This is a genomic window from Sporosarcina sp. P18a (assembly GCF_002743135.1).
Lineage (GTDB): Bacteria > Bacillota > Bacilli > Bacillales_A > Planococcaceae > Sporosarcina.
In genome coordinates, this window is record NZ_PDYQ01000003.1 from 346,029 (window position 1) to 389,383 (window position 43,355).

At 40.8% G+C, this 43,355-nt stretch carries 42 protein-coding genes; 13 read left to right on the top strand and 29 right to left on the bottom strand.

The genetic code is table 11. The annotated features are described in order from the left end of the window. The first annotated feature begins 81 nt into the window (after positions 1–81). Entirely contained in the window at positions 82–1,512 is a 1,431-nt protein-coding gene (locus CSV75_RS11380) for a hypothetical protein (RefSeq protein ID WP_099675912.1), read from the top strand. A 526-nt stretch (positions 1,513–2,038) separates the two neighbouring features. Here CSV75_RS11380 and CSV75_RS11385 read toward each other — a convergent pair. Continuing rightward, positions 2,039–2,584 carry a histidine phosphatase family protein gene (locus CSV75_RS11385; RefSeq protein WP_099675913.1) on the bottom strand — a complete coding sequence of 182 codons (546 nt, stop codon included), beginning with the start codon at positions 2,582–2,584 and terminating at the stop codon, positions 2,039–2,041. 290 nt (positions 2,585–2,874) lie between these two features. Here CSV75_RS11385 and CSV75_RS11390 point away from each other — a divergent pair, with 290 nt between their 5' ends. From CSV75_RS11390 to CSV75_RS11400, 3 genes are all read left to right on the top strand, one after another. Next, positions 2,875–3,195: a YbjQ family protein gene (locus CSV75_RS11390; protein WP_099675914.1), complete on the top strand. Its 321-nt coding sequence runs from the start codon at positions 2,875–2,877 to the stop codon at positions 3,193–3,195. 3 nt (positions 3,196–3,198) lie between these two features. Next, on the top strand, positions 3,199–3,432 hold the full coding sequence (locus CSV75_RS11395) for a hypothetical protein (protein WP_099675915.1): 234 nt from the start codon (positions 3,199–3,201) through the stop codon (positions 3,430–3,432). A 229-nt stretch (positions 3,433–3,661) separates the two neighbouring features. Next, complete coding sequence (locus tag CSV75_RS11400) at positions 3,662–4,117, top strand: staygreen family protein (RefSeq protein WP_099675916.1); 456 nt, start codon at positions 3,662–3,664, stop codon at positions 4,115–4,117. Between the two features lie 125 nt (positions 4,118–4,242). Here the strand turns inward: CSV75_RS11400 and rlmH are convergent, their stop codons facing one another. The 14 genes from rlmH to rpsF form a co-directional block, all read right to left on the bottom strand. Beyond that, positions 4,243–4,722 carry a 23S rRNA (pseudouridine(1915)-N(3))-methyltransferase RlmH gene (gene rlmH, locus CSV75_RS11405; protein WP_029054359.1) on the bottom strand — a complete coding sequence of 160 codons (480 nt, stop codon included), beginning with the start codon at positions 4,720–4,722 and terminating at the stop codon, positions 4,243–4,245. Positions 4,723–5,133: 411 nt separating this feature from the next. Next, positions 5,134–6,363 (bottom strand): S1C family serine protease, encoded by a 1,230-nt coding sequence (locus CSV75_RS11410; protein ID WP_099675917.1) that lies wholly within the window; start codon positions 6,361–6,363, stop codon positions 5,134–5,136. 106 nt (positions 6,364–6,469) lie between these two features. Beyond that, complete coding sequence (locus tag CSV75_RS11415; RefSeq protein WP_099673588.1) at positions 6,470–7,258, bottom strand: MBL fold metallo-hydrolase; 789 nt, start codon at positions 7,256–7,258, stop codon at positions 6,470–6,472. A gap of 11 nt (positions 7,259–7,269) precedes the next feature. Beyond that, positions 7,270–8,082, bottom strand: coding sequence for a two-component system regulatory protein YycI (locus tag CSV75_RS11420; RefSeq protein ID WP_099675918.1), 813 nt, complete (start codon positions 8,080–8,082; stop codon positions 7,270–7,272). Further along, positions 8,069–9,397, bottom strand: a complete 1,329-nt coding sequence (locus CSV75_RS11425) for a YycH family regulatory protein (protein ID WP_099630361.1) — start codon at positions 9,395–9,397, stop codon at positions 8,069–8,071. Before CSV75_RS11425 ends, CSV75_RS11420 begins: the two co-directional genes overlap by 14 nt. Beyond that, on the bottom strand, positions 9,388–11,211 hold the full coding sequence (gene walK, locus CSV75_RS11430) for a cell wall metabolism sensor histidine kinase WalK (protein WP_099630360.1): 1,824 nt from the start codon (positions 11,209–11,211) through the stop codon (positions 9,388–9,390). The genes CSV75_RS11425 and walK overlap by 10 nt, the downstream gene beginning before the upstream one ends. Before the next feature lie 6 nt (positions 11,212–11,217). Continuing rightward, on the bottom strand, positions 11,218–11,928 hold the full coding sequence (gene yycF / locus CSV75_RS11435; RefSeq protein WP_099675919.1) for a response regulator YycF: 711 nt from the start codon (positions 11,926–11,928) through the stop codon (positions 11,218–11,220). Between the two features lie 278 nt (positions 11,929–12,206). Beyond that, positions 12,207–13,556: a replicative DNA helicase gene (dnaB, locus tag CSV75_RS11440; protein WP_369803139.1), complete on the bottom strand. Its 1,350-nt coding sequence runs from the start codon at positions 13,554–13,556 to the stop codon at positions 12,207–12,209. A gap of 24 nt (positions 13,557–13,580) precedes the next feature. Continuing rightward, positions 13,581–14,027, bottom strand: coding sequence for a 50S ribosomal protein L9 (gene rplI, locus CSV75_RS11445; RefSeq protein WP_099630357.1), 447 nt, complete (start codon positions 14,025–14,027; stop codon positions 13,581–13,583). Next, positions 14,027–16,000 carry a DHH family phosphoesterase gene (locus CSV75_RS11450; RefSeq protein WP_099675920.1) on the bottom strand — a complete coding sequence of 658 codons (1,974 nt, stop codon included), beginning with the start codon at positions 15,998–16,000 and terminating at the stop codon, positions 14,027–14,029. The genes rplI and CSV75_RS11450 overlap by 1 nt, the downstream gene beginning before the upstream one ends. Before the next feature lie 11 nt (positions 16,001–16,011). Continuing rightward, positions 16,012–16,968, bottom strand: a complete 957-nt coding sequence (locus CSV75_RS11455; RefSeq protein WP_158231652.1) for a DUF2232 domain-containing protein — start codon at positions 16,966–16,968, stop codon at positions 16,012–16,014. A gap of 234 nt (positions 16,969–17,202) precedes the next feature. Beyond that, a complete protein-coding gene (gene rpsR, locus CSV75_RS11460) occupies positions 17,203–17,439 on the bottom strand; it encodes a 30S ribosomal protein S18 (RefSeq protein ID WP_099635880.1) in 237 nt (78 codons plus the stop codon). Positions 17,440–17,484: 45 nt separating this feature from the next. Beyond that, positions 17,485–18,006, bottom strand: coding sequence for a single-stranded DNA-binding protein (gene ssb / locus CSV75_RS11465; RefSeq protein ID WP_099630353.1), 522 nt, complete (start codon positions 18,004–18,006; stop codon positions 17,485–17,487). 47 nt (positions 18,007–18,053) lie between these two features. After that, positions 18,054–18,341, bottom strand: coding sequence for a 30S ribosomal protein S6 (gene rpsF, locus CSV75_RS11470; RefSeq protein WP_085132250.1), 288 nt, complete (start codon positions 18,339–18,341; stop codon positions 18,054–18,056). Positions 18,342–18,497: 156 nt separating this feature from the next. On the opposite strand from rpsF, the gene CSV75_RS11475 reads away from it, so the two are divergent. Then, the gene (locus CSV75_RS11475; RefSeq protein ID WP_099675922.1) at positions 18,498–19,040 is read left to right on the top strand and encodes a DUF3267 domain-containing protein; all 543 of its coding nucleotides are present in this window, start codon (positions 18,498–18,500) and stop codon (positions 19,038–19,040) included. 133 nt (positions 19,041–19,173) lie between these two features. On the opposite strand, the gene ychF is transcribed toward CSV75_RS11475, so the two are convergent. The 3 genes from ychF to CSV75_RS11490 form a co-directional block, all read right to left on the bottom strand. Beyond that, positions 19,174–20,274: a redox-regulated ATPase YchF gene (gene ychF, locus CSV75_RS11480; RefSeq protein WP_099675923.1), complete on the bottom strand. Its 1,101-nt coding sequence runs from the start codon at positions 20,272–20,274 to the stop codon at positions 19,174–19,176. 94 nt (positions 20,275–20,368) lie between these two features. Continuing rightward, a complete protein-coding gene (locus CSV75_RS11485) occupies positions 20,369–20,566 on the bottom strand; it encodes a DUF951 domain-containing protein (protein ID WP_099675924.1) in 198 nt (65 codons plus the stop codon). Next, a complete protein-coding gene (locus CSV75_RS11490; RefSeq protein WP_233191655.1) occupies positions 20,547–21,485 on the bottom strand; it encodes a mechanosensitive ion channel family protein in 939 nt (312 codons plus the stop codon). The genes CSV75_RS11485 and CSV75_RS11490 overlap by 20 nt, the downstream gene beginning before the upstream one ends. Positions 21,486–21,598: 113 nt before the next feature. On the opposite strand from CSV75_RS11490, the gene yyaC reads away from it, so the two are divergent. Continuing rightward, positions 21,599–22,240, top strand: a complete 642-nt coding sequence (yyaC, locus tag CSV75_RS11495; protein WP_099675925.1) for a spore protease YyaC — start codon at positions 21,599–21,601, stop codon at positions 22,238–22,240. Here yyaC and CSV75_RS11500 read toward each other — a convergent pair. From CSV75_RS11500 to rpmH, 11 genes are all read right to left on the bottom strand, one after another. After that, a complete protein-coding gene (locus tag CSV75_RS11500; RefSeq protein ID WP_099675926.1) occupies positions 22,151–22,855 on the bottom strand; it encodes a DUF554 domain-containing protein in 705 nt (234 codons plus the stop codon). The genes yyaC and CSV75_RS11500 overlap by 90 nt on opposite strands. A 71-nt stretch (positions 22,856–22,926) precedes the next feature. Further along, complete coding sequence (locus tag CSV75_RS11505; RefSeq protein WP_099675927.1) at positions 22,927–23,760, bottom strand: ParB/RepB/Spo0J family partition protein; 834 nt, start codon at positions 23,758–23,760, stop codon at positions 22,927–22,929. Next, positions 23,753–24,514, bottom strand: a complete 762-nt coding sequence (locus CSV75_RS11510; RefSeq protein WP_099632566.1) for a ParA family protein — start codon at positions 24,512–24,514, stop codon at positions 23,753–23,755. The genes CSV75_RS11505 and CSV75_RS11510 overlap by 8 nt, the downstream gene beginning before the upstream one ends. Positions 24,515–24,708: 194 nt before the next feature. Then, positions 24,709–25,581 (bottom strand): nucleoid occlusion protein, encoded by an 873-nt coding sequence (noc, locus tag CSV75_RS11515; RefSeq protein WP_099632565.1) that lies wholly within the window; start codon positions 25,579–25,581, stop codon positions 24,709–24,711. Positions 25,582–25,656: 75 nt separating this feature from the next. After that, positions 25,657–26,379 (bottom strand): 16S rRNA (guanine(527)-N(7))-methyltransferase RsmG, encoded by a 723-nt coding sequence (gene rsmG, locus CSV75_RS11520; protein WP_099675928.1) that lies wholly within the window; start codon positions 26,377–26,379, stop codon positions 25,657–25,659. A gap of 51 nt (positions 26,380–26,430) precedes the next feature. Next, positions 26,431–28,320, bottom strand: a complete 1,890-nt coding sequence (gene mnmG, locus CSV75_RS11525; protein WP_099632563.1) for a tRNA uridine-5-carboxymethylaminomethyl(34) synthesis enzyme MnmG — start codon at positions 28,318–28,320, stop codon at positions 26,431–26,433. Between the two features lie 30 nt (positions 28,321–28,350). Then, positions 28,351–29,736, bottom strand: a complete 1,386-nt coding sequence (gene mnmE, locus CSV75_RS11530; protein WP_099632562.1) for a tRNA uridine-5-carboxymethylaminomethyl(34) synthesis GTPase MnmE — start codon at positions 29,734–29,736, stop codon at positions 28,351–28,353. A gap of 403 nt (positions 29,737–30,139) precedes the next feature. Continuing rightward, positions 30,140–30,964: an RNA-binding cell elongation regulator Jag/EloR gene (jag, locus tag CSV75_RS11535; RefSeq protein ID WP_099675929.1), complete on the bottom strand. Its 825-nt coding sequence runs from the start codon at positions 30,962–30,964 to the stop codon at positions 30,140–30,142. After that, positions 30,961–31,734, bottom strand: coding sequence for a membrane protein insertase YidC (gene yidC / locus CSV75_RS11540; RefSeq protein WP_099675930.1), 774 nt, complete (start codon positions 31,732–31,734; stop codon positions 30,961–30,963). Before yidC ends, jag begins: the two co-directional genes overlap by 4 nt. A 97-nt stretch (positions 31,735–31,831) precedes the next feature. Next, complete coding sequence (gene rnpA, locus CSV75_RS11545) at positions 31,832–32,170, bottom strand: ribonuclease P protein component (RefSeq protein WP_099673599.1); 339 nt, start codon at positions 32,168–32,170, stop codon at positions 31,832–31,834. A gap of 120 nt (positions 32,171–32,290) precedes the next feature. Beyond that, the gene (rpmH, locus tag CSV75_RS11550; RefSeq protein WP_029054388.1) at positions 32,291–32,425 is read right to left on the bottom strand and encodes a 50S ribosomal protein L34; all 135 of its coding nucleotides are present in this window, start codon (positions 32,423–32,425) and stop codon (positions 32,291–32,293) included. A 505-nt stretch (positions 32,426–32,930) separates the two neighbouring features. Between rpmH and dnaA the strand changes: the two genes are divergently transcribed. From dnaA to CSV75_RS11585, 7 genes are all read left to right on the top strand, one after another. Further along, on the top strand, positions 32,931–34,280 hold the full coding sequence (dnaA, locus tag CSV75_RS11555) for a chromosomal replication initiator protein DnaA (protein WP_099635886.1): 1,350 nt from the start codon (positions 32,931–32,933) through the stop codon (positions 34,278–34,280). A 171-nt stretch (positions 34,281–34,451) separates the two neighbouring features. After that, positions 34,452–35,588 carry a DNA polymerase III subunit beta gene (dnaN, locus tag CSV75_RS11560; protein ID WP_099632557.1) on the top strand — a complete coding sequence of 379 codons (1,137 nt, stop codon included), beginning with the start codon at positions 34,452–34,454 and terminating at the stop codon, positions 35,586–35,588. Between the two features lie 120 nt (positions 35,589–35,708). After that, a complete protein-coding gene (gene yaaA, locus CSV75_RS11565) occupies positions 35,709–35,948 on the top strand; it encodes a S4 domain-containing protein YaaA (RefSeq protein WP_099632556.1) in 240 nt (79 codons plus the stop codon). Continuing rightward, positions 35,938–37,056, top strand: a complete 1,119-nt coding sequence (gene recF, locus CSV75_RS11570) for a DNA replication/repair protein RecF (RefSeq protein ID WP_099675931.1) — start codon at positions 35,938–35,940, stop codon at positions 37,054–37,056. The genes yaaA and recF overlap by 11 nt, the downstream gene beginning before the upstream one ends. Positions 37,057–37,104: 48 nt before the next feature. Then, a complete protein-coding gene (gyrB, locus tag CSV75_RS11575; protein ID WP_233191657.1) occupies positions 37,105–39,027 on the top strand; it encodes a DNA topoisomerase (ATP-hydrolyzing) subunit B in 1,923 nt (640 codons plus the stop codon). A 69-nt stretch (positions 39,028–39,096) separates the two neighbouring features. Next, on the top strand, positions 39,097–41,613 hold the full coding sequence (gene gyrA, locus CSV75_RS11580) for a DNA gyrase subunit A (RefSeq protein WP_099675932.1): 2,517 nt from the start codon (positions 39,097–39,099) through the stop codon (positions 41,611–41,613). A gap of 132 nt (positions 41,614–41,745) precedes the next feature. Continuing rightward, entirely contained in the window at positions 41,746–42,867 is a 1,122-nt protein-coding gene (locus CSV75_RS11585; protein WP_099675933.1) for an HD-GYP domain-containing protein, read from the top strand. Positions 42,868–43,355 lie beyond the last annotated feature (488 nt).

Sequence of the window (43,355 nt, forward strand, 5' to 3'; positions counted from 1 at the left end):
CGGTATATCTAAGTGCGTTTTTTCTTTAGTCGCTAAGTTTACTTGGATTTATCCCTTCTATGCAGACAGTATAGGAGGGATTTGTTTTGGCTAAAAAGGGATAGAAACTCAAGTTTAAACTTTCAGCAGTTGAGCTTAATTAGAATTACGCCTGTTGCATTCTTAGGCGGCTACCGTTTCATTAAGATGGAGAACTCCATATATTACATTAATCAAAAGAAAGGATGTGTTAACTCCATGAATAACTGTCCAAACCCGGGTCCTCAGCAAAATTGGATTCATCAACCTAGTAACACTTATCTCGTGTTAGGGGACTATAATGCCAGCTACGATATTTTCCCATACGAGGTGGCTCAGGAAACCGAAATTGTAATAAAAGGCCAATATCCATATGCACGATATTTTTCCTTCAATATAGCCGGTGAATTTAATCTTTCCGTAACATCAGTAGTTGACCGCCAGTTACTCCCCGATCCAGGTAGTACCAATCCCTTTTTGCCTGGTGCGAACTGGAATGCAAAAAATCGCAACTATACCTTGAAAATCCGGTTTACCGCACCCCCGGATGGATCCAGCCACTTTGTTCCCAGTGCAGGAAATAACATCATTTACGCCGGCACCTTGGCAAATGGTGTTCCTAATAGACGTGGGTTCATCATATATAGGGTCTATGTACCGAGTATTGGTTATGATACAACAGGAGGTGTAGGACTTCCTATTATCACTTACTGCCCAGTAAAGAAAGATCATAGACATCATCCTCATCCGTCAAATCCTGCTAATAATTATAGTGCTGGGCAATTTTGCCCGACAAATCTTCAGCAACATAATTACCCCAATGATGTGAATTTTGAAGATTATTTTAATACGACTACGTATGATAATAATATTTCAAGAAATCGCGATAATGGGAAGTATGCTCCATTCTGTGAATTAAACTGGAGCACTCTGGGCGAATTAAGCCAGTTATTCCAGCCTGAAGGAAATACCACCTATATTATTTCTGACCAAATACAACGCAATTCCGTTCAGTTGTTGTACCTTCGCTGGAAAGCCCCTACGGTCCCAGACACCTATCACAACATGGGAATCGTTGGCGATGAGAATATGCGATATTGGAGTATGAGTTTTATCACCCCAGGAGGTCTTTTAGGACTCTATACGATAAGTGATTTCCAGACGATTATTGATAAAAAAGGTTACGTAAATCTTGTGATAAGTTTCGGTGCCCCGCGTCCGTCGTCCGTCACCTCTGAAAATGGCTTTACCTGGGTTGACGCTAGTCAACTTCCTAGGGTTCCTCTATTCCTCTTCTATAGGAATAACCAAGCATCTGAGTCTTTCCCTTATACAGCAAAAGATCTTCCCCCAGGTGTAAAAGTTCCGCCTAATGTGATGGGAAAATATTATCCATGCGGGAATTATGTAAATCCTGACTATTTTAATTCATGCTGCTGGGAACATGATTATACTAATTCATGTTGTGATAATGGGAGAGAAGAAAATAAGTGATTCTTTATTGCAGGAAATCGTAAAAAAGTCATCTCTTTCAGGTGTTTTCAGAGATGTTCTTTCAACTAACCTCTCATTCATTTAATAAAAAGTAATAAATAAATTACCAAGTGACTCTTGATAAGAATACGTAATTTTCGAATAAAAAACACTAGGGCTCCTAGTGTCTTTTTGAAATTATGGTTACATTTCTTACTTTTAAATTAGTAGTGAAAACATTGTTTCAGGGGACAAAAAGACTTCGTTGTGTAATTGTTCAATTATCAAAGTTATTTTAACACCAGGGCCAAGTCGATAAATTCATTGCATGTATACTGAATAAGGTGGATATGCATAAGGGTCATCTATATCTGTAAGGGCAGCACTTACTTGTGGTTCGGTTTTTCTTAATTCGTATAAGTATGGTTTTTATTGAAACTCTTATAAGAAATCGATGTAGGTTTAGTAAAATTTTATAGTATTGAAAAGTTTTTTCTTTATTTCTTAATATCAAATGCCTTCTCCTTTTCTGGTAAAGAACTTTCTTCTAACTATCTAATTGATCCCAATCTAGTAAAGATAATAGACGAACTATTTCATAACCAATCCCTTTCCCTTTAGGCTTTATAATAACTGTTCCCATATTAGGTATTTCACCTAGTCCTACCCCTTCTGGGAAACTGTGCGCAACAATAACCTTATTTTTTCCCTCTACCGGAATGGTTTCCAAAACAGTCTTAAGATCATTTAAAGTTCTTTGTCTATCAATACTAGGTAAATTTCCACTCAACTTATATATATCAAACCAAAATGGATTAACTTGAACATTGCCACTTCCAAATGCTAACTGTGCTGTTTCTATTGTCCTGCAAAAGGGACTTGCGGAAACGAAAGATTGAATCGGCATTTGTAAGTATCGAAGAATCTCTCCATAGTAAGTAGCCTGCCTTCGCCCCTTTTCAGATAGATTTCTTTGGGTTAAGCAGTCTTGAAAGTTTAAATAGGGTAAATCTTCTCCAACGGTCGCTTCCCCATGCTTTGCATACAATATAAATCCACCTTTTCTAAGCGAATTAAGTAGCGATTCATTCAAAGCAATCTGCTCCTTTCATGTAAACATCCCAGTTTACTACTAATATATGCTATGGAGTATTAATCGGTTTTAAAAAAACAAACAGGAGTAATTATGCCTTTTCCTGTTTGTTTTTTAGAATAGCAATCAAATAATGGAAGTAACTTATCTTATTTTCTTACTTTCCTTTACACATTTACTTATGATAAGGCTCACCGTAATACATCTAAATGAGGTTTTAGCCTAAATTACTCTGGTAAATAACCCCATTTATCTATATAATTATTATTATTGTTAAGGAGCGGATTCAGATGATGATTGTAACAACTGAAAATATTGCCAATCACCAAATTACAGAAGTGTTAGGTCCAGTATTTGGTTTAACCGTAAGAGCAAGAGGAATTGGTAAAGATATTGCTGCTGCTTTTAAGGGACTAGTAGGCGGAGAAATAAATCAGTATACAGAAATGCTTGAAGATGCCAGAAAACAAGCAATGGATCGTATGGTGAAAAATGCTACAGCAATGGGTGCAAACGCTATTATTATGATGCGTTTTGACTCAGGTGAAATCGGTCAAAACATGAGTGAAATTGTAGCCTATGGAACAGCAGTTATTGTAGAAAAGAGATAACTAATGAAATGGATTATAGGATTTTACAGTATCCAATTCATTATTCTCATTGTTTTAATCATAGGATCATGGCTCATTTGGGATCGCCGTTTCAAAACAAAACATGGTAGGCAAGTACCAAAAGGATTTATACGGACAAATGAGATTTCAATTGATCCAATAACAAATAAAAGATTAGTTGTTTATTTCAACCCTGAATCCGGAGAACGCTTTTATAAAGAGGAAAATAAAAATTGAAAAGGGGCCTATAAAGGCCCCTTTTCAATTTTCTATTTTATCCGCCTTTACTTATGATACGGTTCAATATAGCCCTGATGTATAACTGAATTTTGGTATGCCATTCCTTATTAAATACCATTTCAACTCTCTGCTTTACCAGTATTTATGATACGTTCCCCGTGGTATATTCTTTTAACTTTTTAATAGGTATCCGCATATTTATAAAAAAACGAATGGAGTTGATCACTTGGTCAAGTTCAACCCAGAAAAACTATTCGTTCAATATAGGTTTGATAATACTATAATGGAACCTGTCATTCCAAGACGTTACACACTTACTCACTCAGATGATACTGGAGATCTATTTTTAACGATTGGAAATGAGTATGCTTGGGATAAAGTTAATACTAAGATGAGAGATGAGGTCTTAGGTGAATGGATTATAAATGGGGAATGCATATATTTCTATGTATATTTATATATAGACCAGGGAGAATACAATCAAAATGCATCCGCAAAACGCAATGAAATATTTAGACGTGAGTTACCACTTGCACTCACAGCTATTCGATATGGCGATAGATTACTATTCAACAAATACCCTAACCTCGATAACGCTAATATCATCGTTAACTTTATATCCACTTATCCTCAGTTTGCCAGGCAAGAGAATTGGGGGACATTCAGTAGTTTATCTATGTAATACATTTAGTAATCATTGAAGAAAATTTGCTATATTGATTTATACATTCCATACAAAATAGGTAAGCTAGGCAAGACTTATTGAAAAGTCTTGCCTAGCTTTCTTAAATCCTTCCAAAACCGCCTTTACTTATGGTACGGCTCCCCCTTAATAATCCGAAACCCACGGTAAATCTGCTCCACCAACACCAACTTCATCAACTGATGTGGAAACGTCATCTTGGAAAAGGATAACTTTTCATTTGAACGTTGCAACACACTACTATGTAAACCAAGAGAACCACCAATTACAAACACAATCTTGCTTTTACCATACGTCATCAATGAATCGATACTTGCTGCGAATTCCTCAGAAGTTTTCATTTTCCCGTCGATTGCTAGTGCAATAACATGCGCGTCTGGTGCAATTTTCGCTAGAATTCGATCAGCTTCTTTCTTTTTCACGATTTCCATGTCGGCTTCGCTTAGTGTTTCAGGTGCTTTTTCATCCGCCACTTCGATTAATTGCATTTTTGCATAGCTATTCAGACGTTTCGTATACTCTTCTATTCCTTGTTTCAAATACTTTTCTTTTAACTTACCCACGGTCACAATTGATATATTCACAGTTTATCCACTCACCTTCCAAAAGTTATACACAATACTTATGCACATATCCACAGACCTATCCACATATTGTGTCCGATTATTTGTTCCGTACTACATGTAAATCTTACTGATTATTGTATCACATCAATGTGGATAACTTTTCATTCGTTTTTCATTTTGAATAGAATGATCTTTTTACCATAAAAAATGAAAATGTCTCAACCTATTGATCTGTAAGGGATTAACACTTGTCACTTTGATTTAATTTATTATTTTCCAGACACTTTCTTTTACACAATATTATACACATTATTTAGATTTTATCCACAATTGGATAACTTCATAAAAAAATCAGGCATCGTAGCGCATTTTCGCTAGATGCCTGATGTGGACGGGAAGTTGTTCACTCTGTGGACAATGTACATTCTCTTAGAATGTATTTCCGTCCTTCAACACCATTTCCAAGTCCAGTTTCTTTCCATCACGATAGACTGTAATTTTCAATGGATCGCCAATTTCTTTTTTATTATACAAATACTTACGTAGACTGACCATATCTGTCACTTGCTCATCATCCAACTGAACAATTGTATCATACTTCTTCACGCCTGCTTCTACTGCGGATGAATTCGGTATGACATCCGTTACAACAACGCCATCCGTTACTTCTTTAGGTAAGTTCAATGTCTGTTGCTGTTGCTGAATGGGAATTTGTCGAAGATCAAGTAACGATACACCCATTGTCGGACGGTTTACTTGCCCCGTTTCTTCCAAGTGCTCAATAATTGGTAATGCAATATTGATTGGAATAGCTAGTCCAATACCCTCTACTGTTGCTTCAGAAATCTTCATGGAGTTGATTCCGATCAATTGACCCGCCATATTGATTAGAGCACCACCGGAGTTCCCGGGGTTGATGGCTGCATCTGTCTGCAAGACATCTGCCTGCCAATCAATGTGTCCATCTTTGTTCAAATCCATTGGAATGGAGCGGTCTTTACCTGAAATTACACCCACTGTAACTGATCCTGCAAAGCCAAGTCCCAATGGGTTACCGATAGCAATGACTGTTTCTCCACGTTTTAATGCGTCTGAATCACCGAATTCTACCACTGTATCGACGTGTTCCGCATCAATTTCGACTACAGCCAAGTCTGTCCATAGATCACTGCCGATTAATTTTCCTTCAACCTTAGTGCCATCATCGAAACTGACTTCGAGTTGTTCGGAATTCTCTACGACATGGTGGTTGGTAACAATATATGCTTTGTCGCCCTCTTTTTTATACAAGACACCAGAACCCGAACCCGCTTCTTGAGTAGACGTTGTGGAAGACCAAAAATCCTGGACCGTCTGGATATTCGTAATACCGACGACGGCGTTTGCGACATCATCTACGACGTCTGTCACATCCGATGAGATATCGATCGATACTTGTGCGTGCTCGGATGTAGTTTTACTCTCTTTTTTTTCAATCCTTGTACTATCGTCATGACTCGATTCTCCCGCATACATCATAGTTAAAAATACAATTAACCCACCCAATAATGCACCAAGTAAACCTGGCCAAAAACTACCTCGGCGTTTTGGGTTGCGTTTTGGCTCCACCGGCGGAAACGGTTGTTGCCGTTCCATCTCTTCTCTTCTTTCATCATCCATTCACATTTCCTCCTTATCAGAAAGTATTCCTACATGTACTGTACCCCATTAACTCTTTGAAAATGCAAAAAGCCTCACTAATTTAGCAAGGCTTTTCGCATTTACTTCAGACTAGCACAAGCTCTGTAGATTCTGATGCATCCGTATCATGCAAGTGGACAAATTCCCCTGCACGAATACCGCAGTCTTCAAGGGTCTGTGCTACGCTCATGCGCGCCAAGTCTTTCATATTATTATCTAAGCTAAGATGGGCTAAATAAATATGCGCTTCTTTTTGAGCTACTACTTCACTCATTGCAACAGCTGCATCCTCATTCGATACGTGGCCCACGTCACTTAGTATACGACGTTTAATGGACCACGGATAACGGCCCATCTGAAGCATGCTGACGTCGTGATTGCTTTCAAATACAAAGCTGTCAGCTCCTTGGATATGACCTTTCATACGATCACTAACATAGCCTGTGTCAGTAATAATCGCAAGTTTACGATTACCTTCATTGAACGTATAGAACATTGGGTCTGCTGCGTCATGGGATACCGCAAATGACTGGATATCCAGTGAACCAAATGTTTTCACCGTTTCCATGTCGAAGTGGAAACGCTGATCAACGGGAATCTCCCCTACAAGTCCGTCCATCGCCTGCCACGTTTTGGCATTGGCATAGATTGGCGTTTTATACTTCCGGGCAAGTACGCCGATTCCTTTAATATGATCACTGTGTTCATGTGTGACGAAAATGCCGTCAATTTGTTTCATTGAGCGATTGATCGATCCGAGCAAACCTTCAATTTTCTTACCGCTCATGCCGGCATCTACTAGAAAAGCATGCTCATCTGTCTCTATATATATCGAGTTGCCTGTACTGCCACTCGCCAAAATGCTAAATCGCATGTGGAAAACTCCTATTCTTTTGATTCTTCTACTATATCCGATTGGAACTCGATGACCTTTCCTTCAATCGCATTGATGAAGTAATTTTCTATCGTCCCATCTTTCAATTTTACCTGAACATTCCACGTCGGTGCAAATACTTGAGTTTCCGTTAGTTGAACAAGTGTTGAATAACCTGACTTGACTTGCATAACAGTGGATTCGGGTTTTAAATAGCCACGTGTAACAAGCGAAGAGACCGCATCGTCTTGCGATAGTAAATCCTTTTTATGATTAAAACTTAAGAATTCGTCGAGCATACTTTGTTCGTAATGCGTCACTTCGCCATCTTTACCCCAGTGCATGATGAGCATGGCATTCGGACTGTAGAAGATGGTTTCGTTCTTTACCCGTTGGAAAAATACAGCGCTCTGCTCCTCTTCGTCTACATCCCATAGCACGTAATCTTCGCCGTGGAGCACATACTTCCTTAAGAACTCGTCAAAGTAATATTCGCCTTTTCCTTCGGTTACTTTTACTGCTTTTTTCATATGGGACAGTAATCGTGATTTTTCAATCAAGACAAATGATTGGTTACTTAACCCTTTTAACTTTTCATTGGAAAAGGTGGCAATATGAGCTGATAAATACGAAACATCTTTTTTAGTGAAAGGAATGGGTTCATACGTGATATTCTCTAGCGCCAATGTTTCTTCAATCGATGTTTTTCCGAGATTCTGCATACTTCCGACACTCATTTGTCTGTCTAAATAGAGCCAATACAAGAAGACATTTAGAATGGAAAAGACGATAATAAAGATGGTTTTGGTTCTATTCCAATCCAATTACGCCACCTCCTTGCAATTCTTCTGGAGCGTGGCGAAACCAGTTATCCTTGATAAGGTAATACCAGCAAGGTTGTAAAATAATTAATTTGCGTTCTATATCATGGATCATATAATAACCGGGAGTGATTTCCTCAATCAAATCAAAGTTTAGCTCTTCCGATTCACGTAAAGACTCCGCCACTTCCACTCCTGAAGGTAGTTTCTCTTGTACCGGTTCGATGTTCACATCTAATGTGTAATAAGGACGTATATATTTGAATACACGCATATCTCCCCATGTCTCCGTGATTTCGCTTATGCCTGGTTGATCACTAAAGACTGGCAAACCATCAATATATAGTTGGAACCGGACATAACGGGAATAGGGATTCATATAGGCATAGCGGAACTCATCCGTCCAGCCACCATGTTCATTGATAAAATCGATAGTATTCAGCAATAACTCCGAAGGTAGCGCGAACTCCTGACTCTCTACTGCAGGCATGACATAACTCAACCTTTTTATCTCGGTATCGACATTCATGAACGCGTGATCGTCTCCGTATTCTTCATTGGTTGGATTCACTTGATTACGTCGTACGGCGTTAGGGTCACTGAACAATGCATCACGGAAACGTAATGGATTGATTTCTTCCTGGTAATACGTATTACGCATAATGGTTATTGGATCTTTTGGCACCGCAAGAAATGGTGCATTGCCACGATCAATTTCTGCATATTCATCGAATGACTGACCAACATCCACTACGTTGCGCAGAAAGCTTGTTTTATTCGGTAGCGTCACCTGCACCTGATAATGCAAGCCGCTCACTTCACTCAGTAAATGAATAACTGGCGCTTGTGTGGATTGACTCCAGTCAATGACCAGACGATTAAAGGTAGCTTCGGGAATATTCACGTCGTCGACTGGTAATACATTGTCATAGACTAACATGGGCACTTCCCCCGTGAAGTAGAGCGCCATTTGACTCGGTTGCCGCAAGGTTTGTGCAATATTAAATTTATTCATGTCCTGTCTAACTAGCTGTAGATTAGATAATTCCCATGTATTCATTTCTCTCAGGATTCTGTCGATTTTTTCGGTATCTGTAGAACCTAGTACCTGATCTTTTAAAGTGGTAATTATTTTATATGGCTTGATGATTTCATCGATTGTTTTCTTCTCAGAAATGGATATATCAACAGTCTGTAGTTGTTCCATTGGTTCATAATTCGGTGAATAGTTCCAAACCTCAAAGGTAAACAGGACACTCAGTGAGACGAGCAACAACAATACAATGGATTTAATTATTTCGATGTATTTCAATCCCACTCACCATCCTCTTGTTGTTCAAATGGTAGCTTGAAGAAGATTGTCGTTCCTTTTCCTTCCTCACTCTGCGCCCAAATATCTCCTTTATGCGCCACGATCATTTCTTTAGCGATTGCGAGGCCCAGACCGGTTCCGCCAAGTGCACGGGAACGAGCTCTATCTGCACGATAGAAACGATCGAAAATTCGATTGACATTGGACTTTGGTATACCCATTCCATCGTCTGAAATCATCACTTTAATATAATCACCTGATATCGTTACACCGAAGCGAACTTCCCCACCATCTGGCGAATACTTCAAGGCATTTGAAATAATATTGTCTAGTACTTGCGTTAGTTTATCGGTATCGATCTCCACAAATAGACTGCTTGAATACAAATTCCGTGTGAATCGTACATTTTGCGACTTGGAAAATTCAAAGCGCTCGATAACCGCATTAAAGAATCGGTTAAATTCCACCCATTCTTTATTCAATTCATATTCTTTACTATCCATACGTGAAAGTTTCAGTAAGTCATTTACGAGACGGATCATTCGCTCGGTTTCATTTTGCGTAACATGTAAGAAGTTTGGAGCGATTTCCTCATTGCGCCAAGCCCCTTCTGCCAATGCGTCTAGATAACTGCGCATTGTAGTAAGTGGAGTTCGCAGTTCATGTGAAACATTTGACACGAACTCGCGACGTTCCATATCAATTTTTTCTTGCTCCGTATTATCGTGCAATACGACAATCAAGCCGTTTACAAATCCTGTTTCACGCTGGGTAACGGAAATTGTCGCACGTAAAATATATGCTTGATCTTCTGTACTGAAATCCAGTGGAATTGATTCTTTCATCTGAATTAGCTCTTCAAACGTAAACTCATCGTCTATACCGAGAATACTGGCGATGGGGCGATTTATGACAAGATCGTTCGTTACTCCAAGCATCTGCAGGGCGGAGTCATTAATTAGGCTAACTCGTCCTTTACGGTCGGTCGAAATGACACCGTCTGTCATGTTTTCCAGAACCGAAGCTAACTTTCGCCTTTCGCTCTCAGTAGTGGACTGAGATTCTTGCAACTGATTGGTTAAGTGATTGAATGCGATGGCCAGCTGCCCCATCTCATCTGATCCATATACTTTGACCTTTCGGGTGAAGTTCCCTTTTGCCATCGCCTGCGCTTGTCTTCGCATGTCTGATATTGGCCGGGTAAATGCCCTGGCAATGAAGATCCCAACTAGTATTGTAATGGTAAGGGAGACGGCTGCTGCCCCCGCCAATATCCTATTGATTTCTTCAATTTGTTGAAAAACGGATTCAATATTGGCTTCTACATAGAGCGAACCCACAATTTCATTGCCATCAAAGATCGGTTTGGCTAAGGAAAGCACGCGATTATGAGATTGCGGATCAATCGTCACAACATCTTTCATAGTCTCTGACGTTATGGACTTTCGCACATTATCATTGGTCGAATGTTGCCCTACCCTCATCTGATTTTCGAATGAAGATGTTGCTAGAATACGATACTTTGGATTTATAACCCGTATTTCAATAATGTCATCTGATGTGAACTCGACCAAGACATTTTTTAAGCTTTGTTCTAGTGTAGGATCATTGTCTTTACGTTTTTTTGTAATTTCTTCTCGCACACTGAACTCGACTAAATTCATCCGGTCTACAATTGAATTCGTAAAGTTATCTTTTAGTGTTTGTTCCAATTCACGAGCAAAGTACAGCCCGATAATCTGCATGGATACAAGTATAAGCAGGACGTAAATCAAGACAAATTTGACTTGAATCGACCGGAAAAAACCTACTTTATGCATAGTGGCTTACTCCTGTTCCGGATCACGCAAGTAATAACCTACCCCACGTCTTGTGACGATCCAATTTGGATGGCTCGGTGTATCTTCAATCTTTTCCCGAAGACGTCGAATTGTTACATCGACTGTTCGTACATCGCCGAAATAATCATAGCCCCATACCGTTTGCAGTAGATGCTCACGTGTCATCACCTGACCGATATGTTTTGCCAGGTAATACAATAATTCAAATTCACGATGTGTCAGTTCGATTGTCAATCCACGCTTTTGAACGTAGTATGCATCCGGTTGGATGACAAGTTGACCCACCGTAATATCGTTCGTTTCTTCTTCTTGGTCTTCCGCTATAGTTCTTGCATGACGACGCAAGTTGGCTTTGACCCGGGCAATTAACTCCCTTGTACCAAATGGCTTCGTGACATAATCATCTGCACCTAGTTCAAGCCCTAGGACTTTATCAATTTCTGAGTCTTTTGCTGTCAGCATGATGATCGGGAAATCATGCCTTTTTCGTACTTCCCTACAGACTTCCATGCCGTCACGTTTAGGAAGCATAATATCAAGTAGCATAAGGTCCGGCTGAATTTCTTCTACTCGGTTGATCGCATCTTCACCGTCGTATGCGCAAAAGACGTTGAAGCCCTCCTTTTTCAAGTTAAATTCTATGATGTCAGCGATGGGTTTCTCATCGTCTACGATAAATATAGTTTTATTTTGCATGATTTGTTCCTTTCTCGCCCTACTAGGCGATCAAATTTTTTTGCTACGTTTTTGTTCCACGACAAAGTTATACGATATACACTTGTGTGGCACAGCGAACACGTATCTATCTTTTCTATGGTTACAACCTTATTCTACAGCTGAAATATATCATTCCATATCCTCTAACTCTATCACGATTTGTGCAAAATCGCACTTTTTCAGGCAGGGACGGATTGCTTGAAACGATGAAAAACAGCGCATCCTTTTCTATGGTCATAGAAGAAGGACGCGCTGTTTTATTCGTAAGACGGTGGTGATTCATGCTGGCTCCAATCGATATTGAGGAATTTGTTGTATTCCTTTGCAAATGCCAGCGTCACAGTACCGGTTGGGCCGTTACGTTGTTTGGCAATAATGATTTCGATCATGTTTTGCATTTCAGTTTCTTTGTCATAGTAATCTTCCCGGTAAAGGAAGGAAACGATATCGGCATCTTGCTCAATACTCCCTGACTCTCGAAGATCGGACATCATAGGGCGCTTGTCTTGGCGTTGTTCAACACCCCGTGAAAGCTGTGATAGTGCAATGACTGGGATTTTCAGTTCACGTGCTAGTCCTTTTAATGAGCGGGAGATCTCAGATACTTCTTGTTGTCGGTTGTCACTACCACGACCGCTTCCCATGATTAGTTGCATATAGTCAATCATCACCATGCCGAGACCGTGTTCTTGTTGTAGCCGTCTACATTTTGAACGGATTTCATTGACTCGCAGACCTGGAGTGTCATCAATGAAGATACCTGCATTTGATAATGACCCCATAGCCATTGTCAGCTTGCGCCAATCGTCTGCTTCAAGGGTACCTGTACGCAGTACTTGCGCGTCAATGTTTCCTTCTGCACATAACATACGCATGACCAGCTGTTCAGCACCCATCTCGAGACTGAAGATCGCGACGTTTTCTTCTGTCTTCGTTGCCACGTTTTGCGCTACGTTCAACGCAAACGCAGTCTTACCGACAGACGGACGAGCCGCCACGATAATCAAATCGTTGCGTTGGAAGCCTGCCGTAATCTTATCCAAATCACGGAAACCGGTTGGAATACCTGTTACGTCACCTTTACGTGTATGCAGTAATTCAATATTGTCATACGTCTCCACTAATACATCTTTGATATGGCGGAAGTCGCCGGCGTTTTTCCGATTGGACACTTCCATCATTTTCTTCTCGGCTTCACCAAGTAAAGCTTCTACTTCATCTTCCCGTGTATAACCGTCTTCTACAATGTCCGTTGCAACGCGGATTAATCTGCGTAGTAATGCTTTTTCATCTACGATATTAGCATAATAGACAATGTTTGCAGCAGTCGGAACCGCGTTGGCAAGCTCTGTGATATATGAAATACCTCCAACGTCTTCAAGCTCATTTTTTACTTTGAGCTCTTCGGCGATTGTCACCAAATCGACTGGTTGGCCACGGTCATTTAGTATAAGCATGGTTTCAAAAATCTTTTTATGTGCGATTCGATAGAAATCTTCCGGCAACAATATTTCAGACGCGGTAATCAGTGCTTGTGGTTCTAAAAATATTGCCCCGAGGACCGACTGCTCTGCTTCGTTGTTATGCGGAGGTGTGCGCTCGATCATCTGGTTCAAGCTATTATCTCCTTATCATTCTTCTGTAACATGCACTTTAAGTGTCGCTGTTACATCAGGGTGTAATTTGATCGGAATATTTGTAAAACCTAGTGCACGAATTGGCTCAGGTAATTCCATTTTGCGGCGGTCTACTTTGATTTTGTTTTGCTTTTCTAACGCTTGGGCGATTTGCTTTGATGTGATAGAACCAAATAGACGACCATCTTCACCAGTTTTCGCCTGTAGCTCTACAGTCAACTTTTCGACTTGCTCTTTTAATTCTTTAGCTTCTGCCAATTCCGCAGCCGCATCTTTCATTTGGCGATCCTTCTGACCTTGCAACTTACTTAAATTACCTGGAGTTGCCTCAACTGCTACATTATTTTTCAATAAAAAGTTTTGTGCATATCCAGTTGAAACCTCTTTCACTTCACCTTTTTTACCTTTTCCTTTAACATCTTTTAAAAAAATAACTTTCATCATTCATTTCCCCTTTCAACGTATTGATCTAGTACGTCCTTTAACATAGTGATTGCTTCATCCATCGTATCTACGCTTAATTGGCAAGCAGAATTCGTTAAATGACCGCCACCACCCAATTCTTCCATAATGACTTGAACATTCAATTCGCCCAATGAGCGGGCGCTAATACCAATTTTTCCATCATCACGCTTTGCGACGACGAATGAAGCGGAAATGCCCTGCATTGTCAGCAAAATGTCAGCTGTCTGTGCGATTAGTACAGAGCTGTGCACCACTTCATCTTGCCCTCGCGCAATCGCAATATCGCCATTGCCCACAAATTCCACAGTCTCAATTAGTTTTGATCGTTCAATATATGTCTCAATATCTTCTTTCAATAAACGCTGTACTAGCACGGTATCGGCACCATTCGTCCGCAAATAGGAAGCGGCTTCAAATGTCCGAGAACCTGTCCTAAGTGTAAAGCTTTTCGTATCAACAACAATACCTGCTAGCATCACTGTCGATTCCAACATCGTCAACTTTTCGTTCTTTGGCTGATACTCCAGCAATTCCGTTACAAGTTCCGCCGTTGAAGATGCATATGGTTCCATATAAACGAGCACAGTGTTATTGATAAACTCTTCTCCACGTCGATGATGGTCGATTAATACAACCTTCTGTGCCTTGTCCAGTACGCGCTCATCAATAACCATGCTTGGCCTATGCGTATCGACAATAACGACCAACGAACGCTCCGTCATCAATTCCAATGCCTCTTCAGGCATCAACATGTGATCATATAATTCTTCGTCTTGCTGCACTTCATCCATCAAACGACTGACACTAGCATCAAGCTGGTCGAAATTAACGACGACATAGCCTTCGACACCGTTCATTTTTGCCATTTTGCGTACACCAATCGACGCACCAATCGCATCCATGTCAGGCATTTTGTGACCCATGACGAACACGCGGTCACTATCTTGGATTAAATCACGTAGTGCATGTGAAATAACTCTTGCACGCACCCGCGTACGCTTTTCAACAGGGTTTGTCTTACCGCCATAGAATTTAAGTTTCCCATCATGGTGTTTAATAGCTACTTGGTCACCGCCACGTCCGAGAACTAAATCCAAACTCGACTGTGCTAGTTCACCGAGTTCTGTAAGCGACGTAGTACCTGTCCCTACCCCAATACTCAATGTAAGAGATACGCTGTGTTTAGACGTGTTCTCACGAATCGTATCGAGCAATGAAAACTTCGTCTTCTCCAATAATTCTAAAGTACCTTCATTGAAAACAGCCAAGAAGCGCTCAGAAGAAATTCGTTTTACGAAGATCCCATATTCATCTGCCCATTGATTGACCAATGAAGTAACGAGGGAGTTCATCTGGCTTCGTGTCTGGTCGTCCATCGTCTGAGACAATTCATCATAGTTATCAACCAACAAAATCCCAATCGTTGTTCGATCAGCATAGTAAAGGGATTGCATCTTCATACGTTCTGTTACGTCAAATAGATAGATCAGTTTCTCTTCTGGTTTGTAATAGACACGGTAAGAGCGATCATTTAATACAATGACATCTTGCTCACTGTCTTCTCTGATCACCTGACGGAATGCTTCATTCATTTCGTAAAGCTGTGACCCAACCCAAGTCTTGTCAGGATAAATGGAGTTAATAAATGGATTGACCCATTCGATTAATTGCTTATCATTCAGCAAAATAATACCGATTGGTAATTCCAGCAACGCTTCTTCTCCTACCCTTTTCATTCGATAGGACAAGGTTTCAATATATTTCTCAGTTTCCAGGTAATTATCATTCTCTACTTTCCAAGCGATGCCTAGTGCGAGTGCATAAGCGATGGCAAAAAACAGTCCAACCCAAAAATTCAATAGCATTAGTAGTACGGAACCTACCGCACCGAGTAGAGACAAGAATGCTAATGGAATTCGTATCCCGCGTTTTTTATAAATTAAATTCACTATCTCATCTCCTACGCTCTCTTGTCTTTATCTATCCATGTACGAATGTTAATGGCGATATCCAAAACACCCAACATTACGGTGAAGGGACTGAGGAACATGGCGAATAATGTAGCTAGCACATTGACGATCATTGGAAGCTTCATCTTGCGCAATGCATAGTAAATTAACGCCAAACCTTGTAAGAAGAATAAGAATCTAAAGATGAGAATGGCATTTGCCTCCAGTAGATAAAATGTCGTTCCTTGTTCCGGCTGCGACAAAACGGAAATCAACAGCAGTGCTAGATAAACCAATAACGTTGCAAGTGGAAGGCGCATAGTAAGGAAAGAAGCAAATTTGGGAACTTCAAAACGCAAACGTGTTGCAACCGCCAAAATTGGCATAACGAACAGATAAGCTGTTATAAAAACAGATAAGATGAACAATGAGGGCACAATAGTTTGATAATACGTGAATGCCTCTGCCACGGTTCTTTCTATATCTCTAGTTGAATTTCCCATTCCCGACATGATCACAAGCGCTTCTTGCTGAATAGTTGAAAATTGTTGCATCAGCTGTTCAATCGGATTAATTTTCATGAACCACACAGTACCAAGATACAATAGGCTCAATGAAATGAGCAATGTGACACCTGTTGCCATATATACATAAAGTTTCGTCTTGCCCGTCCGCACGGTATCACCGATAACGAATCCAACAGCACTTAATACAACTGCTGCTGGAATGGAAAGCAAACCGCCAATCAATAATGTGATAAGCCATGTACACATCGCCATCATCAGTGTAGATGTCCGGCCATAACGCAAACGATAAATCGTAATGGGCAATGGAACGAGCAATATTGTCAATAAGCCGAGTAATGGTACGTATAAAGTCATGGCCAGTAATATGGCAAAGAGTGCTACCATCATCGCACCGTACGTAATTCTACTTGCTTGATCTTGCATATCTACGCCCCAATTCATTCTTTGCTTCTTTTGCCGCCTGTCAATAATAAGAGGACAAAGTGTTACATTCCTAAATTCATATAAAGTGACAATCATCCTTCTAATTGTATCATGATTCGATGTGAAATCAAAAGTACAGGCAGTTGCAGTTTCCAGTAAAATGGATGCGTAAAGCACTTTGGGATATAAGACTTTCGTGATAAACAAAAAACCGCCACTGACTGAATAACTCAGTCAGTGGCGGTTTATATATTACCGCTCTTCAGATACAAACGGAAGTAGTGCCATGATGCGTGCACGTTTAATTGCAATCGTCAATTTACGTTGGTATTTAGCGCTTGTACCAGTAACTCGACGAGGCAACATCTTTCCGCGCTCAGAGATAAACTTCTTCAACAAATCTACATCTTTATAGTCGATGTGCGTAATGTGGTTAGAAGTAAAATAGCAAACCTTACGGCGTTTGCGACCTCCACGACGTGGTGCCATAATTGTTGTCCTCCTTCCTATTTACGTATCAAGTGAACCGTTCTATCAGAATGGCAAGTCGTCATCTGTTACTTCAATCGGACCGCCGCCTGGTTGGAATGGATCATTATCGACACGTGTCATATTTTGCTGATTCGGTTGGTAGGATTGCTGGTTATTGTATCCTTGTCCCTGGTCTTGAGAAGGTGCGTTATAAGAAGGCGCTCCCCCGCCATAAGATGGCGTTTGCTGACGTTCTGTATTGGCTCCTCTTGGTTCCAGGAATTGAGTACTATCCGCAACAACTTCTGTCGTGTAAACACGCTTACCGTCTTGACCTTCGAAGCTGCCCGTCTGTATACGACCATCTACTCCAGCTAGACTTCCTTTTCGTAAGTAATTCGCGATATTCTCAGCCTGTTTACGCCAAGCTACACACGTGATGAAATCTGCTTCCCGTTCTCCTTGGGCATTAGCGAACGCACGGTTCACTGCCAATGTAAAACGTGTTACAGCAATTCCGGTCTGTGTGTATTTCAGCTCAGGATCTTTTGTTAATCGGCCAACTAAAACGACACGGTTTATCATTCAGAATCAAACCTCCCTCATCATAAATTTTAAAACTTTATATCAGATTACGCATCTACACGAATTGTCATATGACGAATGATACCTTCGTTGATGTTCGCTAGACGTGTAAATTCATCGATTGCTTCTGCACCAGCGTTAGCAGTTACTAATTGGTAGTAACCTTCACGTAAGTCGTCGATTTCGTAAGCAAGACGACGCTTGCCCCACTCTTTCGACTCGATGATTTCCGCTCCGTTTGAAGTTAGAACAGTATCAAAGCGTTCAATCAACGCTTTTTTCGCATCCTCTTCAAGAGTTGGGCGCATAATGTACATAATTTCGTACTTTCTCATCAATAGTCACCTCCTTATGGACTTGGGCCCTACTTTTACAAGTGGGCAAGGAGTAAGTAAATTTAATATTACTCACATCAGTACATGTTATCACATTGCAATTGGAATATCAACCACCAATATACTATACTAAATGAATATAAGGAGGGATCTCGCATGAAAGAACAACAGCCTGTGATTGTCGAGCTTGATTTACAAAAAATAGCGAAGCAAAGTCTTTGGCTCACTCTCCTACCGCTCATAGCACTTTTAATAATCCGTGGTCTGTTACAAGGTGGACTATCTCTGTCTTTTTCAGTGTGGTATTTTTTCTATGCTTTGGTCGGATATATGTTATTAATTGTTATACATGAGTTTTTTCATTTGCTCGGTTTCCGCATTTTTTGTAATGTGCCGTGGAAGAACATGGCGTATGGCGTCAATTTGAAGATGGGGGTTGCGTATGCTACCGCAGATCAGTTAATGGACAACAAAGGCATTCGCAAAGCGTTGTTACTGCCCTTTTGGATGACGGGTGTGTTGCCTGCCATTAGTGCATTGTATTTCAATGACGGTGTGCTGTTGCTGTTAGGCGCGATGCTAATTGGCGGGGCAGCTGGAGATTTCGCGATGTACAAGGAATTGAAGAAGTTTCCAGACGATGCAATGGTGAGGGATGATCCAGAGCTACCAAAGTTGTATGTGTACCCTGTTGAATGAAATAAGGAGGCTGGAGTTGCAATCTCCTCGTACCCCCTACTTAACTTTCCACTGAGGGTCTAAGTCGTTCTTGAACTCAACCAACTTCAAATCAAAAAAGGCTGATTCTCACATGGAGAATCAGCCTTTTGTATTATACGTTGAAACGGAACAACATGACGTCTCCGTCTTTAACGACATATTCTTTACCTTCCAAACGAACCTTGCCAGCCTCTTTTGCTGCTGTCATGGAACCATGCTCGACTAAGTCGTCGTATGCTACTGTTTCTGCACGGATAAATCCACGTTCGAAGTCGGTATGAATTACTCCAGCACATTGTGGTGCTTTCATGCCCTTGCGGAATGTCCATGCACGAACTTCTTGCACACCCGCTGTGAAGTACGTAGCAAATCCAAGTAAATTGTAAGTTGCTTTAATCAACTGATCAAGACCGGATTCTTTGATGCCTAGCTCTTCAAGGAACATTTCCTTCTCATCATCTTCAAGCTCAGCCATCTCTTCTTCGATCTTCGCACAAACTACGATTACTTCCGCATTGTCCTTCTCTGCAAAGTCACGAACCTGTTGTACGTAGGGATTATTGTCTGCATCTGTAATTTCATCTTCTGAAACGTTCGCTACATATAACATTGGTTTAATCGTTAATAGATGCATACCTTTAACGACTTGTAGCTCATCATCCGTTAAATCAACGGAACGAGCCGCCATTGAATTTTCAAATGCATCACGTAACTTCAGTAAAATTGGCTCTTCGACCATTGCTTCTTTGTCTTTTTGTTTCGCCATCTTGGAAACACGCGCTAAACGCTTATCTACACTTTCCATATCTGCCAAGATCAATTCCAAGTTAATGACTTCGATATCGTCAATTGGATTTACTTTCCCTGATACGTGTGTAATGTTTTCATCTACAAAACAACGGACTACCTGACAAATCGCATCTACTTCTCGAATATGTGAAAGGAACTTGTTACCAAGACCTTCGCCTTTACTTGCACCTTCTACAATCCCCGCAATATCAGTAAATTCGAATGCAGTTGGAACTGTCTTTTTCGGTGTGACGAGCTCAGTCAATTTGTCCAAACGCTCATCTGGCACCTCAACTATTCCTACGTTTGGGTCAATCGTACAGAACGGATAGTTCGCTGCCTCAGCTCCTGCTTTTGTTATTGCATTAAATAAAGTTGATTTTCCCACGTTCGGAAGACCTACAATCCCAGCTGTTAACGCCATTATTCCCACACCTTTCTTATCTATCCAAAGCTTACATTATTCGTTAGTCAACCACTTCATTATAAGGACAATACGCTAAATTGTCCATGTGTTCTCAAGACTCGTTCTTCAGTAGAATCTTTTTCATCTTCTTAGCAAACTCATTACGCGGAATCATTACGCTGTGTCCACAGCCTTCACATTTAATGCGAATATCCGCACCCATTCGGATGATTTTCCAAGCATTTGTTCCACACGGATGCTGTTTTTTCATCTCTACCACATCATGCAAGTTAAATTCTTTGGCCGCCATTGTGTGAATCTCCTTCCCTCTGTTCTTCACGTATCACCATTCGTGGATAAGGCATTTCAATTCCATTTAAATCCATAAATTTCTTTAAGTCCTGTCGGAGTTTACGACCTACTCCAAAATTAGCAACCGGCTCTGTTTCTGCGGCAATACGTAGCAAGATTCTTGAGGGTTCCATACTTTGTACGCCTAACACCTCTGGTACACCGATAACTTCTGAATAACGTTCTTTTGGTAACTTTTTAAGGAATTCTTTGATTAATTCTTCTGCATGATCAATATCCGTTTCATAGGATAACGCCAGATCAAGTAAGACCATTGAATTCGTGACAGAGTAATTAATAACTTCGCCTATTTGACCGTTAGGTACTGTATATAATTCACCACCGTACAATGCAATCTTCGTTGTGCGAAGCCCGATTTCCATGACGGTTCCTTCACCTGAATTAATACGCACATAATCTCCTACTCCAAATTGATCCTCAAAAATGATGAAGAATCCAGATATGACATCCTTTACTAAACTCTGGGCTCCAAAACCAACGGCAAGACCTAGCACACCCGCACCTGCAAGAAGGCCTTTTACATCTATTTTAAATTCCGTCAAAACGGCCAATATAGCAGAAAAATAGACAATGTATTTCAATGCATTTTCCAACAGTTTAATCATAGTTTTCTCACGTCGCTCTGTCTTACGCATAGGACTTTTTAGCTTAATGGCGAAAAATCGACGAATTAATACTTGTCCAACTTTTACCACGATACTTGCTACGACAATAATTAAAAAAATGCGAATAGCAAAGAATCCAGTGCCGAGCCAGAAATCTGCGTCAAATAGAGTTCCTTTTACCTGTCGAACTGCTTCGTCTAAAACTTCCAGGTTTTCTTTCACTTCTTCTTGTGTAGTAGAAGTTGATGCCATTGAAAGAAATCCTCCTTTCGTATAAACCCTTACCCCTGAGGATATACTGCACAGCAATACCTGCGCAGAATACATTTCAGCGTAAATACAACACAAAGGATAGGTGTCGCCCTATGTATACAGCTGAACCCTCTTCTTATCATTACCGTCTTTCTAGTAAAGAAACCGGTGTCGTGTGGAAATTAAGTTCTTATTTCATGCAACATATCCCTTTTAAACAACAACCCATCATTTTTTATTGTATCGGAACTGATCGTTCCACTGGCGACTCTCTCGGTCCTTTGACAGGCTCCTACTTATCAGAGCTAAGCCTATTCCCATATACAGTAGTTGGTACGTTACAAGAGCCATTGCACGCCCTTAATCTACAACAACGCATTGAGCTCACGAAGTCATTTAACCCCGATGCTTTTGTAGTTGCGATCGATGCCTGCCTAAGTAAGAAGGACGCGGTTGGCGACCTATTGTTTCATAGCGGTCCTATTGCACCAGGGAAAGCCGTGGGTAAAGAACTTCCCTTAGTGGGTGATGTGTCAGTTAAAGGAATCGTCAATGTTAGTGGTTTCATGGAGCAAGCTGTTTTACAAAGCACTCGTCTTCATCTGCCATTTGAAATGAGTCGTATGATTGGTCGAGCCTTACAATTAGCACATCATCGTCAGCCGTCAAAAAGCATATACAATCGTTACGATGACCGCAACTACCGCAATGCCTGGGATGAAATTGGCTACTCGGATTTTAGTCAAGCCGATTAGATTTAATCCGATTGCCGCAATCATCAAGCCACCTGTAGCTGTCATTTCAGAAATGAATAACTGCATTAATTCATCTGGGACAAATCGACTGAGGATGGTAGCAAGAAAGGTTATACTTCCTTGGTAAATCAATAGAGGGACGGTAGCAAACGCTACACCAATACCTAATGTAGAACTAAAGATGATGGAAGTGAATCCGTCTAATATGCCTTTCATGATTAAAACGTTGTGATCATTACGGAGGCCACTATCAATAGCTCCAATGATTGCCATGGAACCTACACAAAAAAACAACGTAGCCGTAACGAATCCTTGTGCAATTCCCTGTCCTTCCCTTTTAGCCGGTAACTTTCCTTCAATCCATCGTCCCAATTGATTAACTTTTTGATCGAGATCAATCCATTCACCGAGGATTGCGCCAATCACAATACTAAGAATGACAATGACAATTTGTGTTGTTTCAAATGTCATTTGTAAACCAATTGCCACTACGGCCATTCCTATTCCGTACATGATGGTTTCTTTCATACGTTCCGGTATTCCGTATAAAAACCTACCGATTAATGTACCGATAATAATCGTAAATACATTAAATAGCGAACCAAACAATATCATATAGTCACGTCCAAGTTCTTTTCAAGAATAAAACCTATTTTGCAATGAAAGCAAAATAGGTTTGTGTGTCATCACTCGGCGTTCAATAATTCAAGAATACGTTCAAAGTCTTCATCCGAGTGAAACTCGATTTCAATTTTACCTTTTTTCTTCGTTTTCTTGATCGTTACATTTGTACCGAATTGTTCACGCAGTGTGTTTTCCTGTGCTTCAATAAATATATCTTTTTTCTTTTCTTTCTTAGTTTCACGTGGAACATCTTCATTCAAATGTTGAACCAATTTTTCCAATTGACGGACATTCAACCCTTCCGTCTTGGTTTTTTCGGCAATAGCTAAGATTTGCTCTTTTTTACGCAACCCGAGAAGTGTACGACCATGTCCCATTGAAAGTATTCCGTGGGAAATGTCTTTCAAAACTTTCTCTGGTAACGCGAGTAAACGAATGTGGTTGGCAATGTGCGGTCTACTCTTGCCAAGTCTAAAGGCTAGTTGCTCTTGTGTTAGCTTCAGACTTTCCATTAAACTTTGGTATGCTTCCGCTACTTCAATTGGAGATAAGTCTTCACGCTGCAAGTTTTCAAGAATGGCCATTTCCATAGACTGTTCATCTGTTAGATCTCGTACGACTGCCGGAATCTCTTTTTTTCCTGCCAGTTCAGAAGCACGGAATCTTCTTTCCCCTACAACAATTTCATACTGCGTCCCTACACTTCGCACGATGATTGGTTGTAGTACACCGTGTTCCTTAATTGACTCACTTAATTCATTCAACGCCACTTCATTGAATTCTTTACGTGGCTGATATGGATTGACTTTAATGCTCTTTAGACGTAAAAGCTCTACTTTTTCCAATGTCTCACGAGGAAATAATGCATTAAGACCCTTACCTAGACCTTTACTCATTCTCCACCACTTCCTTTGCCAGCTCTGAATAAACTTCCGCACCTTTGGATCGTGGATCATATAATATAATCGGCTTACCATGACTTGGCGCTTCACTTAACCGAACGTTACGGGGAATGATTGTTGTATACACTTTGTCTTGAAAGTATTTCTTTACTTCCTCAATAACTTGTATGCCTAAATTGGTCCGAGCATCAAACATCGTCAATAGTACCCCGTCAATATAAAGTGCTTCATTTAGATGTTTTTGAACCAGGCGGATCGTACTAAGTAGTTGACTAAGTCCTTCGAGCGCATAGTATTCACACTGTACAGGAATTATGATTGAATCCGAAGCCGTCAATGCGTTCAACGTTAAAAGGCCAAGAGATGGAGGACAGTCGATAATGACATAGTCATAGTCATCTTTAATGTCTTGAATTGCGTGTTTCATACGAACCTCACGTGATATCGTAGAGACTAGCTCAATTTCAGCTCCCGCAAGTGAAATGGTAGCAGGTACAATTTCAAGGTTTTCAATTTCCGTTGGTAGAATAACTTCACGTACTGGCACATCATCAATTAACATATTATAAATACAGTCCTGTACATCACCTTTATTCACACCGACCCCGCTCGTCGCATTTCCTTGTGGATCGGAATCAATTAAGAGCACTTTTTTGCCTAAATGGGCAAGGCATGCACTTAAGTTTACAGAAGTCGTCGTTTTTCCGACTCCGCCTTTTTGATTTGCTATAGCAATAATCTTACCCACTCTTGCACCTGCTTTCTTTCCTATTTCGTTTGTCTTACTAGTATACCAAAGTTTTACTCGTGGTTACCTATGTTTGAAATTCCTGACAAAGAATATGTTCTATGTGGTCTATTTCAGTTTATCATCTTCACTGGATGAACTCTATTGATATATAAGAAAACTCTTGCTAGTTAGTCAGCAAGAGTTTCCATTCGTCACTTTTTACATATTTTCACCGTAATCGTGTAGTATTCTTCAGAATCCACTTCCTCGGCGGCTACTTCAATCCCGCTCTTGGATATCAGTGCAAGAGATTCTCGCAAGGTGTTCACTGCAATACGAATGTCCTTACTCACAGCTTTTTGTCGAGGCCCACGTCTTCTTGCAGGCTGCACTTTCTCAACCGATTCTGTTGGAAATAATATTTCTTTAATCCTAGCTTCTAAATCCTTAACATTATATTGATTTATTTTGATTTCTTCCAGTACTTCCATCTGAAGAGTGGGTTCTTTTAACGGTAATAATGCACGTGCATGACGTTCAGATATCTTTTTTTGTAAAATTGCTGTTTGAACCGGTTCAGGTAACTTCAACAAACGCATCTTATTTGCAATTGTAGACTGTCCTTTACCAAGACGTTGCGCCAATGCTTCTTGTGTTAATTCATGTAACTCTAGCAAACGTTCATAGGCATGCGCTTCTTCAATTGCCGTTAGTTCTTCACGTTGCAAGTTCTCAATTAATGCAATCGAGGCTGTTTCTTTATCATCTAAGTCACGCACAATTGCCGGTACTTCCGTCCAACCAAGCTTACGCATTGCCCGAAATCTTCGTTCCCCTGCGATGATTTCGTATGATCCATCTTCTTTGGTTCGAATAACAATGGGTTGAATAACGCCATGTGTATGAATGGTTCTAGCAAGTTCTTCAATTTTTTCTTCATTAAAAATTGCCCGTGGCTGGTATTGATTCGGTGTAATTAAATCAATTGCAATTTGTGCTACCTTCTCCAGATGATGAACTTTTACTTCTTCTATTGTAGTCATCTTTTCTCCCCCACCAAAAAAACGCGAAAAAGTACTTTTCAACCTCTACACCACCTTTTCGAAACTATTCCCTTTTACTCTTCTATAAAATTGTTTCACGTGAAACATTTCTCACAGTTAGTTTGCTGTAATCGGTGTTTTATTAGGCACGCCTGGCTTTCTAGGATATTTCTTAGGTGTCTGCTTTTTCTTTTCAAATACAAAGATATGACGTTCACTATCTTCTTCCGGTAATAAAAATTCATGTTCATTCTGTAATACTGCCCCAAGTAATTTTACAGCTTGAGTAGCGTCTTTCATTTCTTCAGATGCAGCTGCACCTTTCATAGAAACAAAAAGTCCTCCTTGTTTGACGAGCGGAATACAAAGTTCCGATAATACCGATAACCGTGCTACTGCGCGTGCAGTCACCACATCGAACTGTTCACGGTACTTCGGGTTACGACCAAATTCTTCTGCTCTTGCATGGACGAATGCCACATTTTCAAGCTTTAACTCCCCCGCCAAGTGATTTAAAAATGTAATACGTTTATTCAATGAATCTACAATCGTCACGTGTAAGTGTGGATAGATAATCTTCAACGGGATACTTGGAAACCCCGCACCGGCACCTACGTCGCAAACAGATTCATATTTTATGAAGTCCACGTAAAATGCACTTGTAATGGAATCATAGAAATGCTTTAGATATACGGAAGGTGCATCCGTAATTGCCGTCAAGTTCATTTTTTCATTCCACTCAACCAGTACTTCAAAATAGCGTTTGAATTGTTGCTTCTGTGCATCCGACAACAGAAAGCCTTTCTCTTGCAGAGCCTCGTAAAATTGTTCTTCTGTCATGTTCTCATTCCTTTTCAAAAAGACTGACGCTACAAAGCGCCAGTCAAAGACTCAACCGGATACTTTCGCAATTTTTCCTTGTTCAATATAGACAAGCAAGATGGAGATATCTGCTGGATTGACACCCGAAATACGTGATGCCTGCGCAATCGACAATGGCTGTACCTCTTTAAGGTTTGCCTTTGCTTCTTTCGCAATGCCTGAAATGGCATCATAATCAATGTTCTCTGGAATCCGTTTATTCTCCATCTTTTTCATCCTTGCTACTTGCTGCATGGACTTTTCGATGTATCCTTCATACTTAATGAAAATTTCCACTTGTTCCGCCACTTCTTCGTTAATTTTTTCAAGAGGTGGGACTACTTTACACAATTCGCTATACCTCATTTCCGGCCGCTTCAGTAAATCAGCCGCTTTCATAGGTTCACGAAGTGCCGTTCCATTGACTTCAGCAATAATTTCTTGGATTTCTTCGGTTGGTTTCACAGTTACCTTGCGTAAATGATTAATTTCCGCTTCGATTTGTGCTTTCTTTGCCAAAAATTTCGTGTGGCGCTCTTCACTAATCATTCCATTTTGGTAACCAATTTCCGTCAGACGCATATCGGCATTATCATGACGAAGCAAGAGGCGATATTCCGCTCGTGACGTCAGAAGACGATACGGTTCACTCGTACCTTTAGTGACCAAGTCATCAATCAGTACACCAATATACGCATCACTACGTCCAAGAACGACTTCTTCCTTGCCAAGTACGTTGCACGCTGCATTAATTCCGGCCATCAATCCTTGTGCCGCGGCTTCTTCATATCCCGAAGTTCCGTTAATTTGGCCAGCCGTGTACAAATTCTTAATTTTTTTCGTTTCCAACGTTGGCCATAGTTGTGTCGCAATTATAGAATCGTACTCAATCGCATAGCCAGCACGCATCATTTCAGCCTTCTCAAGTCCCGGTACGCTCGCAATTAAGCGATGCTGTATATGCTCTGGAAGACTTGTCGACAATCCCTGCACATATACTTCTCTTGTATTACGACCTTCAGGCTCTAGGAAAATCTGGTGACGCGACTTGTCCGCAAAACGTACAATTTTATCTTCAATAGAGGGACAGTAACTTGGTCCTTTTCCTTTAATCATACCCGAATACATCGGAGATAAATGAAGATTTTCATTGATGATTTCATGTGTTTCCGGAGTGGTATACGTTAACCAACAAGGTAGTTGATCCATAATGTATTCCGTTGTTTCATAACTGAACGAACGCGGCACGTCGTCTCCCGGCTGAATCTCTGTCTTGCTGTAATCAATTGTATTGCTGTTGATACGTGGAGGGGTTCCTGTTTTAAATCGAACCGTCTGTAGACCAAGTTCCTGCAGATGTTCCGCCAGTTTGATGGATGGCATTTGATTATTCGGCCCACTAGAGTATTTTAGATCTCCAATGATAACCTCACCGCGTAAAAATGTACCTGTTGTAATAATGACAGTCTTTGCACGGAAAATTGCACCGATCTGTGTCACTACGCCTTTTATTTCATCTTCTTCGACGATTAACTGCTCGACAACCGCTTGACGAATTGTCAAATTCGGTTCCTCTTCCAGTATCCGCTTCATTTCTTGTTGATATAGTACTTTATCCGCTTGTGCACGCAAAGCACGCACTGCCGGGCCTTTCCCTGTGTTCAATAAACGCATTTGAATATGCGTTTTATCTATGACCTTTGCCATCAAGCCGCCAAGTGCATCTATTTCACGCACTACGATACCTTTTGCAGGCCCTCCTAATGAAGGATTACATGGCATGAAAGCAATCATGTCTAAATTCATTGTTAAAACTAATGTCGATGCGCCCATCTTGGCTGATGCGTAGGCTGCTTCTGCGCCTGCGTGTCCAGCTCCAATGACGATACAATCGAACGTGCCTGCTTCAAATTGTGGCATGTTCGTTCATCCTTCCCATTTATAAAATCATTATTTTCCGAGGCAGAACTTCGAGAACAACTCTTTAATTAAACTATCTTGAACGGTATCTCCGATGATTTCACCGAGAATTTCCCATGTACGTGTTACGTCTATTTGAATCATGTCAATAGGAACACCTACCTGCGCTGCTTGTACCGCATCGTCAATCGTATTGCGTGCTTGTTTTAGTAACGAAATATGACGGGCATTGGATACATACGTCAGGTCATTGGATTCCAATGAACCTTCGAAGAACAGTGCAGCTATCGCTTCTTCCAACTCATTAATACCTTGCTCTTGCAATATAGAAGTAGTAATCACGCGATCTCTTCCTGCGACTTCATAGACTCGCTCTAGATCAATCTTTGCTGGTAAATCTGTTTTATTGACGATGACAAGCATATCCATACCGGCAACGGCTTCAAATAACCGTTCATCTTCGTCTGTTAACGCCTCAGAATTATTAACCATCAATAGAATGAGATCCGCTTCTTTCAATACCTTCCTTGAACGTTCCACACCAATCCGCTCGACAATGTCTTCCGTCTCCCGGATTCCTGCAGTATCGACAAGACGCAAAGGAACTCCACGAACGTTGACATACTCTTCTATAATATCACGGGTAGTACCCGCGACATCAGTAACGATCGCTTTATTTTCTTGCACTAAGCTGTTGAGTAACGATGACTTTCCAACGTTCGGACGTCCAACAATTACGGTAGATAATCCTTCACGTAAGATCTTTCCTTGCTGTGATGTACGCAATAAATCATCAATTTGATTCATTACCCACGTTCCTTTTTCAACCATCAAAGGAATCGTCACTTCTTCTACATCATCATACTCTGGGTAATCTATATTAACTTCCACTTGTGCAAGTGTCTCGAGTAGCGCCTGTCGCAATTCACCGATCAAATGAGATAGTTTTCCCTCCATTTGATTGAGCGCAACGTTCATGGCCTTATCTGTTTTGGCCCTGATCAAATCCATAACGGCTTCAGCCTGGGATAAATCAATTCGACCATTAAGAAATGCTCGTTTAGTGAACTCGCCGGGTTCTGCTAATCTAGCCCCCTCCGTCAATACTAATTGGAGAACCCTATTGACGGAAGTGATGCCTCCGTGACAGTTAATCTCCACTATGTCTTCGCGCGTGAAAGTCTTTGGTGCTTTCATGATTGACACCATGACTTCTTCCACTAACTCTTCAGTGGCGGGATCGTGCAAATGTCCATAATGAATTGTGTGCGATGGTTGTTCGCAGAGTGGTTTGGCTGCCGGTGACTGAAATATACGGTCTGCAATCTTCCATGCTTCATCGCCGCTCAGACGAACGATGGCAATCGCTCCTTCTCCCATGGGAGTGGAAATGGCGGCTATCGTATCAAAATGCAAGTTTTTCACCTTCCTGGCTTTGTTGTGCACATGTGCATATCTTTTATAGCGAATACTACTTTCTAACAACCTATATTATCATAAATCGTCGGAATCTCCTAGCACGCGAATTTAAAACGTGTGGATAAATTCAGGAATTTTGAACTAAGCGTCATGGTAATTTATCATGTGCTAGCAGTCGACAAAGAACACTGTCGTTTCAAGCTTTCTAGTGTAGAAAGTTTCTTAAAGAAAAATGTGGGATGGGGAAAATAATCCGGGAAATGGATGTGATTTTAGGTTGGAATTTGAAGTACCATAATGTGTACCTTAGTTAGACGCGTAACGCATTATACTTACTAAATAGTTTTCCATTTTTTCGATGACAATAAAAAAACCGCAGAAAACCTCTGCGGGATTAGTCTTATTCGATTCCTTTAATGACGATGTGTCGGTATGGGTCCTTTCCTTCCGAGAATGTCTCAATATCGAGTCTGAGTGACAACGCATTATGGATGACTTTTCTCTCGTAGGAAGGCATAGGTTCAAGCGCAACCTGACGTTTTGTACGTACTGCACGGTCCGCCATCCGATCTGCCAGTTGCTCGAGCGATTGCTCGCGGCGCTCACGATAATCTGCAACATTTACTCTAACAATTTTGAATTGTTTTGTTGCTTTATTGGCTACGAGTTGCGCTAATTGCTGGATTGCATTAAGCGTTTGCCCTCTTTTACCTATTAAGAATGCGGCTTTATTACTTTCAAGCTGGAAGTTGATGTACTTCCCTTTGGTTTCGCACGTAATCACCAAGTCTTCAATGCCCATTTCTTTGGCCATGTCCTCAATGTACTGCTTCGTTTCTTCAATAGCATCTTTTTCATTGTGGATGTTGGTTTCCTGTACTCTTGTAATTTCCTTTGTATCCACGACGGGTTCCAATTGCTCAGCTTTAGTTTCAGGCTGCTGAACCACTTCCTGTGTTTCAGTAACGGAGGCTAATATTTCACTTTCATCTTTAAGCGTCTGTGCTGGTTCAGTTACTCGTGTGACATTAAGTTTAGGCTCTGGCTCTGATTTCTCTAGGACGGTTACCAGGACTTCTGCTTGTTTTACGCCAAAACCAAGAAAACCTTTCCTGCCGTTTTCCACTACCTGTACCTCTACTTGATCTTTTGTTACACCTAGGTCCTGTAAAGCTGATTCTATTGCTAGCTCAACGGTTGCTGCCCTTTGTGTAAGTTGTTTCATTTCTTTTTCCCTCCTGCTTTCACTACTTCGACGTTTTTTGGTTTATCGAACGGCTTGTAAATGAAAATGTTTTGGAGCAGTGAAATGATATTTCCAACGATCCAGTATAATGCAAGAGCTGCCGGTAAGAATGAACCGAATACCATGATCATAAATGGCATGATGTACATCATCATCTTCATTTGTGGGTTATCCATTGCAGGTCCTGTACGTAGAACCGTTAATTGGAACAATCCAGCGATGATAGCAAATAAAATACTTGGTGAACCAAGTGCAACGCCTAGGAAGGTGCCTAACTCAATCGTTGGTGTGGCATTCATTCGGCTGATGGCGTGGTAGAAACCAATAAATATTGGCATTTGGATGATAACTGGTAGACATCCTGCAACGGGATTGATCTTTTCGTTGATCATAATCTGTTGCATTTCCTCTTGATACTTTTTCTGTGTGACAGCGTCTTTTGATTTATATTTCTCTTTCAACGCTTTAAGTTTTGGTTGAATTTCCTGCATACGCTTCGAACTTTTCGTTTGTTGAATAATCAATGGAAGCAATGCAGTACGAATAATTGCCGTAACAACGATGATAGCTAGTCCATATGTTCCGAGCCAGGATTTGAATTTCATAATTAATGTAACAAGTGGCCAAACAATATATTCGTTCCAAATTCCCGTACTCTCTGCCGTAATTGGCTTTTGGAATTCCGAACAACCTGCCATAAAGACGGCAACTACAACAAGTAGTGAAAGGAACACTAATTTCTTTTTCAATGTTTTTTCCCCCAAACAGTCGCAAGATCATTATAAAAGTTTTTTTCAGTGTAACATGATGTCTTTAATCGTTCTATATCTAGGTAGAGCTTTGATTTCACTTAAAGACTTTTGCAATTTTTAGAACATGTCTCAGATTTTTTTTGGCCGTATGGAAATCAAGCGTGGCAGCTTGATTTCTTGCGATAATAACATAATCTAGATCAGGCTTGATCTCATCATTCATTTCCAGAAACGACTGTCGAATATAGCGCTTAATCCTGTTACGCGTGACAGCATTACCGACCTTTTTGCTGACGGATAGGCCAATTCTGAACTCTTTCTGGTCTTCCTTCTTATAGGTATAGACAATAAACTGTCGGTTAGCAAAGGACTTTCCTTTTTTAAATACCGTTTGAAATTCTTTATTTTTTTTAATTCGCTGGCTTTTTTTCACAATAACACCTGCTTTAATTTTCTACCATCATAATCTACTGATCCGCTATTATGGAAGAGACCCAATATTCTTTTCGAATCGCACGAATAGCTAAAAAAAAGACCACTGATGTCAGTGGCCTTATGCTGAAAGAACTTTTCTTCCTTTACGACGACGAGCTGCTAAAATTCTACGGCCGTTTTTCGAACTCATTCTTTGGCGGAAGCCGTGGACTTTAGCGCGTTTACGTTTATTTGGTTGGAATGTACGTTTCATTTCGTAAGACACCTCCTGCTTTGATTGTCTCTTTTCCTACTGTGACAGTCTTGAATAGTATAGCGATTCAGTAAAAGAATGTCAATGCTTTTCTATTCCTTCGTTTGGGATCCACTTGTAATAACTTTCACTTTCACTAAAAACTTATCCACAGTAGTAGAAGGTTTCATTCTGGATGGATTGTTCACGACTAAAATTGTGGATTTTTCAATCCGGCAATTGTCGACAAGTTTTTCACATATTCAGGCCTGTGGATAACCACTTTATGCACAGTTAATGGGATTGTGCATAAATCATCAGACACCTTGTCAATAATCAGTTTCCCTGTTACAATTAAAAAGCTTTTGTTGTGTATATATTTTATAGCTAAAATCTTATCCACATATGTGAATACAGTGTGGATAGTTTTTTCAACACATTTCGATAATTTTTATCCACAGCCCTGGATACTGTGCATAAGCGGATTCCGGGCTTTTTAATATTTCATTGTAAAGGAGGTACACGATTGGAAAATCTATCAGGTTTATGGGAGCAAGTATTAAAGAATATTGAAGCTAGGGTTTCGAAGCCTAGTTTTGAAACGTGGTTAAAGTCGACTAAATTGCTAACGTATGAAGCAGAGCACGCAACTATTTCTGTTCCAAACTCATTCGCCAAGGATTGGCTTGAAACGCATTACGTCCATTTAATTACGGGGATTTTATCCGAACTAACAGGTGAAGATCGAATCGTTGAGTTTATTGTTCCGCAAGACGTGGCAGAGAACGATATTAAATTGCCAAAAACACAGCCAAAACCAGTAGAAAAAACACCAATGGCCAACTCGGCTGGAATGCTAAATCCGAAGTATACCTTCGACACGTTCGTTATTGGGTCCGGTAATCGCTTTGCGCATGCAGCTTCATTAGCAGTTGCTGAAGCACCTGCTAAAGCCTATAATCCGCTCTTTATATACGGGGGAGTCGGGTTGGGAAAGACACACTTAATGCATGCAATCGGTCATTATGTACTGGAGCAAAATCCTGCATTGAAGGTTGTGTATTTATCATCTGAAAAATTCACGAATGAGTTTATTAACTCCATACGAGACAATAAAGCCGGGGATTTCAGAGACCGCTACCGCAGTGTAGACGTCCTGTTAATTGACGATATTCAATTCATAGCTGGAAAAGAACAAACGCAGGAAGAGTTCTTCCATACATTTAATACTTTGCATGAAGAATCAAAGCAAATTATCATTTCCAGTGATCGTCCACCAAAAGAGATCCCTACACTGGAAGATCGTTTACGTTCCCGCTTTGAATGGGGACTGATTACAGACATTGCACCGCCTGATCTTGAAACGAGAATTGCAATACTACGTAAAAAGGCGAAGGCAGATGGTTTAATCGACATTTCAAACGACGTCATGTTGTACATTGCTAACCAAATTGACACCAATATTAGAGAACTTGAAGGGGCGCTGATCCGTGTCGTCGCTTACTCTTCACTAGTAAATGCAGATGTCACTACTGATTTGGCGGCCGAGGCATTAAAAGATATTATTCCAAATTCCCGTCCGCGTATTATATCCATTCTAGACATCCAAAAGGCTGTCGGAGAGCACTTTAACATTAGGTTGGAAGACTTTGTAGCAAAAAAAAGGACCCGAGCTATAGCATTCCCACGTCAAGTTGCAATGTATTTATCAAGAGAACTGACAGACTCCTCTTTACCGAAGATTGGTTCAGAGTTTGGCGGTCGTGATCATTCAACTGTTATTCATGCGCATGAGAAGATTTCCAAACAGCTCGACGAAGACAAAGCATTGCTACAAGATGTCCAGGATATTAAAAAGGTTTTAGGAAGAGCCTAATGAACTGTGGATAACTGTGGACAAGTAGTGCAAGCTCATCCACTTGTTATGCACATGTGGGAAACTATGACTCTCATACATTTGAAAGGCTTTTCCACATATCCACAGGCCCTACTACTATTACTACTATATTTAATTACTTAATTATTATTATATAAGCGAGGTATCGATATGCAGTTTGAAATTATGAGAGATAGATTATTGGATGGATTAAGCGATGTTGTCAAAGCAATCAGTTCAAAAGTGACAACGCCTATTTTGACAGGTATCAAATTAGAAATTACTGAAAAGGGATTGACGATGACTGGAAGTGATTCAGATATTACGATATCCACTTTCATACCAGCAGAAGAAGACGGCACACAGATTATTCAAATGATCCAACCAGGCACTTTAGTGTTACAAGCAAAGGTCTTTAACGAGATTATTCGCAAACTACCAACGAATGAAGTGATGGTTGAGTTACGTGACGGAATGAAAACACATATTCGTTCCGGACAGTCCGAATTTCATATTATTGCCCAAAGTGCTGATGAATATCCTATATTGCCCGATGTAAAAGATGCGGAGCGTTTTGAAATGCCTGCTGACTTGATGAAATCACTTATTAGAGAGACGGTATTTGCAGTATCCCAACAAGAGACCCGTCCAGTTCTGACAGGTGTTCAATGGATTATGAAAGAGCAAGAGCTTTACTGCATCGCAACGGATAGTCATAGATTGGCCAGAAGGATCGTGACACCCGAGATTCAAGCAAGCTCACCATTTAATGCAGTTATTCCAGGAAAAAGTCTTCAGGAACTAAGCAAAATATTGCCTGACGACGCTACGACAGTAGAAATTTTTATTGCGAATCAACAAGTATTATTCAAGCTCCATAATGTCTTGTTCTATTCAAGACTATTGGAGGGGAATTACCCTGACACATCACGTCTAATTCCCACTGAATACAAAACATCCATTACGATAAATGGACGCAATTTATTGCAAGCGATTGATCGTGCATCTTTATTAGCTCGTGAAGATCGGAATAATATCGTGCACTTCTCAACAGACGGTAGTCCACATGTGCAAATCTCTTCTAACTCGCCAGACGTCGGAAATGTAGAAGAGTTGGTAGAAGCTGTGCATATCGAAGGTGAACCTTTGAAAATCTCTTTCAGCGCGAAATATATGATGGATGCCTTGAAAGCAATTGATGGCCAAGATCTAAAGATTCACTTCACTGGCAGCATGCGTCCGTTCATCTTGAAGTCAATTGATAGCGAAGCCATTCTACAATTAATTTTACCGGTTAGAACGTTTTAATCCGTAACTAAAGAAAATATCTCGCAATAGGGTAGTCAACATGTTGGCTACCTTTTTACTTATTGCAAAAAGTTAGGTAAACTAGAGGGACAGAATATTTTATGAGGGATTGAATTAAAAATGGAGACAGTACAGTTTGATACAGAATATATAACGCTAGGCCAATTATTAAAAATGACGAATGTTATTAGCTCAGGCGGAATGGCTAAATGGTTTTTAGGTGAAAACATTGTTTACGTAAACGGTGAGCCAGAACAACGACGAGGTAAGAAATTATATGACGGAGATGTAGTAAATATTCCGGGTGCAGGAAAATTCAAACTGTCAGCGGATGAATCTGGACAGTCGGATGCATATTGATCGGCTTAAACTAACGAACTATCGGAATTATGAGTCCCTGGAATTAAAATTCTCGCCTACGATGAATGTATTGATCGGTGAAAACGCACAAGGAAAAACCAATGTCATGGAGGCCATTTATGTATTGGCGATGGCAAAATCTCATCGCACATCAAATGATCGTGAACTTATACGTTGGGAACAAGAGTGTGGTAAAATAGAAGGGGATGTCAAACGTAAATTTGGATATATGCCGTTAGAGCTGACGATTTCCAAAAAGGGAAAAAAGGCTAGAGTCAATCATTTGGAACAAAACCGTTTGAGTATGTACGTCGGCCAGATGAATGTAGTCATGTTTGCGCCTGAAGATTTAAATATCGTAAAGGGCAGCCCTCAGCTGCGCAGGCGTTTTTTAGATATGGAAATTGGACAGATCTCAAGAGTCTATTTGCACGACTTGGTCAATTTCCAAAAGATATTAAAGCAACGGAATGCCTTGTTAAAGGCAAATCGAGGTAAATTGGATCTTCAAGATGTTATGTTCGATATTTACACGGAACAGTATATTCAAGTGGCGGTTCAAATTATTCGAAAGCGTTTTTATTTTATGGAATTGCTACAAAAGTGGGCAAATCCGATCCATCAAGGAATTTCACGTGGTCTTGAAACACTAGAAGTTTCATATGGGACTTTAAAAGACCTACATTCTGGGCAGACTGCTGAAGAGATGGAGACAATTTTTGCCGATCAGTTAAAAAGTGTGCGAAGACGCGAATTAGAACGAGGACTTACATTGATAGGTCCACATCGTGATGATTTGCAGTTTTTTGTCAATGGGTACGATATTCAGACATTCGGTTCGCAGGGGCAGCAACGGACGACCGCCCTTTCTTTGAAACTCGCGGAAATCGAGTTAGTAAAACAAGAAGTGGGCGAGACTCCAATTTTATTGCTTGATGATGTGTTATCGGAATTGGATGATTACCGACAGTCACATTTGCTCAGTACTATGCAGGGACAAGTACAAACATTTGTGACGACAACCAATATCGCGGGAATAGATCATAATACGATCCAGGAAGCAGCCATTTTTGAAGTGCATGACGGATCCGTTTCGCAGAGAGAATAAATGGTTGTGGTTTGATAGTTTTGGAAAGGAAAGGTGAAAACCTTGGCAATGGAAGAAAAGGATATGCAGACAGCTTATGATGCGAGTCAGATACAAGTGTTGGAAGGCCTTGAAGCTGTCCGTAAACGTCCTGGTATGTATATTGGGACAACGAGTGCAAAAGGGCTTCATCATCTCGTATGGGAAATTGTAGACAATAGTATCGACGAAGCTCTCGCAGGTTATTGTGACCATATTGAAGTAACGATAGAGAAAGATAACTGGATTAAGGTATCCGATAATGGTCGTGGAATTCCAGTAGGCATTCAGGAATCAACGGGTAGACCAGCTGTTGAAGTTATCATGACTGTACTCCACGCAGGGGGTAAGTTCGGCGGTGGTGGATATAAAGTTTCTGGCGGTTTGCACGGCGTAGGATCTTCAGTTGTCAATGCTTTGTCAGAGAAGACAGAAGTCTACGTTAAAGTGGATAAAAAATTATATGCAATTGAGTTTTCTAGAGGCCCTGTCTCAAAGGAGCTTGAAGTCATTGGTGAATCGGATGAGACCGGCACTACAATCCGTTTCAAGGCGGATCCCGAGATCTTTACCGAAACAACGGTATACGAGTACGGCATATTAGCAACACGTTTGCGTGAACTTGCCTACTTGAACCGTGGTCTGCGTATTACCATTACCGATGAACGTGGCGAAGAACCTGTATCCGAAGTGTTTCACTATGAAGGTGGGATTAAATCCTATGTCCAGCATTTGAATGAAAAAAAAGAGCCGATTTTTGAAGACCCCATTTACATTGAAGGCGAACGCGATGGTATTACCGTTGAGGTCGCTATGCAATACAACAGCGGCTACGGTGAAAACTTATTGTCATTTGCTAATAATATTCATACGTATGAAGGTGGAACACACGAGCAAGGCTTCAAAACTGCATTAACTCGCGTGATTAACGACTATGCACGTAAAAATGGCTTATTGAAAGAGTCAGAAGACAATCTGACGGGGGACGACGTGCGTGAAGGACTGACGGCTATCGTCTCAATCAAGCACCCTGATCCTCAATTTGAAGGCCAAACAAAAACGAAATTGGGTAACTCAGAAGTCAGCACGATTACGAATTCACTGTTTTCCGAAGCGCTGCAACGTTTCTTAATTGAAAATCCAGTAGTAGCGCGTCAGGTAGTTGGCAAGAGTACGATGGCGGCAAGAGCACGTATGGCTGCGAAGAACGCCCGTGAATTGACACGTCGAAAATCAGCGTTGGAAATCTCGAGTTTACCAGGGAAACTATCAGATTGCTCTTCAAGGGATCCAGCTATCAGTGAGTTGTATATTGTTGAGGGTGATTCTGCCGGAGGATCGGCGAAGAATGGTCGTGATCGTCACTTTCAGGCGATCTTGCCATTACGAGGAAAAATTCTCAATGTCGAAAAAGCACGTTTGGACCGTATTCTTGGAAACGCAGAGATTCGTATGATCATTACGGCACTCGGTACAGGGATTGGTCCCGAATTTAACTTGGATAAAGCTCGTTACCATAAGCTTGTCATCATGACAGATGCCGACGTTGATGGTGCCCATATTCGTACGTTATTATTAACCTTCTTCTTCCGTTTCATGCGTCCGCTAATTGAAGCAGGTTACGTATATATTGCACAGCCGCCACTTTATCGTGTGCGCTCAGGAAAAAGAGAAGAGTATTGTTACGATGAAGAAGCATTGCAGGAGATTCTGAGCAGTATGCCCGCTTCGCCAAAGCCAGATATCACACGATACAAAGGTTTGGGTGAGATGAATCCCGAGCAACTATGGGAAACAACAATGGATCCTGATAAACGCACATTCTTGCAAGTCCGTATGGATGATGCGGTGGAAGCAAATGAAACGTTTGAAGAATTAATGGGTGATGAAGTAGAGCCACGCAGAAAGTTCATTGAAGATAATGCAGTTTACGTGCAAAATATTGATACTTGATGAATCGTAAACGGCTTATAAAGCAATGACTGAACTTATAGATGTAAGTGGTGAAAGGAGCATGACAACATGGCAGACTTGCCAAAAGGCGGAGTGCAGGAAATAAATATCAATACAGAAATGAAGACCTCATTTCTAAACTATGCGATGAGCGTAATCGTTTCTCGTGCCCTTCCGGATGTTCGAGATGGTTTGAAGCCCGTACATCGCCGCATTTTGTATGCTATGCATGATTTGGGTATCACTGCGGAAAAACCGCATAAAAAGTCAGCACGTATCGTAGGGGACGTTATTGGTAAGTACCACCCGCATGGTGATAGTGCGGTATATGACACGATGGTACGGATGGCTCAAGATTTCAGTTATCGCTACATGCTAGTAGATGGACACGGTAACTTTGGTTCTGTCGATGGTGACGGAGCAGCTGCAATGCGTTATACGGAGTCACGTATGTCGCGTATCGCGATGGAATTGTTGCGTGATATCAATAAAAATACGATCGATTTCCAAGCGAACTATGACGAGCAGGAAAAAGAACCCGCTGTCTTGCCGGGTCGTTATCCGAACTTGTTGGTAAACGGTACATCGGGAATTGCCGTAGGTATGGCAACAAACATCCCACCCCATCACCTTGGCGAAACGATTGACGCTGTACTTGCTTTGGCGGAGAATAGCGCAATCACAACCGAAGAATTGATGGAAATCATTCCAGGCCCCGATTTCCCAACTGGCGGTATGATTCTCGGCCGTAGTGGCATTCGACGCGCTTATGAAACAGGTCGTGGTTCACTGATCATCCGTGGCAGGGCAGAAATTGAGACAGCTGCAAATGGTCGCGAAACGATTATTGTCAGTGAAATTCCTTTCCAAGTGAATAAGGCAAAGTTAATCGAGAAAATTGCAGAGCTCGTGCGCGATAAGAAGATTGACGGAATTACACACTTGGCAGATGAATCGGATCGTACAGGTATGCGTATTGTTATTGAAGTACGGCGGGATGCCAATGCCAATGTATTGTTAAACAATTTGTATAAACAAACTGCCTTGCAGACTAGTTTCGGAATCAATATGCTTGCACTGGTAGACAAGCAACCAAAAGTATTGTCATTGAAAGAAATTCTATACCATTACTTAGAACACCAAAAGGTAGTCATTCGCCGTCGTACACAATTTGATTTGAACAAAGCGGAAGACCGAGCACATATCTTGGAAGGATTACGTATAGCACTTGATCATATCGATCGGATCATTGCACTAATCCGTGCATCCAAAACAACGGCTGAAGCGAAAGCAAACTTAATGCAGACATTTGAGTTATCTGATCGCCAGTCCCAAGCTATTCTTGATATGCGTTTGCAACGTCTGACTGGACTGGAACGAGACAAAATCGAGTCCGAATACCAAGAGTTGCTGACACTTATTGCTGAATTGCGTGCAATTTTGGCGGATGAGTTAAAGCTAATTGAGATTATCCGTGAAGAATTGAGTGAAATTAAAGAGCGTTTTGCTGACGAACGTCGAACGGAGATTATGCTTGGCGGTTCTGAAATGCTCGAAGATGAAGATTTGATTCCAGTAGAAAACTCCATTGTGACATTAACTCACCAAGGGTATATTAAGCGTCTACCAGCCAATACGTATCGCAGTCAGAAACGTGGTGGTCGTGGAATCCAAGGCATGGGCACAAATGAAGATGACTTTGTAGAGCACTTACTAAATACTTCTACGCATGACACGATTTTACTGTTTACGAGCAGAGGCCGTGTATTCCGTAAAAAAGGCTATGAAGTTCCTGAATACAGCCGGACTGCCAAGGGATTGCCAATTATTAACCTACTCGACTTCCAAAAAGGTGAAAAGGTTACGGCAATGATCCCGATTGACGAGTTTACTGAAGATCATTATTTATTCTTCTCAACAAAACAAGGTGTTATTAAACGTACGTCGATAATGGACTATGCCAATATTCGCGCGAACGGCCTGATAGCTTTAGGATTGCGTGAAGATGACGAACTGATCTCCGTTAGATCAACTGATGGCACGTCAGATATTGCGATCTGTACCAAACACGGCATGATGATTCGCTTTGATGAAGAAAGTATCCGTCCGCTTGGCAGAACCGCCGCCGGTGTACGTGGTATTAGATTGCGTCAAGAGGATGAAGTAATTGGCATGGATATAGTAGATGCAGGAGACGATATTCTTGTAGTTACGGAAAAAGGTTACGGTAAACGCACACCTGAAAGTGAATACCGATCCCAATCACGTGGCGGTTATGGATTGAAAACAATGCATATGACGGATCGAAATGGTGCTATTGTTGCGATGAAATCGGTTAACGGAGAAGAAGACTTGATGTTAATAACGATTCACGGGATCTTAATCCGTATGTCAATTGGCGATATCTCTATATTTGGTCGATCTACACAAGGCGTACGACTCATTCGATTGGCTGATGATGAACGTGTAGCAACGGTCGCAAAGGTAGAAAAGGATGATGACCTTGAAGATGAGTTGGACGATGAACTAGAAGACCACTTGGAAGTAACTGAAGAACAACAACCAGAGACAGACACAGAGGACTAAAGAAAAGTTATTGAAGGGGCGTTATACGTCACTTCAATAACTTTTTTGCTTTTGGTAGGAGAATTTACTCAGATATCTATCCATATAATTGAGAATATTATATGATAATAGATAGAGCGAAGAGGAAAATAGGTGAAAACATTGGATGTTTACAAAGAGGTTAGTGAATTAAGACCGGGTAGTTTTCTAAAAGAGGATCTCTACGTTAATACAAGAAATCCAATAATGGCGAAAGGCACTAAGTTAATGCTAGAGCATTTTGAAATTCTCCATTCATTTGACATTACACGTGTGCTGGTCGAGTCAAAGGCACTCAGTAAGATAGAACAAGAATCGGTAGAGCAAGTGACTGATGTAAAGCTAACTCCAGAGGTAGAAAAGTTGATGAACCAAAGCGCCCCCAAAAAATCGAGATCTTTGGAAGCGCTATACGATGAAGCGGTAGAATCATACAGAAAAGAATTTGTCAGCTATAGATCTGGCAAAAAATTAGATGTTGCGGCAGTTCGTACAATTGTTTTACCTTTGATTCAAGCATTTTTGGAGAATAAGGAATATGTCAGAAGACTAAATGGGTTTGCTACATTGCAAAACTATCGTGCACATCACTCCATCAGTGTGGGCATTCTAGCGGCCTTGATAAGTGAAGCAATGGGGTATCCAAGAGGGCAAGTGCTACAAATTGGTATAGCAGGCGTACTGGCAGACAGTGGTATGGCGAAAATTGATGAGAAGATTATTGATAAAGTGGCTTTCCTGACAAGTGAAGAGTTAAGTGAAGTGAAAAAACATGTCATTCACAGTTTTCAAATGGTCAACGACTCTCCATTGGTACGTCAGGAAATGAAAGTAGCAATCCTGCAGCATCATGAGCGTTTTGACGGTAGTGGTTATCCGAGGGGACTAAAAGGACAGGAGATAACAGAAATCTCTCAAATACTGTCAGTGGCAGATGTGTACCACGCTATGGCATCCGAGCGGCCATACAGACAGAAGGAGAGTTCATTTAAAGTAATTGAGTTAATGAGGGAAGAAGAGTTTGGCAAGTTTGATATGAAGGTAATTGAAGTACTCCATGAATTAATCAACAAGCTGTCCATTGGAACAAAAGTAAAACTGACGACTGACGAAATAGCGGAGGTCATTTATTTGCACCGTGATTTCCCCTTACGTCCCATTGTTAAGATACTAGATACAGGCACACATGTTGATCTATCATCTAATAGAAAAATCTCTATTGTTAAGACCTTTTAATATAATAACTTAGTAAATGATATGGGAAATGAAGAAGATCGGGCGGGTACGGGGCTATTACATTACGGTAATACAGTAACTTCATATCCGCGTATCGTTGTAGGTACGCGGTTTTCAGTATCTATTTAAAAGAATTAATAAAAAGGCTTGCATTCCTATAAACGCGGTGGTATATTTATAAGCGTCGCATCAAGCAGTCGTGAAAACATCAAACTTAACAAGAAAAACTTTTTAAGTAAAAGTGTTGACAACGAATTGATGAGATGTTAATATTAGAAAGTTGCCTCTTACGAGAGACCAACCGAATGAACCTTGAAAACTGAACAGCAAAACGTTAACGAAATACAGTTTGTGCACCTAACGGTGACACAAACAAAATGAGTATCTTAATTGATGCCAGCAAATGAAACTCGAGCTAATCGAATTTTCATTTTACTGACTGACAAGATGTAGTGAAGTACTAGGAGATGAAGGAGAGAAGGAGGGAG

Coding starts and splice junctions, on each gene's coding strand:
- jag (WP_099675929.1), bottom strand. CDS start 30,964: ATGAAACAACTTACACAAAGGGCAGCAACCGTTGAGCTAGCAATAGAA.
- CSV75_RS11500 (WP_099675926.1), bottom strand. CDS start 22,855: ATGATATTGTTTGGTTCGCTATTTAATGTATTTACGATTATTATCGGT.
- CSV75_RS11505 (WP_099675927.1), bottom strand. CDS start 23,760: ATGAGTAAAGGTCTAGGTAAGGGTCTTAATGCATTATTTCCTCGTGAG.
- mnmG (WP_099632563.1), bottom strand. CDS start 28,320: ATGCCACAATTTGAAGCAGGCACGTTCGATTGTATCGTCATTGGAGCT.
- rpsF (WP_085132250.1), bottom strand. CDS start 18,341: ATGAGAAAGTACGAAATTATGTACATTATGCGCCCAACTCTTGAAGAG.
- CSV75_RS11410 (WP_099675917.1), bottom strand. CDS start 6,363: ATGGATGATGAAAGAAGAGAAGAGATGGAACGGCAACAACCGTTTCCG.
- CSV75_RS11475 (WP_099675922.1), top strand. CDS start 18,498: ATGAAAGAACAACAGCCTGTGATTGTCGAGCTTGATTTACAAAAAATA.
- recF (WP_099675931.1), top strand. CDS start 35,938: ATGCATATTGATCGGCTTAAACTAACGAACTATCGGAATTATGAGTCC.
- CSV75_RS11390 (WP_099675914.1), top strand. CDS start 2,875: ATGATGATTGTAACAACTGAAAATATTGCCAATCACCAAATTACAGAA.
- rplI (WP_099630357.1), bottom strand. CDS start 14,027: ATGAAAGTTATTTTTTTAAAAGATGTTAAAGGAAAAGGTAAAAAAGGT.
- dnaB (WP_369803139.1), bottom strand. CDS start 13,556: ATGATCGAGCGCACACCTCCGCATAACAACGAAGCAGAGCAGTCGGTC.
- rsmG (WP_099675928.1), bottom strand. CDS start 26,379: ATGACAGAAGAACAATTTTACGAGGCTCTGCAAGAGAAAGGCTTTCTG.
- yaaA (WP_099632556.1), top strand. CDS start 35,709: ATGGAGACAGTACAGTTTGATACAGAATATATAACGCTAGGCCAATTA.
- rpmH (WP_029054388.1), bottom strand. CDS start 32,425: ATGAAACGTACATTCCAACCAAATAAACGTAAACGCGCTAAAGTCCAC.
- rpsR (WP_099635880.1), bottom strand. CDS start 17,439: ATGGCACCACGTCGTGGAGGTCGCAAACGCCGTAAGGTTTGCTATTTT.
- CSV75_RS11490 (WP_233191655.1), bottom strand. CDS start 21,485: ATGGCATCAACTTCTACTACACAAGAAGAAGTGAAAGAAAACCTGGAA.
- CSV75_RS11395 (WP_099675915.1), top strand. CDS start 3,199: ATGAAATGGATTATAGGATTTTACAGTATCCAATTCATTATTCTCATT.
- CSV75_RS11415 (WP_099673588.1), bottom strand. CDS start 7,258: ATGCGATTTAGCATTTTGGCGAGTGGCAGTACAGGCAACTCGATATAT.
- gyrA (WP_099675932.1), top strand. CDS start 39,097: ATGGCAGACTTGCCAAAAGGCGGAGTGCAGGAAATAAATATCAATACA.
- dnaN (WP_099632557.1), top strand. CDS start 34,452: ATGCAGTTTGAAATTATGAGAGATAGATTATTGGATGGATTAAGCGAT.
- gyrB (WP_233191657.1), top strand. CDS start 37,105: ATGGAAGAAAAGGATATGCAGACAGCTTATGATGCGAGTCAGATACAA.
- yycF (WP_099675919.1), bottom strand. CDS start 11,928: ATGCAAAATAAAACTATATTTATCGTAGACGATGAGAAACCCATCGCT.
- walK (WP_099630360.1), bottom strand. CDS start 11,211: ATGCATAAAGTAGGTTTTTTCCGGTCGATTCAAGTCAAATTTGTCTTG.
- ychF (WP_099675923.1), bottom strand. CDS start 20,274: ATGGCGTTAACAGCTGGGATTGTAGGTCTTCCGAACGTGGGAAAATCA.
- CSV75_RS11485 (WP_099675924.1), bottom strand. CDS start 20,566: ATGGCGGCCAAAGAATTTAACTTGCATGATGTGGTAGAGATGAAAAAA.
- ssb (WP_099630353.1), bottom strand. CDS start 18,006: ATGATAAACCGTGTCGTTTTAGTTGGCCGATTAACAAAAGATCCTGAG.
- yyaC (WP_099675925.1), top strand. CDS start 21,599: ATGTATACAGCTGAACCCTCTTCTTATCATTACCGTCTTTCTAGTAAA.
- CSV75_RS11455 (WP_158231652.1), bottom strand. CDS start 16,968: ATGAATTGGGGCGTAGATATGCAAGATCAAGCAAGTAGAATTACGTAC.